Genomic DNA, 55,448 nt, shown 5'->3' with positions numbered 1-55,448 from the left:
GACCGCCTCCTCGCGCTTGTCGCGCGCATTCAGCGCCAAGGCGAGATCGAAGCGGGCCTGATGGTCCTTGGGGTTGGCCGCGACCTTGGCCTCGAGCTCGGCGGTATCGCCGAGCGAGGCGGCCTGCTCGGCGAGCTCGACCGCGGCCCGGACCGCCGCCACCGCCGGATCCTGCCCCTTCGCCTCCGGCACCATGGCGAGGAAGCCCTTGGCCCCCTCGATATCGCCGGCGTCGAGATGCAGGCGCGCCATGCCGGCGATCGCCGCGATGTTCTCCGGTTCAGCCGCCAGCACCTCGGCATAGAGCTCGCTTGCGCCCGCCGCGTCGCCCGCCTCCAAAGCCTCCGCCGCAGCCGCCAGAACCTCCTCGATCGGCCCGGGCCCCATCGGCCCCACGAGCTTCTCGATGAAGGCTTTCACCTGGCTCTCCGGCTGCGCGCCCATGAAGCCGTCGATCGGCTGGCCGCGCTGGAAGGCGATCACCGCCGGAATCGACTGGATGCCGAGCTGGCCTGCGATCGCCGGGTGCTCGTCGATGTTCATCTTGACCAGCTTGACCTTGCCGCCGGCCTCGTTGACCACCTTCTCGATCACCGGGGTCAATTGCTTGCACGGGCCGCACCAGGGCGCCCAGAAGTCGACCAGCACCGGCTGGTTCATCGATTCGGCGATGACGTCCTGGCGGAAGCCTTGCGTCGTCGTGTCCTTGATCAGCCCCTTGGCCGGGGCCGCATCGCCATTGACCAGCATGGCTTGTCCTTCACCTAGCACTCTGTCGACGTGGAAATCGAAAAACCGGATGCCCGCATGGCGGGCCACCCCATAGATGGGTGGCTTCAGCCGTTCTGTCCATCGTCCGGCGGTGTCGGAAGGTCAATGATCATCGGCTCGTGCCCGACCGCACGCAGGAAGGCGAGCATGTCGTCTCTGGAGATGCCGAGCGTCGCAGTGTTGACCAGAGGATGGAAATTCAGGCGCTCGCCATCCATCAGCGCCGCATCGAGCACCATGGTAACGTCTCCGGCGCGATCGTTGACGACGGCGAAGGCGGTGACTGATCCGGGCGTCACCCCGAGCGTCTCCATCAGCAGCTCGGCAGAGCCGAAGGACAGCCGCCCGCTGGCGCCGAGCCGCTCGTGCAGCCGCTTCAGGTCGATCCGCGTGCTCTCCAGCGCCGAGACCAGGAAGAGCCTGCCCTTCTTGTCCTTCAGGAACAGGTTCTTGGTGTGATGGCCGGGAACCTTGCCGCGCAGTTCCTTCGATTCGGCGACGGTGAAGACCGCGACATGGTCGATGCGCTCGGTCTTGATGCCGAGCTCATCGAGCTTGGCGATGAGAGCGTCGGGAGTGAGAGGCGTGGGCATGCTCGGCCGGTCAGGACAGGGAAGCTGCGCGATGCCTAAGGCCGCCAGCCGGCGCAGGCAAGCGATGCCAGGCGTGAAACAGGTCAGATGCCCCTTCGCATCGCCCCGCGCGGCATAGAGCGACGCGACATCGCTCGCGTCGAGATGGCGCCCGACTCGCCCAGGATAACAGCTGCTTTTCCATCATATCGCTAGCGGATCGACAGAGCTGAAGGCGCATCCAGCGCTTGTCCGCGTTATGGCACTGCTTCTTCGGCGGTTTTGCGGGCCTGTCACGCGACCATCAGAAAATTGCAACAAGGCGCTTGCGCTTCTCGTCCCGTTGGGCAATAAACCGGCCGCGCCGCCAACACGGCGCGACTGTCTCGGATGCGGGTGTAGCTCAGGGGTAGAGCACAACCTTGCCAAGGTTGGGGTCGAGGGTTCGAATCCCTTCGCCCGCTCCAGACAATCTCAAAGTTTGAGAGGCACGTAAGCGTCGGGTTTCCCGGCGCTTTTTGCTTTTTGAGCCTGTGGGATTTGCGACGATTTCCGAAGGGCTCAGGAAGCCCGTGGTTACCTCGCGGTTACAAGTCCGAACCGGAGCCGCGCAGAGTCTCTCACACCGCTCCCGCTAACCCTCACTGTTTGAAGCAATTTTCCCGATGCCAATGCAGGCAATGCGGATGCAGGCGGTCATGGGCTCGCAGCGGCGGTAGTGCTCGACCTGTCGCGCAATTGAAACAATGAGGTACGTCCGGCATCCGCCAGCAGCGGCAGGACTGAAGATGAAGCTCCGCGGCGTTGCTCGATGAACCAAACGAGGCACATAGACTACCCTGTGAGTGGCTTTACACTGCGTACGAGTTTCCGAGCAGCCTCCTAGGAGCGGGCCAAGAGGCCTCCGATAGCTGAACATTCGCCGTCGATACACATGGAGATCCGCACCCGTGGTCAGCCTGGGGAAAAAGGGGGCTCTGGTCGGTCTGGATGCCGGTTAACCTTGCGTGTTGTATCGGCCTGTTACAATAAATGAGCCTTCTAAGGCGAGGGGGCGAAGGTATGGCTGATTCGTTGATCGGGCTTTCATCTGGCGACAGTCTAAAATCGGTCGCCTTACTTCGTGCGAAGTCGGTCGACGAACAGACGATTAGCGGGACGTCGGCTGCGAGCCTAGCGCTGAAATTGGCTGGCGAAGAAGCTGATGGCTGGCGCATACTGAAGCGGAACAAGCGTTCTATTCGGCTGGGGCGAGACAAGCCGTTCGATCGCCAGCTTGAGGACGATGTTTGGTCTCTGCTCTACAAAATGGGATTTTCGGAACTCAACGCCGATCGCAATTTCTGCGTCCAACTCAATGATAAGGCCCCGGCACGGCAACTGGATGTTTTCGCGAAGGATGACGAGACAGTTTTCATCGTCGAATGCACGCATTCCCGAGAGACCGGCTCAAAGTCGGTGAAGGCGCTGCTCGACAAGATCGCGGCAATCCGTGAGGACGTGATCAAGGCTGTTCACAGCCACTATGGCCGGGATCCGAAGTTGAAGGTGAAGTTCGCCATTGCGACTCGCAATATCGATTGGCGTGCCGCGGACAAAGCGCGGGCTGAGGCTGCGGGCGTCCCGATCATAACGGAAGACGATCTTGCTTACTTCAACCGCCTCACCGACATTCTCAAGACGGCTGCACGCTATCAGTTCCTCGGCCGTTACTTCAAGGGCGAGAAAGTAGAGGGACTTCGCACCAAGGTGCCGGCTACACGCGGGCGGGTGGGGAAGACAACCTTCTACAACTTTCTAATCTCACCGCATGATCTCCTTCGGATCGCCTACATCAGCCACATGGCGAAGGCGTCGAATGAAGACCTGGACACCTACCAGCGCATGGTGAAGCCCACTCGCCTCAAGGCCCTAGGCAAGTATATCGACGATGGAGGGACATTTCCTACCAATATTGTTGTCAATATCAAGCTTGCAAGTTTGAATTTTGATATTACTGAGAGCTTTGGAGACACGGCAACGGGAACGTTAAGCCTGCCGGGTCAATATGGCTCTGCGTGGATCATCGATGGACAACACCGTCTATACGGCTATGCCTATGCCCGGCGGGATGCGAAGGAAGATCGCTCGGTCGTATCCGTCCTCGCTTACGAAAACATGGCGATCCGCGACGAGATCCAGATGTTCGTCGACATTAACACTCAGCAAGTGAAAGTTTCCAGAAACCTCGTGAACGAGATCGTATCCAGCCTGGATATCGACCATGAAGATCCTAGGCGTCGTCTTGAGGCGTTGTGCGCCCGCGTTTCGCTTCGGCTGGACAGCCTCGGGGTATCTCCGTTCAAAGATCGCATCCTCACCGTTGCACAGGACAAGGACCACGTCCGATGCCTGACCCTGACCTCCCTGGCTGATGGTATTGCTGAGAATAACCTTCTCGGGACCATTCACAAGGTTGGTAAGGGCGCGACCATCGCCTTACAGCCCGGACCGTTAGCCGAAGTCAGTGCAACACCCCTTCTCACCTTGGATAAGGCAAGCGAGACCCTGGCCGCCTATTTCAATCTCTTCTCCGTAGCGCTTCCGGAGCATTGGGCTCTGGGGGACGCGAAAGGCGGGTACCTCTGTACGAATCTCGGCCTTCGCGCCCTGATGCAGCTCCTCAGGAAGCTCATTCAATTTGTGGAGCGCGATGGAACACGAACCGTCAACCTGGAACCCGCCGAAATCGTTGAACGGGTTGCGCCGCTGGTCGCGCCGATCATCGAGTATTTCCGGCGGGCCGACCCAGCCGACGTTGCCCGGTTCCGGAACCGCGGCAGCTCGCTGGTCAGTGTCAGCCAAAACTGCCTGCAGTTAATGGCGATCATCTACGAAGCGATGCCCAGCTTCGATTTGAAAGAGGTTCGGGAGTACCTTGAGAGTCAAGATGCTGAAGGGACTAAGCGAGCCAAGGATATGATTGATGAGATCAACCGCATCCTTTTTGACGACGTCCTGGCGACGCTCAAAGCAAAATACGGCGAAGCGAAGGACGCATGGTGGGTGCAGGGTGTTCCAAAGACCGTGAGAAACGATTGTGATCGCAATTACAATGAAAACAACGGCGAGCACGAGCGCTGGCGCTACCTATTCTTTGTGAACTATGCTGACATCGTATTGTACGGCGACAACTGGGAAAACTTCAAGGAATACTACAATTTTTATGGAAAGGGCGCGAAAGCAACGCTGGTCCGGTGGATTGGAAAGGTCAACAAGGCCAGGACGGTAACCCACCACGCTGAGAAGGGGCCGCTGTCAAAGGACCAAGTCGCTTTTGTCGCCCGGGTCCACGAGCTTGTGAAGACCCACATCGCGGGCAAGGTACCGGTGGATCCGAAGCAGCGCTATCTCTCGGACGAATCTGCGGCAGCATTGGAAGCTGCCGCCTGATCATTTGATGGCTTGAACTTGCAGCGAAGGCCTGCCAGAAATGCAGCGAAGCGCTGCAATTTTGGTTGGGGAGTCGCTGTTATCGCACCGATTGTTGTCTCCTGTTTGAAGGGGTTCTCGGCGCATCGCCCTGTGCTGCTCGGCTTCGCCTCGGCGAACCTGCTTTACGCGCATAGCTTCGCCGACATCCTGAACGAGGACACCGGGGAAGGCTATCAGCGTCCCTTTAATGCCCGCCATAGCCAAGACTTTCGTCGCTACATCAAGCAGGACGGCAGCTCGACGATACCGCTGACGCTAAATCTGCGCCCTCCCAGTGAGGGTCGCTGGGCAGTGAGAGACGCCGGCCTTGCGGCCGAGCTTGTGATCGAGCCCGGTGCGGGAAAGGTCATGGCGCAAGTTGACTGCCAGCATCGGCTTGGCCATCTGGCTGATCTGCCGACCGTCCTGCCGTTCATGTGTTTCCTCGGTCTTTCCCGACGTGAGGAAATGGAGGTGTTCAGCATCATCAACAGCAAGGCGAAGGGCCTGAGCCGTAGCCTGCTGGACTATCATGAAGCTCAGTTCGCGGGTGACCTGGCGGCCGAGCGGCCGGAACTCTTCATCGCGCTCCACCTCAACAATTCGGAAGCCTCGCCATGGCGAAGGCGGCTCAATCTCGGCGGAAACACGACCTCGGGCCTGAAGCGAATCGCGTCGTTACGCATGATGCAGCAGGCAGCGCATGATTTCGTACGAGCGACCCGCATCCTCAAGGACATGTCCGTCGAAGCGGCAACCCTGACCGTCGAAAGATTTTGGCAGGCTGTCGCCGAGACGCTTCCCGATGCCTGGGCCGATCCTCGCCGGCATGTGCTCACCAAGGGCATCGGCGTCTACGCGCTCACACGGATCGCCTCGGACATCTACCTGGAAAGCCGGGAGGCGCGATGTGCCTGCGACAGCAGAGTCTTTGCTGCCGCGCTCTCGGAATTTGTGGACCGGATTGATTGGGCGAACGATGGCTCATTGAGGGGTTACGGCGGGCAAGGCGGCGTTAAAGCCGCAGTAGAATACATCCGGGAGGTTCGCCGCCGGGCAAAATACAAGGTGGTCAGTGGCTAACAAGAACATCCTGTTGATCGAGCCGGGCTACAAGAACAAGTACCCTCCCTTAGGCTTGATGAAAATCGCTCAGTATCATGGGCCGCGTGGCAAGCGAGATCGCGTGCGCTTCATCAAGGGTGAAGATCGCGCAGTCCTGTCTGAAGCATGGGATCGGATCTATGTTACCACCCTGTTCTCGTTCGAATATCCCAAGATTGCCCAGACGATTGACTTCGCCTTGGAAGTCGCCAACGGCCAAGCCGACAAGGTGTTCGTCGGAGGAATCGCGGCATCCCTCATGCACAGCCGGTTTCTGACCGAACGCCGCTGGCATGGTGTTCGATTCATCAAGGGCCTTCTGTCCCAACCGCCCGCTGCCGCATTGCAGCTAGACGAATTTTCCGAAGAATTGTACGCCGACGACAACTACGGTCAACCTATCGAGGATCTAGTTCCAGACTACGATATCCTTGATCAGGTACCGTATAAGTACTCTGTCCGGGACGCATATTTCGCCTACACCTCTCGAGGCTGCATCCGAAAGTGCCATTTCTGTGGAGTTCCGAAGCTCGAGGGAGCTCAACGCGATACTGAATCGCTCACCGACCTCGTCCGTTCCATCGAGGATTTGTACGGTCCCAAGAAGGATCTGATCTTGATGGATAACAATGTGGTCGCCTCGCCGCGATTCAAGGAAATCATCGCCGAGATCAGGGATCTTGGGTTCACACCGGGAGCAAAGCTGCTCCGTCCAGGATCGCGGGTACCGGTGCAGCGGCGGGTAGACTTCAATCAGGGTGTCGATGCCAGGATTCTCTGCAAGGATCCGATGTACCTGCGTGAGCTCGCCACGATATGCCTTAAGCCGCTCCGGATCGCGTTTGACCATTTGGGCGTCAAGAAGCCGTATGAACAAGCTGTGCGCTACGCGGCCGAGTACGGTCTCACCGAACTGTCGAACTATATGCTGTATAATTTCCACGATGGTCCCCAGGACTTGTTCGAGCGTATGCGTTTGAACGTGACCCTGAACGAGGAGCTTGGCGTCAGAATTTGGTCATTCCCGATGCGCTATCAGCCGACCGACCGTCCAGACCGCGGGCATGTCGGTGAAAAGTGGTCACGTTACCAGCTTCGGTCGATGCAAATCATCCTTCAAGCCACCCACGGAATCGTCAGTGGGGAGCCGACGTTCTTCAAGCGGGCATACGGCGACACGTTCGCCGACTACGAACGCATCCTCTTGTTGCCGCACGACTTCATCTTCAACCGCGATTGGTACGAACGCTTTGACCCTCAACAACGCCTCGATGCCTATCGCGCAGAGTTCGCGCGGCTAGATGCAACTGAGCGCAGCGAACTCATCGAACTCCTTTCGTCGTGTGATCCGCGAGAGTTCCCGCTTCTTGCGGAGCGGGCGACTACCGCACCCCTGAAGCGTGTCCTCGGCTTCTACGTCCCTCTACCAAAAGAGGAGTTGTTCGCTATCTGGGCGAAGCAGAAGGAGCTGACACGAGGCGAAGTGACTGCCGACATGGGCCTCGCCGAAGACGAGCGCGTCGAAGACGCCGGCCTCGATCATGATGATGAGTCTGCACTCCCGACGTCGACTCGCAGGTCCAAAGCGCGCGAGAGGGTCGCAGCATGAGCATTGTCAGCGCGGCAAAAACCCGCTCGCTCCTTTCGAGTCGGGAGCCGGACGGGGCCGAATCTCACGAGATCCACGATATCGTTGTCGGCAAAGACGTACTCGAGCTCGTGTCGAGTGCGATGTACGTAGACCCAATGACAGTTTACCGCGAGTACATTCAAAACGCAGCTGACGCGATCGACGCTGCGCGCGCCGAAGGAATTCTGAACCCGGAAGAGGCTGGACGCGTCGACATCTCAGTCACCCCTGAAACACGAACAGTTCGGATCCGGGACAACGGTGCCGGCATCGCGTTTCCGGAATTCGGACGCCGGCTAACTGCGCTAGGCGGTAGTGCAAAGCGCGGCACGACGGCACGGGGGTTCAGAGGCGTTGGCCGCTTGGCCGGCTTGGGCTACGCGCAGGAACTGATATTCCGCTCCCGCGTCGCTGGTGAGGAGAAAGTCTCTCAGCTTCGATGGGACTGCCGGCGATTGAAGGCTGCACTTCGCGAGGCGGACGCGGATGCTGGCGTCGCAGACCTTATTCGGAGCGTGATTCAGCTTGAGCGGATCGACATGCCGGATGCCCCGGCCCGCTTCTTCGAAGTGGAGTTGAAGGGCATGGTGCGGCTCCGAAACGATCGGCTCATGAGCCCGTCCGCGATTGAGGACTATCTCAGCCAAGTGGCACCCGTGCCGTTTTCACCGTCATTCCGTTTTGCGGACGAAATCACGGACGCCTTGCGAGACGTCGTCGATCTCGGCTCCTTGGAGATTTGGGTTGAGGGTTCTGATGCGCCCATCTACCGACCCTACCGCGACCGCTTCTCCTTCGACGACAAGCCGGATATCTCCTTCGACGAGTTAGACCTCATCAAAATTCCCGGGATCGACGGCGATCTGGCCGCCATCGCATGGGTTGTGCACCACGACTACGAGGGCGCGCTGCCGACCGCCACCCTCGCAAAAGGCCTGAGGCTCCGGTCTGGGAATGTGCAGGTAGGGGACCATACCCTCCTTGAGGAATTGTTCCCCGAGCCGCGCTTTAATGTGTGGTCGGTTGGCGAAGTCCACGTTATCGACAAGCGGATCGTGCCTAATGGACGTCGCGATCACTTCGAGCAGAACGCGCACTATAACAATTTGACCAATCAATTGGCTCCCACTGCGCGCGACATCGCACGCCGGTGTCGAACCAGTTCAGTTCGGCGCAAATGGCAGCGGGAATTTGAGCTTCAAGCCGAGTCTGTCGCGGGCACGATCGAGGTTATCGCCCAAGGGGGCGTCGGCAAGTCGGAGCGGGAGCGACTAGCGCTGGTGGCAGAACAAGGGCTCATGCAGCTGTCGAAAATCGACGGTATGGAGATATTGGCTGAGACATGCTCGGCAAGGAGCGGCCTAGTAGGCGAATTAAAATCGAAGTTGAGCCTGATAATGAAGGACGAAGGCACCGTCTCTTCGCCACTCATGCGCTTATCGGAGACCGAACGAAAGACATACGAAAGTTTTTTTGAGCTAATATATCAATGTTCGGTCAATCGCGTGGCCGCTAAGGCCCTGATCGACCGGATCATGATGCGGCTAGGCTGACTCTGGGGGAGTGGTACGTGACAAGTGCTAATACTCTTCACCGGGCGAAGCCGCCGTCTTGATTCAATCCGGCTCTTCATCCGGCGGCTAGCAACGGGCAAACCCTACAAATTAAGTAGCACCCGCCCTGAGGCTGCCACCTGAATGGCCTACTGCAATTCGTTCTTGATGCGGACCCACTCGGCCTTAAGCAGGCGGCGAGCGATTGCTACCATCTCCGCCTCATGAAGTTCGCGGGCGGTGGCCGTGTCACTCGATTCAACCGCATCCATGACTTTCAGCAGGGCGATGGTGTCGGACTCGTCAGGATTGAGGAGGATTTCAATCTTTGTACGCAACGCGGCAAGCTTCCTGGCATCGTCCGGCGAAAGATGGCCGTGGTCCGGCCGCGCAATAAGTATCGCGTGATGTTCGCTGAGCGCGTCGATCACTTTGTCAATCCACTTTTGACGCGAGTCGGCAATCTTATGGCGGCCAGCATTTTTGGCATTCATTAGGGCGGCATCGGCAGACAGCAAAGCTGCCTTGGATTGCCGATGGCCAACATAGAGTTGAATCCCGGCTACCGTCGCGGCGGCGATGGCCGCTCCTGTCGCAGCAAAGGCCGATATAGTCTGAGCGTCCACTGCTATCCCTTCACTTGGTCCTGTAGAGCTTTTTCTATGTTGGCAATCTTACGGTCGAGATACCACCGGGCCTTCTTCAGGTCCTCTAATGCGTTACCTTTCTTCCCCGATCGGGAAACGTATTTTACAACGTTGCCAAGATGAAAACATAAACTCCATGCCTCGACTACCTTGATGGCCTCAAAAGGATCGTCGGCCCCACCATAATGGGGAGGATGGTCGACCGATTCGCTCACCTCTTCAGCCTCCTGACTTTCGGGGTCGCCCGCCGTCTTTGCTCAGGGATCTCTGTCACTTTTATTGACCAGTCCGGAATGCCTAGCAATAGAGCGTACATAATCTCTCCGATTATGTCGCCGAGATCGAACTCGTGTTCATGCACCTCGGTAGGCCGAATTCTGGACCGGGCCCAAAAATATTCCCTCGTCGCCGTGCCTACAATTGGCCTAGTTCGCGGTCGTCTGCCGTTCGCATCAGCTCGAACGGCTCGGCCTCAATCGCCCGCGCAATCGCAATGTATTCGGCCACGTCGAGCCGCCGCTCCTCGGTTTCATATTTCGACACGAAGGTCTGTCGCCGGCCGATGCGCGCGGCCAGTTCGACCTGCGTGATACCTGCGTCCTTCCGCGCTTGGATGAGCGCCTGGAGCAGGGCTTTGTAGAGTTCGGGTTGGGTTGAAGCCAGAGCCGGCGCCTGATGCGATTGGACCGGCTGTTCAAAGAAACCCGAATTTCGAATACCCCAAAATAGGGTATTCGCGCATGCTGTGCCCCGAAGCGATGATTCGGGGGACGGGGCGTGAAGGAGCAGTACGTCGGCGACGTCAACGACTATCGAAAATATGCCTTGCTGCGGCTGCTCGGCCGTTCGGGCCTGAGGCTCGGCGTTTGCTGGATGCTAACGCCGAACGACGAGCGCAGCGACGGCAACAAACTCGGCTATCTCGACCAGTCCAGACAGGAACGCCATGACCCCGAGCTGTTCGCGCTGCTGCGGCGGGTCCGGAGCGAACCTGACGCACGCCGGCTGATCCGGATCGAAGGCAGCGAAATTCTGCCTGGTGCGGTCTTCGTCAACACGACCGTGCCCGAGCCGCTGTTCGAGCGTCAGCTCTGGTTCAAGCAGGCGAGCGCGGCGCTCGCCGATACCGACCTGATCTTCTTCGATCCCGACAACGGCATCGAGGTGTCGCTGGCCAAGGGTAGGAAGGGCTCTTCGAAGTATGTCTATCACGATGAGCTGGCAGCGACGTATCGAGCTGGCCACTCGCTGCTGGTCTATCAGCACTTCCCGCGCAAGGAGCGCGAGAGCTTCATTCGCAATGTCGCGGACGATCTCCGGCACGTCGCTCCCGATGCCGAAATCTGGGCAGTTCGGACCTCGCATGTCGTGTTCATGCTGGTGATTCAGCCACGACACCGCGCAGCCCTGTCTGCCGCCGCTCACCATATTCGCGAAACTGCCGATCCGAGTTTCCTGCACGCCCAGCTGATTGGGCCTGCAAGCCCATGATTGTGCGCGGATTTCCGGCGTGTTTCCGTGCCGGCTTTTTGCCCGGAGAAAATTATGCACACCAGAATCCTTGGCGCCGTTACCCTTTGCGCGATCGCCCTTGCCGGTTGCCAGACGCCGCAACAGGCCGCCGAAGCCCGCACTAAGCTCGTCTGCTTCCAGGCCGGTTATGGCGAACGGTCTCCGCAACATGAGGAGTGCATGCGGACCATGCTGCCGGTCGCACAGCAGATGGAGATGCAGCGCCGGATGGCCGATGTGAGCGACGGCCTATCTCTAATCGCCGAAGGAACACGGCGGCGCTAAGTCAGCGCTCCGATGATTAACGGCCAGCGCGAACTACGCGCTGGCTATTTAAAAACGATCGAGCCAATTTCTCCATACAATATAATGCTACATTGCGCTCCGAAAGTGGCTTATTACGAATATTAAATTTGGCTAAGACGAAAATTTTTTAATAAGTCCGTCAAGATTTCTACCGGGATAACAATCTACGAAGCCTTTTACGTTCTAAACCAACATGCTGGATGAGCTCCAATTCCTCGCTCGTTAGCAGTTCGTTGCCGCCCTCCTCGTAGCGCGATCTATGCGCGCAGCGTGTCAATTGGCAAAGCTTATCATCGGCATAAATTGCCTCCGCCTTTAAAAGAGCAGCTATCTCCGAAATTGGAAAATTACCACCAAAATCAACAACCCCATTGATTGAATAGCCTCGATAAAAAAGCGCACTCCATGCCATCCTTAGGCAAGTCAACCGTCTTTCATAAAAACTTAATTCGGCGTATGAATGCCTAATTCGACTCATAAGGCTTGGATAAAGAATAGAAGAACTTGTTGTAACATGACAAGTTATAAATATAGCAAAAATTGGATCGTATAGACGATTTAAGCGCTCCAAATCCTGGGCCATGCGTCTGCTATATCGCGCTCTGGTATATGAGATCCCAGTGTCGCTGAGTTTGCATACGAGGAAGATTCCCGAAGCGAGCGCCGCGACTGGAACAGCCCACTTTGCATTGTCAGGAACGCTATCGAAAATTGGTGGCAGAAACCAGATCGCGAGCGCCGATAGTGCAATCCCCAACAAGACCCAAGTCGGCGTTGACTTGAGCGCATCCAATAATTTGTCAGCTGGAACATCCATTCAAGCACCCTCAACGGCCTGCGCCCGTTTAACTCAACTGCACGTGCCGCGTGAGCATAATTTAACGTTTGCCTCACTTGTTAGCCGTAACCTCCTTTTGAAGGACGTCAAAGGCAGTTCTGTTTCGAGCTTCGTGATCTGTAACGCACCGCTTCGGGTAACCTCTAACGCCTAAATTGGCGCCGAGCATCCTGGTTTCACTTGCGAAACCAAAGAACCAAAACGGGGCGGAAGTGGACCTCGGCCGTCATGCCACAGTACTGACCGCAGACCTGCGCGGTTGTCAGATGGGTCCCTCGGCCCTGGCTTCGACAATGGAAGATGGGGGAGGTCGCGAAGGCGCCGCCCCCGGAGCGCGCCGCGCATTGTCTCTACTGCAGCGCAGGCCAGGCCCTGCCCCGCCGGCCGCACGGCCCCGCCCTGGCGCTCCTGGCCGTACCCCGCGGCCGCTGCGCCCTAGGCAGTGGTGTAGCCGCGGCTGCGCCCAGCGCCCGCCGGCTAGCCCTGCGCTTCGGCCTGCCGCAGCATCGCGTAAGGATCGACCTCAAGCGCACGGGCGATGGCGATGAACTCGGCAACGTCGAGATGGCGGGCGCCGGCCTCGACGCGGAAGACGAAGTTGGTCGAGCGGCCGAGACGCCTGGCGAGATCGGCCTGGGTCAGGCCTTGGGCGCGGCGCGCCGTGATGAGCAGCGCCACGACGCGCGCGTGTAAGCCGGGCCGCATCAGAGCGCGGCGGGCTCGTCGATCGCCGCGATGACGTGCAGATCGGTCTCGCAGATGCCCTCGGCCTCGATCGCCCAGACGATCTCGTCGGCGTCGAGTTCGGCCAGCTCGGCCGCCCGTTCCAGCGTGACGATGGTCAGCGCCTGGGTGCGCAGATCGATCAGGCGGTACTGGTCCATGGCGTCGTCTCCGTCGTGTTCCGAAGACGATCGAAACACGCCCTGAGGCCGCGCATAATTTTGCGGGAGACAGGCTGATATTGCACCGAGCGCAGGATCACCGCGGCATCAATGAGCCCGCCAAGACCGCAAATGACGACGGGGAGCAGCGGCCCGGTGGCCGCCCTCCCCGTGTGACCGACCACATGCGCGAGCGCGGTCTACCTTGCTCTCAGCGCGTTCTACCTGCCCACGGCGTAGGCCCGGTCCAGCGCCGCCACGGCCGCCTCCCCGCCGCGAACAGCCTGGGTGTAGTGGCCGAGCGTCACGGTGGCGTTGGCATGGCCGGCGAGCTTGGCGACGAGGCCGACCTCGATGCCCTCCGCCTGCAAGGTCGAAATGAAGGAGTGCCGGGCCGAGTGCGGCGTGACATAGGGCAGGCCGAGCTTCTCGAACACCGGCTCCCAATAACGCTGGCGGAAGTTCTGGTAGAGCAGTGGCCCGCCGCCGCCGATCCGGGCGACCTTCGGCCAGGGCTGGAGCCGGCCCGGGCCGGGAAAGACGCGGTGCAGCTCCTTGCCCCGCCGCGGGCAACGGACGCGCCAGTCGAGCAGCATCGCTCGCAGCACGCCGCTCATCGGGATCTCACGCGTGCCGGCCTCGGTCTTGGTCATGTTGGTCAGCGAGCCGTCGCGCTCCTGGATGCGACGAATGCGGATGAGGTTCGCGTCGAAGTCGACGTCCTCCCAGAGCAGCCCGAGCTGCTCGGACGGCCGCGTCCCGGCGAGGAATGGGAAGGCGTAGTACAGCCCATGCTCGGGATCGGATCGTGCCGCCTCGACCAACTTGCCGATCTCGGTCGGCGTCAGGATCACCTTCTTGGTCTTGACCCGATTGCGCCCGAGGCCGCGCGGCATCGACGGGGCCCGCACCCGGAAATCCTCCTCGTTCAGGGCGAGGATCGAGATCAAGTGCGACTTCGCCCGGTTGGCGGTATACTGCCCCGAGAGCGCCGTCAGCTCGCGGTGCCAGGCGCGAATGCGCGCCGTGGTCAATTCGCTCGTCTTGATCTCGCCGAGCATCGGCACCAGCCGGCAGCCCTTCGGCACCTTGCCCGACGCTTTCCAGGCCAGCTTCGCCTTGGCCGGGCCGTCGAAGTAGGGCCCGCGAATGTGCTCGACCACGACCTTATAGCCCGCGAGCGTGTTCGGCTTCACCTTGCCGTCGCGATCGGCGAGCCAATGGTCGATGGCGGAGCCGACCGTCGGCGCCTTGCGCTCGTCGGCGTAGCTGTCCGACATGACCTTGGCGGTCAGATCGGCGCGCCGCGCCTCGGCGGCTTTCAGCGTCTCGTAGAACTCCTGGCGGCGGTCGCCCGAGATCGGCTCGCGATAGTTCAGGACGTAGCGCAGATGCTTCACGACCTCGCCCGACTTGAGTTTGCGGCGGCGAACCCGCCTGGTAATGTTGGCCCGGAATGTCATCATGACCTCGAAAGATGAAAAACGCTCAGAAAATCACGGCCGAGGAACCCGCACAATTAATCACCGGGCGCCGGATAGATTCAGAGCACTCGAATTGAAACCACGAGCGTAACCACTAACTTTCGTATTACGCTCGAACGCCGTGTTGGCGAGGCTCGCGATATCTCGCATTATTGCCTCGCCGAGGTTGAAATCGCAGTGCGACGTGACCCGGTGGCGGGTGTGGCGCGTAGGGTGCTGCCCTGTAGCCAGGGCAGCCAGTAGGGGATCCCTCCCCCCGCGGCAGCGAGCGCACCGCCGCGGGGGAGCATCACGACCGCCACGCCGTCACGTCTCGCTGACTGGCATGCTCCCCTCGCGCAGGCGAGCATACTGCTCGCTCGTGCCGACCCAGATCCGTTTGCCGTAACGGGTCTTGTCGCCGAACTCGACGACAAGTCCGGCTTTTGCCATGGCCGGCGCAAGCCGGACGAGATGCCTCGAGAGCGCTGAGGGAGTCTTGGGGAGATTGCGGTCCCCGGAGGCTGTGATCCTTTCGAACAGTCCGCCCACATAGTCGTCGAGCGGCTTGAGCGAAGTGAGATTGCGCAGCTTGATGACGACGGCATCGTCGTTCACGCGCTCGATGAACACCTCATCCTGCGCTTCCTTAACCGCTGCGACGAGCGAGCCCGGCTCGAAACCAAAGGCCGGCTCTGCGGCTGCGATCCAGAGTGCCGCGTCAGCCATGCGAAGCCCCCTCGGCGCCTCAACGGTGTCGCGGTTCTTCAGCGCTGCTGCGACGCCATAGTAGAGCGCCCCGAGGATGCGGGGCTGGGCCTCCGTGAAACGCTCCATGAGGACGTCTTCTAGCTGGCGTCCACTATCTGACATCACAGGAAGCCGGAGCGGAATCGCGCGCTCGAGAAGGTCAGGCCGGCTCGCGTAGCCGGAAATGCCGTTCATGACGATCGGGCGCGAATAGCTCAGCACGTTGAGGTCGCCGTCGGTGTACAGCGCCCGAACCCCGATTCCGCCGCCGGTGGAGAGGGTGCACAAGGCGTCGGACATCTCGTTTGTGACGTGCGACGCGTTGTCGAAGTTCAGGAGGCGGAACTCCTTCGCCTGCACCATCAGATCGCGCACGCTGTCCGGCATGCGCATGCGCATGGCATTGTTCGGGTCGATCAGCATCTTGGCGATGTGAGCGACCACACTCTTGCCGGAACCCTGCTGGCCTTCGATCAGCAGGGGCTGATAAGGGCCGCCGGGCCGAAGCGCATTGATCAAGAAGGCGACAAGCAGGCGGAAGTTCTTCTCGTCGAGTGACAGCAGTTGCTGGAGTTCACGAATGTCACCGCCGCGCGCTGGTTCGGGCAGGGCAAGGAAGCCGCTGCTGCGGAGGAAGTGGAAGTTCGGGCGATCGACGATCGCCCACCCTTCCCCGACGATCCGAACGCAGCGGCCGCTAGCGGTGCCCAGATCAACCTCGACATTCCTGGCGTCTCCCGCGACGCGCAGGTTGATGGCCTGCTCCTTCCCCTCGAACACCGCGAGAGCTTCGAGCGTCGAAATTGCTTCGCTCAGCGGCCCGTGGCTTACCGGCTTGCCGAGTTCCTCATGAAGGCGATGGCGCAGATAGAGCCGAAACCCTGTCGAGTTCAGCCGGTATACCGTCCTGCCCGCCCCGGACGGCACCGAGGCATAGGCCACCTTGTGGGAGTCATGGAAGAGCACGATGCCTTCCGCCTGCCCAATGGCGACAAGCCGCGCCGTCAGGGATTTCGCCTCGTCGCCGTCGCTGTCGCCGAACCCTTTCTCGCGAGCCGAAGCAATCCATCCCGGCAATTCCTCAAGGGAGTTGCCCTGATAACCCTCCGGTAACAGAGCCTCGACGACGCCCCAAATCTGCTCATTTGTAGCCTGAGCACGCATAAGCTTCGCGACGAGGGTCAAACCGGCGTCGTGCGTTCCCGCCCCCTTTTGCAGTACGAGCACTTCCGGGCACGCGATTAGGGCCGAGATCACATCGATCTGCTGCATGTCGAACACCGGCAGCTCTTCGGGCGGCGTCTCGGCCAGATCACGGCCGACAGCTTCGTAAGGAGCATTCGTGTCCGGATGGAGCGTAGGGTTCAGCACTGTCTGACGGCCACCGGCCAGGAAGTCGATGTCACCGAGATCGGCGAGGCCCTTCAGCTTTTTCGACTTCGGCTTCTGGTCCTTGGGAATCAGCCCGAACAGCGTCACCCCCTTCTTGCCGCGTTTCCCGACGTTCGCGTTGGGCAACAACGCCCGGACCGGAGCGACGAGAAGGTCAGAGTCGACGTCGACAGCGACCGTCAGCATGCCGGGCACCAGCTCGGCGCCCTGCAGAACGCCGATGCCGTGATGACCGAATTCTTCCAGCATTTGCTTCTGGCGCGCTTCACCGGGAATGGAGGAGAGATATCCAGTCCAGGCGTCGAAGGACGGCTTCTTGGTTCCCGGACGAACCGGGACAACTGGGTAGCGCTTCGCCCACATCTTCGGGGCAATCTCTGCAAAGACGTTCATGATGAAGTTCTCTATCGACAAGCAGAACCCGTTCGCGGAGGGACTGCCTCCGCGCTGCAAGGTTCAGTGGGTTTCGGTAAGGGCGTTTGCTAGTTGTGGACGCGGATGCGCGCTTCGATGTCGCGCAGCTTCACGTACTTCCGGCCATTCAGCAGGGAATAGGTTGGAAGCTCACCGCGCGCCGCAGCGCGCTGGATCTTAAAGTAAGGCAAGCCGAGCGCATCCGCAGCTTGCTTATACGTGATGAGTCGATCAGGAGGATGGTCTTTAACATTGTCCATGGCGAGTTCTCCAGCGGGCCGGCACCAAGCCGACCGAGGAGCACAGAACCAAGAACGCTACGCCACTAATTCCCCCTCAACGGCAAAGTAGGAAAAGTTCTTCGCCAACCGGCGGCAAGCCCTCGACACCGAGCGAGCAAGCGTACTCCATCTCTTTCACGCTGAAATTTTTTTGCTGGAAGGTCGATTTAAGCGAGTTCTTATTCTGCTTGCTCAGGATTTCCCTGAACCACTGGGCAGGAAAGCCGCCAACGCCCTTCAGGCGGATAATGCGCTGGATGAGTTCCACAGCCTCAGCATCGGCCTTGTCGCGCCTATCCCAACCCTTTGCGGTCGGAAGCAGGACGTGAGCCAACCACCTCCGCTGTTGAATTAGATCGCGCGCTCGGGCGCTTGCTGCTCCCGCCCGCGCCATTTCCAAGACCGGACTATCATCCATCTGATAGTTTACAGTGTGGCCGAAGCTGAACATCAGAACACCCCAGAGTTGGACGAGCTCCGGTGTGAAATTCCGCCCCTCTATCAGCTCCCACACCCGATCAAGATGCGCTCGGCCGAGATCGTAGTAGTGCTCGCGCTGATCATTGTCGGCTGACGCCTCGCGATAGCGGATGCATGACTGAGAACTCGCTTGGTATCGGCTCTCAAAAAGTGCCTCATCGCGTGTCTGCAAACGGAGCCTCAGGGTCTGCACCGCGTGCCTCCAATTTTCCTCCATCAGGTGCCAGAAATGATCCTCGTCTCGCGGGATCATTGTAAATTCTTCCTGAAACACAGCCTACGGTCCTGTTTGCAACGTATCCCGGCTGGAGAGCCGACCACTCCCTCCCTATAGCGCATGCACTGGACCTGCCAGGCACCGTCACACCCATCACAGCGTCACGGAAAATGCGACGCCCGTGGTGGCAGTGACGCAGCCCAGTGGCTAGCCTGCCCTAGCTGTAGGGGGAGGAGCCTCCGCGCGCGCCCGCGCGTGCGCGTAGTCGACGCCGCTTCCCAGTTCACAGCATGCGCAGCATGGCATGCACGTGACCGCATGGTCGCGCCGCTGCGAAGTCGCGCGACGGAATTGCCCTTACGCTTCTTCAAAGTCCGGATCCTCTGGCAGCGGCGCGAACGGATCAACCTCGGGAAAGAGCTTCTTCTCCCGCAGCCAGTCGCCAAATCTGGCCGGGTTCACGGCGCGCTCGATTGAGGCGAGGCGCTTGCGAGCCCATTCCAACATGCGCTTCGTTTCCGAATCTTCGATCGGCGCGGCCCAATCTATCCAAGCACTAAGGTCACGTGCTTTCGCCTGAAGCAGGACAATCTCCGCAATCAGGGCGTCTCGCTCATCCTCGCGCTTACGACGCTGCTCGGCCAATCTCTGATTTTCGTCAGCGCGAAGCGAAAGCCGGCGCTCCCGCTCCCGTTCAATCTTCCGCAACCGGTCGGCTTCCAAGCGCTTCTCGAACGCGATGACGATGTCATCAACCTGATCTTCTAAGGAGAATGTCTTGCGGTCTTGCCAGTCGAGACGGCTGCCGTGGCTGCCCCACAGCGACATTGATAGCTTGAGAGTGCCAGTCAGCAGGTAATCAAACTCGGGATACGCCTTGCTCCAGTACCAACTGTAATTCTCGCCTCCCGAGCGGAGTCGGCGCGCCTCCTGCTGCAACTCGTAGTCAGTCGGAACGTGCTTCAGCTTCGCAACCTTCTCCGACAGCCTGAAATCGACCGACTCGTCGCCGCGGGTAGCAGTGAACCATTGGCGAGAGAGCTTGATGCCGATCCCGCGCGTCTCCAAGTCACGGAAAATCTTGTCGAGGACGAAGATGACACGCTCGACGGAGGGAAGGCCGATCGACGTATAGGGAATCGTTTCGCCGCCGACGATGACGACGCCATGGTCGTCAGGCTTCTTGGTACGAAGCTCTTTCGCCACGGCCAGAAGAGTGTGATGTGGCTGGGCGACCGTGACCCACGCGACATCGCTCGGCCGAGCCTTTCTGGGGAGCTCGTGCATCGGCGCAGCTGGCGGACGAATAGGTGCCGGCTTAGCGATAGGAAGGGGTGCGATCGGCTTGCTGCCGCTGAGGGTGATCACCTCGAGCGTCCCGTCCATCGTCGATGTGAAGATGGCCTGTTTGGCTTTCTTTCCTGCCGCTCTGTCACGCCAGAATGCGGCCGTTGGTAATGGCACGCGGTGATTTTCGCAGATCTGCCGAATCTGCCATTCGGAGATGCCGAGGTGTTCGGCAACTTGCGGCATCTCGTGCGACCAAATCAGCTCATAGAGTTGGCGGCGGGTCAGGTCGGAAGTCATGGCGAAACCGAAAAGCAGCAGACGAGTCGCCGTCAGGGTGTCGTCTCAATCGGATTTTCGTGAGACAGGAAAACTCCGCGGTTACCTCGCGGTTGCAGTCTCGCGCGTCAACGCTATTCCACCAGCGTCCGGCAGCTTCACGCCAGTCCATTCAATGTAATTTGGAGCGGAGCGACTCGCGTGAATTCAAATTGACAGGGATGAACGGTAGTGAAATATAAGAACAGAATAGTAATTCCCTTGCCAAGGTTGGGGTCGAGGGTTCGAATCCCTTCGCCCGCTCCAGACAATCTCAAGGCTTGAGAGGCATGTAAGCGTCGGGTTTCCCGGCGCTTTTTGCTTTTTGGGTCTGAGTGGTTCGGGGCGAATTCCGAGGGGCTCCAAAAGCCCGTGGTTACCTCGCGGTTACAAGTTGGGCTCGAAGTCGTGCCGGGCTCCTCAAATGCGCCCCGCTAATCCTCACTGTTTGAAGCAGTTTTCCCGATGCCACCACAGGAGATGTGGATGCGGGCGGTCATGGGCTCGCAGTGGCGGTAGTGCTCGACCTGTCCTGTTGATGAAGCTGCGTATCCCATCTGCATCGTTGGCCTGCCGGGAGATGAGGATGTCGAGATCGTCCGACAGGCTGATCAAGCCGCGATCGAACATCCAGTGAGCAGTGCCTAACAAGGCGAGGCCGTTGTTGACGATGTCAGGCCCCTTCGCCTCGACGGGGCGAATGTGAGCCGCGACGACCTCGGCCCGGCCGCCGCCATTGATCAGCTTAAGACCAGTGATCGAACAGCGTTCGTCCGGATCCTCTGGTAGTGGCGTGAACCAGTCGACCTCAACAAGCCGCGCCTGGCGGAGGAGAGAGACAATTTTGCGTCTGACCGGTGTCACATCGGCGCCGTCGGCCCTCCTAGCTCCGCCGAATGAGCGTGCAGGTGACGACGCTTCCGCCTTCGCCTCAGCCACAGACCGAATGCGAATGGCAGCAACGCGCTGATGGCGAGCGGCCCTGCATGTGGAAGAAGGTCGATGCTGTAGAATTTCCCGATCCCCCACACGGCCACCGCAAAAAGACAGACGCTGATCAGGCCATAAGTCAACGCCGAGCCGACGGGTTCGGGAGCATAGCCGGAGCCCGCGACTTCGGCCTCTATGCTTTGGTGATCAATGGGGTTCAATGCGATACGACGGCAAAAGCCAGCGACATGACTGCAATGAGCCCGCCATAGGCCAGCCAGACCGGATATCGGCTCAAAAGCACAACCCAGTACAAGTTCCAATGCGACACGACGTTGGTCATTGCTGGTTCCGAAATTCTGCTCTGGCGAATATGCCCGGCCCTTGCATTAGCGGCGCGATTTTGAACCGGGGTCCGAAATCGTGCCTGCCAAGCTCACACGAAGGCGCACTGCCTGGTTCCGTTCGCTAAGTGATTTCCGCAGTCCGATCGTCGGGAGAGCTGAGACACCGGCTATCGCCGAAACCTGACCTCAGACGCGTTCAATTACACGCCCTGCAAACGTCAGATGGTCCGCGCCGATCGACGTGATCCTGATATGGCACCGCCCACCGTCGTCGGTCTCGAGCATCAGGTCGCCTTGAAGGTCGGCGAGAATCAATATGCTCGGGTCGCAGATGAGCTTGCCCGATCTCTCAGTCGACATATCGCAGACCATCTCGGCGCGCTGTCCTGTCTTCGTAATCAAACGAGCCATGGGTCGGTTCCTTCTGCGCGAGGGCGGGCACACCGCACACGCTCGGGATGACAGCCTGCCAATCATGTCCCTGTCTGCAAGCGTAGCGAGCCTTCGATATGGGAAATCATCGCTTGAATCGGTAGAGGCAAAAAATAATATGCGACCAAATCCTTAGGAATGGAGATATTGTCGCACGAGATCAACGTTATAAGGAAAATGATCATTAGAAAAATATGAGAACATAACTGCATTTAAGAGAATTTTTGAGAGATAATTATTTTTTTACCTTGTAACAGATGAACTTTATCCCATATCCGAGCGTGATCGGTCGGTATTGAAATGCTGGCCGGGAGCGGTCGGGCGGTCGCCTGGCACGCCTTTCCCCGTTCGTCGGAAACCTCCGACTGGATCGTTGTTTAGGAAGGAGACCCCAGTGACCAATCGCACCACGCAGGTCTCCGTCCACTTTTCGCGCCCATTCTTGCTGCCCGACTTCGAGGCACCGCTGCCGACCGGGGAATACCGGGTCGACTATGACGAGGAATCGATCGAGAGCGCTTCAAGGCTGGCCTGGCGGCGTGTGGGCGGCTTCATCCATTTGCCGGCGATCGGAATGCCCGGGTCCTTACACCAGATGATTCCGATCGAGCCGGCTTATCTCGCTGCAGCCCTTGAAAAGGACCAGCGGCTGCCTTGATCGGCAGGAGTTGAACGGTCCGGGCCGAAGGTCGGTCGCCCATGTAAAGACAAGGCCCGCAAAGAACGGTCCCTTCGCCGAAATCCATGCCTTGCCGGCCCCGCCGCAGCCTCATTCGACAATCCCGTCGAACCGTCGAAGCCCGGCGATATTGGAGTTCGCCATGGTCCTCGAACTGGCTCGCTTGCAGGCCGTGCCGAAACCCTGGGGGTCACACGACCTCCAGCCATGGAGCGGTATCGATCATCATGACGTCGCCATCGGCGAAATCTGGTTACAGCGCGACGATTCGGCTCTTGACCCCGCTCTGCTGCTCAAGTTGCTGTTCACACGCGAGGCGCTGTCGATCCAGGTGCATCCGGATGACGAGGCAGCCCACGCGATGGGGCTTGCCCGCGGCAAGACCGAAGCCTGGTATGTGCTCGCTGCCGAGCCCGGTGCCATGGTGGCGCTCGGCTTGCAGTCATCGCTCTCGCAGGCGCAATTGCGAGACGCTATCAAGGACGGCTCGATTGCCGAGCGCATGTCGTGGCGAACCGCGGTGGCGGGAGATGTGATCTTCGTGCCGGCGGGGACGATCCACGCAATCGGTCCGGGCCTCGTGCTCGCCGAGATTCAGCAGCGCAGTGACACGACCTTCCGCCTGTTCGATCAAGGGCGCCAGCGCGAGCTCCATATCGAGCTCGGTGTTGCCGCCGCCTATGCCGGACCGGCTGCAAAACAGGTGCCGGCGCGCCGGCTGAGCGACGCCAGGACGCTGCTTCTGGCGACCTCGTTTTTCACCCTCGAGCGCTTCGAGCTCCCGCCGGAATCCCTATGGGAATTGCGCGCGCAGGCCGAGACCTGGCTGCTGGTGATCGCCGGAGAGGGCCGGATCGGGCCGTGGCGGGCGCACATGGGCGAAGGCTGCTTCGTGCAGGACGAGACAACGCATCTCGCCGCCGGGCGAACGGGCCTGACCTGCCTGATCGCCTATGACGCCGCCCTGCCCAAGCGCGACCTTTTGCGGCCGATCGCAGCTCAAAACCCCACCATCCCGGCCCACAGCACGAGTCACCGGCCCCTGCTACTCGCCGCCCTGGCGAAAGTGCAGAGTCCAACCGTAGAGGCACGATCATGACCGCACTCGACAGGATCGCCTTCATCGGCAATTCGCTGCCACGCCGCTGCGGCATCGCGACCTTCACCACGGATCTGCAGCAGGCGGTCGCCGCATCGGCCCCCGATCTGGCGACCTCGATCGTGGCGATGAACGATGGCGACGGTTACGACTATCCAGGCTCTGTCGGGTTCCAGATCCGCGACGAGCGGATAGAGGACTATGCGAGCGCTGCCGACTTCCTGAACGAGGGCCGGTTCGACATCGTCTCGCTGCAGCATGAATTCGGCATCTTCGGTGGCGAAGCGGGCGCGCATGTCGCCGGATTGCTGGCACGGCTGACGATGCCGGTTGTCACCACGCTTCATACCGTCCTGTCGAAGCCGAGCCCCGCGCAGCGCGGCGTCATGGAGCGGATCGTCGATGCCTCGTCGCGCGTCGTCGTCATGGCGGAGAAAGGCCGCGACATGCTGCGCACCATCTACCGGCTTCCCGCCGACAAGATCGAGGTGATCGCGCATGGCATCCCCGATGTCGCCTTTGTCGAGCCTGACGAGGCCAAGGCCAGGCTCGGTTTCGCCGGCCGCTCGGTGATCCTGACTTTCGGTCTGCTGTCGCCCAACAAAGGCATCGAGGTGATGATCGATGCGATGCCGTCGATCCTGAGACGCCGGCCCGATGCCGTCTATGTCGTCCTGGGAGCCACCCACCCCCATCTCGTCCGCGAGCAGGGCGAAACCTATCGCATCGGCCTGCAGAAGCGCGTCCATGAACTCGGCATCGAGGACCACGTCGTCTTCCTCGATCAATTCGTCGACCGCGAGACGCTGCTCGGCTTCATCGCAATGTGCGACGTCTACGTCACGCCCTATCTCAACGAGGCGCAGATGACCTCGGGCACGCTGGCCTACAGCTTCGGGCTCGGAAAAGCGGTCGTCTCGACGCCGTATTGGCATGCCCAGGAATTGCTCGCCGATGGCCGCGGCGTGCTGGTGCCGTTCAGCGACGTCGTCGCGACCGGCAACGAGATCGCAGGATTGCTGACCGACTCGACCAGGCGGCAGGCCATGCGCCGGCGCGCCTATGCCAGCAGCCGCTCTATGACATGGGAGCAGACCGCAAAGCGCTATCTCAGCACATTCGAGACGGCGCGGCGCAGCCGTTTGCTGAACGTGGTTGCGGGGACGGCGCAGGCAAGACCACCCCTTCTGCCTTCCGCGCCGCCGGAGTTGCGGACGGATCACCTGCACTGCATGTGCGACGACACTGGACTCTTCCAGCACGCCGTTCATTCCGTGCCGGACCGCGCACACGGCTACTGCGTCGACGACAATGCCCGGGCGCTGCTGCTGTCCTGCCTTCTCGGCAGCGCCGGCGAGCGGCACCTAGCCGAGCCTCTGACGGCGCGGTTCGCCTCCTTCGTCCAGCATGCCTGGAACCCGCAGGCGCGGCGCTTCCGCAACTTCATGGGCTTCGATCGGCGCTGGCTCGAGGAGGTCGGCTCGGAAGACAGCCATGGCCGGACGCTCTGGGCTCTCGGCGAATGCGCGCGCAGCGACACCAGCCCGTCACGGCGGCGCTGGGCCGCGGCGCTGTTCGCCGAAGCGCTGCCAGCGGCCGAGAGCTTCAGTTCGCCTCGGGCCTGGGGATTCGCCCTGCTCGGCCTCGACGCTTACTGCGCCGTGGTCGCCGCGCCATCCTCCACCATCCAGCTGCGCACCCTGCTGGCGGACCGTCTGCTCGCCCTGCTGTCGACGGTCCAGACGCCGGACTGGGTCTGGTTCGAGGAAGGTCTCTCCTATGACAATGCGCGGTTGCCACAGGCCTTGATCGCCACCGGGCTTTCGATGCAGGTTCCCGCCTATGTCGATGCCGGCTTGCGCTCGCTGCGTTGGCTGGTTGGGGTGCAGAGCACACCTGCCGGCCTGTTCCGACCGGTGGGTTCGGAGAGCTTCGGCGACAGGCTCAGCCCACCGAAGGCGTTCGACCAGCAGCCTCTGGAGGCCACGGCGACCATTTCGGCCTGCCTTGCCGCCTGGCGCGCCGATGGTGACGCGCAATGGCGGACGGAAGCATTGCGCGCCTTCGCCTGGTTCATGGGCGAGAACGACCTGTCGACACCGCTCGTCGATCTTGAAACCGGCGCCTGCCGCGATGGTCTCCACCGCGATCGGCCGAATGAGAACCGCGGCGGTGAATCCGTGGTATCCTACCTTCTCAGCCTCGCCGAGATTCGCCAGCTCTCCCGCATGAGTGGGGACCGCCCGAAACTGGCGCCGCTTCGGGTCTTGCACGCCTGAGCCTTCGGCGATCCGCACAAACCGAACTGGGGCCGCCTTGCCGCAAGCCACCTTCCTGAACCTGCAGGCTTTGCATCTGCATCCCGATCCCGCTCGGGTCGTGGTGCGTCGCTTCGGGCCCTCGCCCGATCCGCGCGACATGAACCCGACCGACAAGCTGCGCGCGAACCACATCGTCGCGCGCGTGATGGGGCTGGACCAGGAGGCGGCGGCAAGCCAGCTCGCCGAGGTGCTGGAGAACTTCAATGGCCGGCACCGGAACTTGCTGGAGCGCTTCGAGGCGCGCGCCGACGAGATGGAGGAGGTGTTCACCACGCATTGCAAGTTCAGCAGGACGCAACGCCAGCTGGTCGGATCCTATTTCCTGCACGAGTACTCGTTCGAGGCGGCAGCCCTCTTCAATCCAAGCATTGTCTCGCACCCCGACCAGTCCGGTGCTCCGCCTGGCGGGCGCCGCTTCATCCTCAGCCTGCGCGCGGTCGGCGAGGGGCATATCTCGTCCCTGACCTTCCGCTCCGGCACGATCGCGGCCGACGGCAGCCTGAGCGTCGATCCGACCTCTCGCCTCGCGACGATCGCGACCTTCCGCAATCGCATGGTGCGCCTCGACGGCGACGATGTCGAAGTGGCGTTCGCCCCGGACGGCGACATCAGCGAGCGGGTGATCTTTCCGATCACGGCCTCGCAGTCGAACGGGATCGAGGATGCGCGCTTCGTCGAGTTCGATGAGGGCGGGCGCAGCGTGTTTCGCGCGACCTACACAGCCTATAACGGCAGGGGGATACGCTCCGAGCTGATCGAGACGAACGACTTCCTGTCGTTCCGGATGTCGCCGCTGCGGGGCAGCGCCGCCGTGAACAAGGGCATGGCGCTGTTCCCGCGCAAGATCGCCGGCCGCTACGCCATGATCGCGCGGCAGGACAATGAGAATCTCTATCTCGTCTATTCGGACGACCTGATGAACTGGGACGGCGGCGTCGCGATCCTGAAGCCGCAATACCCCTGGGAGTTCATCCAGATCGGAACTTGCGGCTCCCCGATCGAGCTCGACGAAGGCTGGCTCTTGTTCACCCATGGCGTCGGGCCGGTGCGGCGCTATGCGATCGGCGCCGTCCTGCTCGACAAGCAGGATCCGTCGAAGGTGCTTGCGCGTTCGCGCGAGCCCCTGGTCCGGCCGGAGCCGTCCGAGCGCGAGGGCTATGTTCCCAATGTCGTCTACACCTGCGGTGCGATGCGCCACCGGGACCAGATCGTCCTCCCCTATGCGGTTTCCGACACCTACTGCAATTTCGCGACGATCAGGATCGAGGCGCTGCTGCAGGCCCTGAGCCCGGTCAGCGCCGACGAAACGCATGATCTGCGGCAGGGCGCCTTCCCTGAGAAAGAGCATGAACATGACCCAAGATAAGCCCACGACCCACCGCTCGATCACGCCGGGAGACATGGTCCGGCTGTCCTTCGGCTTCGCCGATCAGTCCGGTGCGGGTGACTACGAGATCGTGCGGATCATGCCGACGCGGGCGAGCGGTGAGCGCGAATACCGCGTTCGCGGCGCCGACGGCCATGAGCGGGCGATCGGCCATGACCAGATTGTTTCGGACAGCCCAGGATCGGTGCGCAGCCGCGTCGTGTGACGCTTGCTCAAGGCGCGTCTCCTACCCCACGCCGACCCACTCCGGAGAAGACACTTGGCAGAGAACTCGAAATCCCGCGTGACCGCAGATGCTGCGTTCCTGAGAACGCAAACCCAGTCGTTGTCGCGCAATCGCGTGCTGTCCGAAACGGACACCATCAATCAGGCGCGCGACGCCAACACGGCGCGCTTGAGGGCATTGCGGCTGCAGAAGGAGGCCGTCGACCGAGCCGCTGCAGCGTCGGCGCCCAAACGCAAACGGCCTGTCTGACGCGCTTGATGACGGTCTCCGGGGACCGACCACTAGACCACGCTCCGGATTGGTTAATGCCCGCCCCTTGAGCTCCTCGGATCGGGGGCCGACGAACGGAGATCGCTTGGACATCGACGTGACACGTAAGCCGGATGGAACGGCCTGGCTGCTGACCGACCTGCTGGGTCGAGCGATGGGATATGTCGAGGACAGGGCGGAGGGCGAATTCATGATCTACCCTGCCGGCCAGGCGATCGAAACGATGCAGGCCATGCGGCGAGGCCCATTCGGGTCGCTCGATGCCGCGCTGGCCGAGATCGAGCGCTTTACCCGGGGAACCTGCCGGCGCGTTGTCGACGATGAGCGGCCCGATTCCGATGACTGAGCAAGGCCGTCCAGCGGCGCGCAGACGCTGGCTAGGCCGAAACGGGCTTGGAACGCTTCGCAAGCCTTTTGATCGGGGTGTCGTCCGGCAGCTCGATCAGCTTCGCCTTGCGCGACGCCCTGGCCTGGTCGGAGATCGGCAGTTCCGACAGCGCCTCATCGATATGCCGGCCGGCCAGCGAACGCGCAGCCCGCTGCTGCCGCTTTCTGACGACATTGCGCGGAGCATCCGCCGGCAGCGACAGCTCCATGTCGTGGTCTGCGACCGGCGGCCTCCCTGTCTCGGGGGCCGGATCGGGACGGGTCGATGGAAACTTGCGGAGATTGGTCATGAAAAGCGAACTGTCGCCGCGGGGTTATTGTTCCGGTTTGCAGCGAGATTGCTGGGAAAGCTGACCGTTGTCTCCCGGCCGCGCGCGCTGAGGCGATAATGCCCACGCCATGGTGGCAGAGCGGCGTGATCTACCAGATCTATCCGCGCTCGTTCCAGGACAGCAACGGCGATGGGATCGGCGACCTCCCGGGTATCACGCGGCGGCTGAACTATATTGCCGAACTCGGCGTCGATGCGATCTGGATTTCGCCGATCTACCCCTCGCCGATGGCCGATTTCGGCTACGACGTCTCCGATTACTGCGACGTCGATCCTCGCTTCGGCACGCTCGCCGATCTCGACGACCTGCTGGCGCAGGCCCATGCGCGCGGGCTTAAGCTCCTGCTGGATTTCGTGCCAAACCATACCTCCGACCGGCATCCCTGGTTCGCCGAAAGCCGCTCCTCGCGCAGCAATCCGAAACGGGACTGGTATCTCTGGCGCGATCCTGCCCCCGGGGGCGGGCCGCCCAACAACTGGATCAGCGATTTCGGCGGCCCTGCCTGGGAATGGGACGAGGCCAGCGGCCAGTACTACTATCATGCCTTCCTGAAGCAGCAGCCGGATCTCAACTGGCGCAACCCGGCCGTACAGGCAGCGATGCACGACGTGCTGCGCTTCTGGCTCGACCGCGGCGTCGACGGCTTCCGCATCGACGTGCTTTGGCACCTGATCAAGGCGGCCGACTTCCCCGACAATCCGCCGAACCCGGCCTACGCACCAGCGCTCGGCGAGATGGATTGCCTGCTCCAGCTGCATTCGACCGACCAGCCCGAGGTCCACGACATCGCAGCCGGCATGCGTGCCCTCGCGGATGACGATCAGGCCGCGGGACAGGGCGAGCGCCTGTTGATCGGGGAGATCTATCTGCCGGTCGAGCGGCTGATGCACTATTATGGCGAGGATCGGCCTGGCGTGCATCTGCCCGGCAATTTCCAGCTGATCGAGGCGCCTTGGCAGGCGCGGGCGCTGGCGGCGCTCATCATCGCCTACGAGGCGGCGCTGCCGCCTGGCGCGTGGCCCAACTGGGTCCTTGGCAATCATGACCGACCGCGCGTCGCGACCAGATTGGGAGGAAGCCAGGCTCGGGTCGCAGCGATGCTGCTATTGACCCTGCGTGGCACGCCCACCCTCTATTATGGCGATGAGGTCGGGCTGAGAGATGTGCCGATCCCACCCGACCAGGTCCAGGATCCACGCGAGCTACGCCAGCCCGGCAAGGGCCTCGGGCGCGATCCGGTCCGCACGCCGATGCCGTGGGACGCCAGTGCGCATGCCGGCTTCAGCACCGCTGCGCCCTGGCTGCCGCTCAACGCCGACTGGCCAGCCCGGAACGTGGAGCGTCAATCGGCCGAGCCGGGCTCGATGCTGGCGCTGCATCGCCAATTGCTCGCGGTCCGACGCACCCATCCTGCTCTGGCTATCGGTGATGTCGCGCTGCTGGATGCCGAGGGTGATATACTCGCCTATGAGCGCCGGCATGGTGCGGAGCGGCTGATCGTGGCGCTCAATCTCGCGGCGAGGCCGCAACGCCTGGCCTTGCCGGACTGGGCGCATGGTTGCCGCCCCCTCCTGTCCACGCTCGCCGATGCGGCGCCGGTGCAGGACGGCGCTTTGCTGCTGCGGCCGAACGAGGGCGTGATCCTGACGCTCGCCGACTGACCAGAGGGAGGGGCGAACGGATGCGCATCGCCATGCTGGCGCCGATCTCCTGGCGCACGCCGCCGCGCCACTACGGCCCCTGGGAGCTGGTGACGAGCCTGTTGACCGAGGCTCTGTTGGCGCGCGGCGTCGACGTCACCCTGTTCGCCACAAGGGACAGTCATACGGCGGGCACCTTGGCCGGCATCTGCCCGGCGCCGTACTCCGAAGACCCGACGATCGACGCCAAGGTCTGGGAGCTGCTGCACGTCGCCCATGTCTTCGAACGCGCCGGCGAGTTCGATATCATCCACAACCAGGCCGATTTTGTGCCGCTCGCCTTCTCGCGCCTGGTCAACACGCCGGTGGTGACGACGATCCACGGCTTCTCCTCGGAGCGCATCCTGCCGGCCTTCAAGGCCTATGAGGACCGGGCCCATTATGTCGCGATCAGCGCCGCGGACCGGCACCCCGATCTGCGTTATGCCGCGACGATCCATCACGGCATCAGGATCGAGGATTTTCCGTTCGATCCGGTAGGGAGCGAGGACCTGCTCTTCTTCGGCCGCATCCACCCCGACAAGGGAGCGGCCGAGGCGATCGCCGCCGCGCGCGCAGCCGGCCGGCGGCTGGTCATGGCCGGCATCATCCAGGATCGCGGCTACCACGACGCGCAGGTCGCGCCCGCGCTCGAAAGCGAGAGCGTGGTCTATCTCGGACCAGTGGGCGGCAGCGCCCGCACGCAAACGCTCGGCTCCGCCAAGGCGTTGCTGCACCTGATCACCTTCGAGGAGCCGTTCGGATTGTCGGTCATCGAGGCGCTTGCCTGCGGCACGCCCGTCATCGCCTCCCGCCGCGGCTCGATGCCGGAATTGATCGAGCACGGCGTGACCGGGTTCCTGGTCGATAGCATTGAGGAGGCCGTGGCTGCGATCGCACGCCTATCCGAGATCGACCGCTCTGCCTGCCGGGCAGCCGTTGCGGCGCGCTTCACCGTCGAGCGAATGGCCGATCGCTATCTCAAGCTTTATCGGTCCATCCTCGGATGAACCACATGCTGCCGGCGGGGGAGTCGCGCGGCTCCCAAGGGATCCCCGCGGAGAAATAACGTGCGCTTTCCTCAGCCCTGGCCTAGGCTGCAACTCTGCTTCGACAGGACTCGCCTGGGTTCGCCCCCAGGTAGCCGCGGCAGCTGCTAGCCGGCCGCACTGCACCGAGCCCTTGCTCGCCCCTCCTGAGTGACATCCGCGCCTGCTGTTTCGCATGCGCATTTCAATGGGCGGCTGCCTGCGAGGCGCCCAGCTTCGGCCGGCACGACCCGAGAGATCGCGCCCCGCGATCTCCGAACGAGGACGAGAACGGCATGTCTAAAGGCGAACGACGCGGAAACCGAGAGGCCAAGAAGCCGAAGCAGGACAAGCCTAAACTTGCAGCTCCCGCCCCCAACAGTCTTGCCGCTGTGGTCGTGAAGGCCGCAGCGCCAAAGAGGAAGTAGCGTTCAGTGCTCTCGGCAGCGGTCTGATGGACCGAGTTCATGCTGCGAGTGTCAGCGAACCGACAGGGACAATGATGATCCGTTTCAGGACGATCGAGCCGAAGCCGGCCGCAAACACCAATAAGCCGACGAACATCCCGACAGCCGCGCCGGCCGAACCCGCGCCGGCTGCCGGCAAGGTCACGCCGCGGCAAACCGACGTCCCCGGGAAGCCGGGGGGCCAGTCGCCGGGGGAGAAACGCGAGCACAATTAAAAGTCGGCAGCAGTCAATCGATGGTAGCTCTGGCGCTTGCGGGAATAGGCTGCCCCAGCAGCCTTCTGGATGGTCGCGAGATGGCCATCATACGCCCGCAGCATCGACGCTTCGCCCGGCCCGGCTGACGAGTCGATGCTGCGCAACGCTCCGAGCTCGACCTCGAATGCAATCTCCAGGGCCGAATCGGAGCCCCAGAAGCACACACAGTTCCGTGCGGCGTCATATCGCCGGATCGGATTGGGAAAGTGGAGGCTCATCGGATCATCCTCCAGGGTTGACCAGGTTCAGGCGCGCCGCCGGTGCGCTGGGATCGTTGTCACGCGACGCCGAGAGGCTGCGTCGCGCGACAAGGTGCAGGCCGGTCGCAATCCCGCGCGACGAATGGAGCCGGCTCAGGTTTTCGGAACGCCCAGGGCTGCCGCGCAGGCCTTGGCTACGTCCGAATCTGGCGAAGGACTCCCGGGCATTGTCGCCCATCCACCTTTCGCGATGAAATCCCCCTGCTGCCAGGAACTGATCTTCTTGAGTTCTACGAGTTGCTCGGTCGCGTTGGCCTGCTGCTGGAACTTCGCCACGCAGATTGGCGAGAGCGCAGCCACAAGAGCGGTGCCCGAACGTGCCCTGGCTTCTCGCTCCGCCGTGCTGTGCGTCACCCACCCGCCCCAGGTGAAACCGATGATCGCAAGGGCAATAGCCCCGCCGACGGCGCCCCAGGCGGCCGGCTTCAGTTCTGCTGGAATTTTCATGATCTCGGACTTTCCGAACCGGAAGAAAATCTCCCGTAGAAAAGCATATCACGGTTTGAGAGTGACTGATCATCATTTGATTCGATTCAATTATTTCTTCAACGACATATTTAGATGAAGCATCGGAATATTCGACGAGCCCCATTTTCTTCGATGATCGCGACGTGTCGATCCGGCATACGGGTCTCTGCGGCGTGCATCTGGCAATGGCCCGGCGCTGATGCGGCTATAGCCATCTGCCTGGCGTGGAACAGAGCTGCCCTTCACAAGTTGGGCTGAGATCGAGCGGCCATCGGGCCATCCACAATGCGCCGCAGGCGGCGCCCTGAAAGTACTATCCACATGACAGATTATACCGCCCGTGGCGTCGCCGACGGCACTGCTGCACGCGCGTCCTCCGCTGTGTCCTGGAGCGCTGTACTGGGAGGTGCCGTCGTCAGCGCGTCGATCTCCCTTATGCTCCTCGCCGCCGGCGCCGGGCTTGGCTTCACCTCCGTTTCGCCCTGGTCGAGCGCTGGCGTCACCGCCACGACGTTCGGCATCGCTGCCCTGGCCTGGCTGGCAATTGTTCACCTTCTGGCGGCCGGTGCCGGCGGCTATCTCGCCGGCCGGCTGCGCACCAAGCGCGTCGGTCTCCACACTGATGAGGTCGCGTTCCGCGACACGGCGCACGGCTTCATGACTTGGGCCGTCAGCGCGATTGTCACCGCACTGCTGCTGGCCTCGACCGCGTCTGCGATCATTGGCGGCACAGCACGGCTTGGCGCCAGCGCAGCGTCAGGGGTCGCATCGTCCGTCTCCGGCATGGCGGGCCAGGCGGCCGGTCGCATCGATCTGACAAATCTGGACCCCTCCGCGTACTTGACGGATTCCCTGTTTCGTACCGACCGTCCGGCTCCGTCGTCGACCGACGCTGCCCCGGCCCGCGCCGAGGTCGGCCGGATCGTCGCGATGAGCATCCGCAATGGCGACATGGCGCCTGCCGACAAGACCTATGTCGCGAGCGTGATCGCGGCTCAGACCGGCATCAGCCAGCCTGATGCCGAAAGGCGCATCAACGACGCCATAGCCAAGACGAAGGAAGTCGCCGCCAAGGCCGAGCAGACGGCTCGCGAGACGGCCGACATTGCCCGAAAAGGCGCTGCTTCCTTCGCCCTGGCAACCTTCATCGCGATGCTGATCGGAGCGCTGGCTTCAAGCTATGGCGCAACTGTCGGAGGCCGTGCCCGCGACAAGGTCGAGGCCTGATCCCCAAGCCTGCACCCTTAAAACCTGGAGAGACAAACATGGCCACGACTGCACCCAAAGCCCTCGACGACATGTTCCATGACATGCTCAAGGACGTTTATTACGCCGAGAAGCAGATCCTGAAGGCGCTGCCCAAGATGGCGAAGGCAGCCAAGTCCCCGGACCTGAAAAAGGCCTTCGAGACCCATCGCACCGAGACCGAGAACCATGTCGAGCGCCTGAGCGACGTGTTCGAAGCGATCGGCAAGGCGCCCCGTGGCAAGACCTGCGACGCGATCCTCGGCATCCTCGAGGAAGGCAAGGCCGTGATGGAGGACTACGCCGACAGCCCGGCCCTGGATGCCGGTCTCGTCGCCTCCGCACAGGCGGTCGAGCACTACGAGATGACCCGCTACGGCACGCTCAAATCCTGGGCCAAGCAGCTTGGCCACAAGGAGGCGGTTGCATTGCTGGATGCGACCCTCGCCGAGGAGACCAAGACGGACAAGCTGCTGACGCAGCTCGGCGAGCCGGCCAACTCGGCGGCCGTCGCCAAAGCGGCCTGATCCGCAGAGGTATCAGGAAAGGCTCGCCGAGCAGTGTTCGGCGAGCCTTTCCTTGGCGTTGTCACATTGTCTGCAGGCGCCCTTGCTATCGACGTCGTTCCGTTATGGATTCGAGCCACATGGCGCGACTGGGAAAGGGCCTGAATTGCACCAGCCGACGCAGGGGCGCTTCCACTTCGATCGTGCCGAGCTTTGGGCCGATGGTCTGATCCATGGGCTCGGAATCGTGCTGGGGGTCGGCGCAGTCGCGTACCTGATCGTGCGCGTCGTCGCAGCAGCGCCGATCCCTGATGTGATTCCCGTTGCGATCTACAGCTGCGCGCTGATCGCCGTTCTCATCATCTCCGCCATCTACAACATGCTGCCGGTTTCGCCGGTGAAGTGGCTGATGCGGCGTTTCGACCATTCGGCCATCTACCTCCTGATCGCGGGAACCTATACGCCTTTCCTGGCGCGAATGGGCGAGAGTGCGGCGGCGCATGTCCTCCTGGCCGTCGTCTGGATCGCATCGGCTGTCGGCGTCGTGCTCAAGGTCGCCTTACCCGGCCGATATGATCGGCTGTCGATTGCGCTCTATCTCCTCATGGGCTGGAGCGGCATCTTCGCCTGGGAGAGCATCGTGCAGCTTCCGAGCCTCGCCTTGTGGCTGATCGTGACGGGCGGTCTTCTTTACACGCTGGGCGTGGTCTTTCACATCTGGCAGACGCTTCCCTTCCAGAACGCCATCTGGCACGCTTTCGTGCTCGTCGCCTCCGGCTGTTTCTACGGGGCCGTGTTTCAGGCCTATGCGATCGCTCCATCGAGCTGACGGCGCTTAGGGCCTTTCACGGAGCGGCTGGCGGGTACTCGCTCGCAGCCTCGGGAACTGGGAGTGACCCTGCCGATAAGAGCCAGCGGCTCCGGGAGAACCATATTCCTCTGCGGCATGCGTGTGTCACGATCGCCGCGACAGCTCCGATTTTTGATTTGATCTCAATGTGATGTGCTACTGTTAGTCTCAGCTCCTCAGGCTGACGCAAGCAGGAGACGGAAATGGCGCATCACTATGACGTCGGCGACCAGGTCAGCCTGGCTTTCGGCTTTCACGACCAGAATGCCATCGGGCTCTATACGGTCACGCGCCGCTTGCCCTCTCTTGTCGACGGCGAGCCTCAGTATCGCGTGAGGGGTCTCGATGATCGGGAACGCGTGATCGGTGAAGCGCAGATCAATGGTTCAGCCCGACAACGCAATGCGGATCGGCCTGCCCGGTCACGCCACCCAAACAAGCCACTAACCGAGATGTTCGGTCCTTCGGGCACCGAAAAGAAATAGACACGCAAATTTCTTGAAGGCCGTGCTCCCATTCCGGGCGATGCAGAAGCTTCTCTTTCAGCGAGCTGTTTCTGACTCCATCTGAAACCTCGGAAAATGCTGCCCATGGAAGGGCTCGCGATAATGCCGGCGCCATCTCCGCAGCGGATTGCGCTTTTCGGCGATCAGCCCATCATGCTTGCTGGCCTTAACGCACTTGTCGGAGCAGTCCCCGGTGCGACCATAATCGGCGTGCCATCGACGATGTTTGATGCGGTCGAATTCATTCGCTCGCAGAGCCCCGAAGTAGCCATCATCTCTATCGGTACGCTGAGGCCGGCCGGTCTTGCCTTCGTAAGGCGCATTCTGGGCGTGTCACCGCTCATTCTGATCTTGCTTGTCTGCGATGATCGCGATGCGAGCGCGATCAAGGCAGCATTTCAGCTCGGCATCGCAGGTTATCTGCTGAATGGCGCTTCCAACGACAGACTGCTGCAAGCCCTAAAGGCTGTTCGGGCCGGCGGGCTGTACCTCGATGGAGGCCTGGCGCTGTCGATGCGAGAATTAAGACGCCCCATAGGCAGCCTGGAAAGTCGCCTCGACAACCCGGATGACGCACTGAGCGAACGCGAAATACAGGTTCTCCGACTCGTCGTCTCAAACAATTCGAACAAGAGCATCGCCCACCAGACCGGCTTGAGCGTCAGGTCAGTCGAAACCTATCGCTTCCGCGCCTGTAGGAAACTAGGTTTGTCTTCGCGAGGAGACATCATGCGATATGGCTCGGATCGTGGATGGACGCTTTTTGATTGACGACCTGGGGCCTTGGTCGCCGCAGGCCAGATGACTGTCTTTCCGGCAGCTCCATTTTATTGAGCATTGCGACATACTCGACGCGAGGCCGTTGGGTCCTCGTCACCGCCAAAATCCGCGGTTACCTCGCGGTTGCCGTCTCGTCGGTCCACGCTATTCCACCAGCGTCCGGCGGCTTCACGCCAGTCCATCCAATGTAATCTGGAAGGGAGCGATGCGCGTAAATTCCAATTGACAGCCACAAACGCCAGTGGAACACCAGAACACTAAAGTAATTCACCTGCCGAGGTTGGGCGCGAGGGTTCGAATCCCTTCGCCCGCTCCAGACAATCTCAATAGCGCCATTTACTTGCCGGGCCGCGAAAGCGGCCCTTCGCTGTTGAGCAAACGATGCTGCCACTATGCTACCTCGATTGAGCATAGCACCGTGCCGCCGCCTTCCGGCTCCCTTGTCGATTCAGGCCTCTGCATTCATCGCGTCCCGTTTCGGCGCGACGCCGAAGGTGCGGGAATACTCCCGGCTGAACTGGGACGGGCTCTACCCGAGACGTTTCCTCGGTCAAGGAGTGCTGATCGAGCGATTCCGAAAGCCGGCCCGCAGCCGCACTTTGGACGCCCTATTCTGGTGATTTCCGACCACGACCGTCTCGATGTGGCAATTCGTCGGCCGTGGCGGCTTAATCGTTGATTTCCGGCCCGGGAAGCGGACGTCACCGGCTCGGGTTCGCTGAGCGTTTCTGACCCATGGCGATGTGGGCGGCCGAACCTAGCAAAATGAAGTCGGTTCGACGCTGCTGACTTGTCCCGTCCTGAATGAATGCCGATCTCCTGGCGATGATTCACGAACGCATCAGGGTGATCGACCTTGAGACTGCGGGAGGCGGCCCGCAAGACGTCTGCGAGATCGGATGGCAGGATGTCGCGCGTGACGCCGGTGGCCGTTGGCTCATCAACGAGGAGCGTGGTTCGCTCTTCGTCGATCCCGGGCGTGCGATCTCGGCTGACACCATGGCCGTCCATCACATCCGCGATATCGACGTGGTGGGCGCGCCATTCTGGAAGCAGATCGCGCCGTCCGTGCTGCGCCCTGAAGGCGGCGTGGTCGCGCTCGCGGCCCATCGGGCCGGCTTCGAGATGCGCTACTGCTCCGCGTCGCTGACCGGAGGCGCACGCTGGATTTGTACCTGGAAATGCGCGCTGCGGCTGTGGCCACATCTTCCGCGCTTCTCGAACCAGATGCTGCGCTATCAGCGCATGCCGGAGGGGCTGATCCACGAGCTCGGTCTTCCGGCCCATCGGGCGATGCCTGACGCCTATGTCACCGCCCATCACCTGCGCGACATGCTCAATGAGGTATCGCTCGACCAACTGCTGCTCTGGAGTAGCGAACCCGGGCTTCTGCCGCGCGTGCCTTCCGGCCCGGCCCGCGGCAAGAGCTGGGATCAGGCCCCCGAGGCGGCATTGCGCAACTTGGCGCTGGATCGCGACATTGATATCCGCTTTAGCGCCGAGACGGAGTTGAGGCGGCGAGGAGAGCTTCTGGGCCCGGAGCCGTTGACACCCGTCCAGCCGAGCCTGCTGTGATCGCACGTCCGGAGGGAATGCGTGTGAGGAGGCCAACTGGAACGTCGTTGTGCTCCGGCGGTTGACAGGCCGGCCCCGAAGGCAGACTTCGGGTACGGAATCTCGGGCATGACATCGGCTTCATCCCCATCGGTCGCGGAATGGCCGCTTCCTTCATCCACGACGCTTGGCTCCTCGGTCAGGATGAAGGGGATCGAACGCGAGCTGCGCCGTCGTCTTCCTTGGACCATGCGGAAGCACCTCACTGTCGATGCTGGGCTCGTCATCCTTTCGGTGCCTGACGCGGAGCACTTCGCTGCGCTCGCCAGCCGTATCGGCGATGCGCTCGAAAGCATCACCGAATTGCCCATGCTTCCGAGCGAGATCGAGGATGTCCTCGGGATCTCCTCGCGCGAGCGCCACAAGTGGCTGGAGGACGGTCGCCTGCGAAGTGTTGGGACGCGTACCGTGAAGCTCCGCGGACGCGCCCGCACTGTCACCTTCCACGTCTTCGACCCACGACACATCGAGACAATCCTCGACGGCGACCTGCCCACAATCTGGCGGGAGGAGGATGCGATCCGGAGCGCCGAGAATCGTCGGCGCGCTGCGGCGAAGGCAGCCCTCGCCCGGAAGCGGAAGGCCGCCTCCGGTCCTGGCGAAACCGAGCGGGAGGCCGCCGAGGAGGCGTCGCCAAGCCTCGCAGGCTGGGACGAATTCGACGCCGACGGGCTGCTTCGGTGATTTGGGGCAAGGCTGCAAGCGGTCGGTGGGACACACAGTTCGTACTGGCGCCAGTTGCGGACAGTGAGCCTTGGCCCGAAACCAGATGGTCAACTACCCGTCTGGCTGGAGCAGCGGGCTGCATCGTCGTCTCCAAAGCTGCCCGCTTGCCCCCGACTGTCAAAAGACCCGGCGTTCCTTGCGGATCGAGCCGTCGCGATGAACGTCAAGCTCGACCTTCTCGCCGCGCGAGTTGGTCGCCGAGACGACCATGTGCTTCTTCTCGGGGCGCATCTGGCCGGCATAGGCGAAGCCTGCCTTCTCGATCAGTGTCTTGATCGCGCCCTCGTCGCGCACCAACGTCGTGTCTTCCTGCTTCCTGATCCGGCCGTCGAACTCGACATGGAGCTCATAGCTGCGACCGTCCGCTGCAACAGCCGCGACCTCGGCGTGATGCTTCTTGACGTCGATCACGCGGGCATCGCGGAAGCCGGCCGTGGTCACGGCCTGTATGACGGTGTCCGCGCGATAGGCCGTGTCGGCTCCGCGGCGGCCGCCGGGGCGCTCGCCCGGTCCGGCATCGGGCCCGCGGCCGAGTTCGATGCGCGGACCGCCCGCTTTCGCGATTGCCGAGGCATGGACGAAACCGTCGCGTTGCATACCGTCGACGACGACCTTGTCGCCCGGCGCGAGCGGTGCGCGCACGCGCCCCTCGGGGCCGGTCTCGACGAGCGTTCGTCCGGCAGGCCCCTCGACGATGACCTTGTTGCCGAAGACCTCGCGAACCTCACCCTCCAGACGCACCATGCCGACACTCTGGGTCGAAGACGGCGGGGCCGGCTGGCCGACGGCGGAGACGATGCCCGACAGGCTCGCTACGACGGCGGCCGGCGCCAGGATGGCAAGAGGAAGATATGATTTCAGGGACATCAGCGAAACTCCTGTTGCGATGAAGCGTATCCTGAACCGACATCGCCATCACCAGCCTGAACCCTTCCGTTCAGTTTCGGTTCAGGCGGCTCCGATAGGCCACCACGATGAGAACGCTGATCGCCCTCGCGCTTCTAGCCTGCCTATGCGGTATCGGGGCGGCCAGTGCGGCACCGTCCGGCAAGATCGGCCAGGCGCGGATCGGTGAAGCCCGGGCGGCCGCAGTGGCGCAGGAGCGCGTCATGGGCGAGGTCATCGATGTCGAACTCGACGACGCCGAAGACGATGAACCCGGAGATGAAGTCTACGAGGTCAGGCTGCTGACTCCAGTGGGGGATGTGATCAGCGTGCGGATCGCTGCGATCGACGGTCGATATCTCAGCGCCGAAGGGCCCGATCTTGCCCGTGCGCTGCGTGGGACTGCGACAAAGCGGCCGACGCCATGAAGCTTCTGGTGATCGAGGACGATCCGGCCCTGTCGCGCTCGCTGTGCGACGCTTTGCGGGCGGAGGGCTGCGCCGTCGATCTTGCCAGGGACGGCGAAGACGGGCTGCATCTGGGCTCGACCGAAACCTATGATGCCGCGCTCGTGGATCTCGGCCTGCCCAAGGTGGATGGCCTGCGGATCATCGCCGAATGGCGCCGCAGCCAGCGGCAGCTGCCGATCCTCGTGCTGACCGCCCGCGACGACTGGACCAGCAAGGTCGAGGGTTTCAAGGCCGGCGCCGATGACTACCTCGTCAAGCCGGTGCGGGTCGAAGAGGTGATCATGCGGCTGCGTGCCCTGGTGCGGCGCGCCGCGGGGCACGCCAATCCCGAGATCGTTTGCGGGCCGCTGCGCTTCAACGCGCAGATCGCGACCTTCACCTTCGAGGGGCTGCCGCTCAAGCTGACAGCTCTGGAATGGCGCGTCCTCTCGACGTTGATCCTGCGGAAAGGCTTGACGGTGCAGCGCGGGGAGCTGTTCGAGCGGGTTTATGAGGGCGACGCCCAAACCGATTCCAACTCCCTCGAGGTCATCGTCGCGCGGCTGCGCAAGAAGATCGGCGCCGGGCGGATCGAGACGGCCCGAGGTCTCGGCTACCGGCTGGTCTGCGATGGCTGATCGGCGCCGTCCTTCGCTTGCGCGTCGGCTCTGGCTGGCTGCGGTCACCTTCGTCCTGATCGCTCTCCTGATCGCTGGCGTGGTGATCGACCGCGCGCTCGACCGGTTCACGGCCCTGCAGATCGACCAACGCCTCGATGCGCAGCTGCTGGCACTTGCCTCGGCGCTCACCGTCGGCTCGGACGGTGCGGTCCGGCTGCGGCGCGATCTCGATCTGCCGCCCTACGACCGGGCCTTGTCGGGCTGGTACTGGCAGGTGACGGGAGGCGACGCACTGCTGCGCTCGCGCTCGCTCGGTGACGCGACACTGGCTCTGACGGAGCCGGTCAAGGGGCCGCGCGAAGAGCCGCTGCATTTGCGCCACCGGACCGTTCGGCTCGCGAGCGGCTCCGAGCCCTTCGAACTCGTCGCGGCAGCGCCGCGCGAAGCGCTGAGTGCGCCGATCCGTACCGCACGGAGGACGCTGGCCATCACGCTGGGCGCCCTTGCGCTCGCGCTGATGGGCGCGGTCACGGCTCAGGTCTTCCTCGTCCTGCTGCCGCTGCGGCGCCTATCGCGGGCGCTGGCGGACGTGCGCGCCGGCCGCACGCGCAGTGTCCCGGAGAATCAGCCGGCAGAAGTGGCCGACCTGGTCGTCGAACTCAATGCGTTGCTTGCTCAAAATGCCGACCAGGCCGAGCGTGCACGAAGTCATATCGGCAATCTCGCCCATGGCCTGAAGACGCCCTTGGCGACGCTCGCGGCGGAGCTCAGGCCTGGACACGATGTCGATCGCGAAGCTTTGCGCGCGCTGGTTGAGGGTATGGACAGGCGCATCGCCCATCATCTGCGTCGTGCCCGTTCCGCTGCGCTGCTCGGCGGACGACATTTCCGGACACGGCTCGCCCCCCAGATCGACGATCTCGTTCTGGCGCTGTCCAAGATCCACGTCGATCGCAGCCTGCGCTTCAGCGTCTCGATACCGGGCGACATCGAGCTGGCCTGCGACGTCAACGACGTCAACGAGATGTGCGGAAACCTCCTCGACAACGCCTGCAAATGGGCGGCGTCGGAAGTCGCGATCAGCGCCGAGCGCCTTCAACACAGCGTCGTCATAAGTGTTCGGGACGACGGCGTAGGCATCAGCGCGAACGCGGCGGAGATTGCCCTAAGCCGCGGCGGGCGGCTCGATGAGGTCACACCAGGAACAGGATTTGGCCTCCCGATCACGCGAGAGATCGCGGCCCTTTACGGAGGTGACGTCAGCTTGAACCAGCTGCAGCCGGGTCTGCTTGTCAAACTGACCCTCCCAAGCGCCGATTAGCGAAAATTCCGCCACAACTCGGTCTCCTGGGCGCGGCCTTGCTGCCGGTGATGCGCCAATAGCTGGCTCTGCTGCGCTGCCGGAAGCCGGACGTTCGAGGAGCGAAATTGCCCTGCAGCGCCGATACATCCCAAGCTACGATTGGGCCCTCTGAGCCCTCATTTCCCGTTTCCGCCTGCAATCGAGAAACCAAGCTGCTGCATTCCGTGTTGCGGGCGTACCGGCTGGACTCCAGCTCTCGGTATACGCTGGCTGTCATGTCTTGTTCGAGGATCCCGCGCTTCACATGCACCATCGGCATCAGGGTCGGCCCCCGTCGGCCACGTTTGCGCGAGGCTCGGCTTGCTGCGCCGTGAGGAGGCCTCTCGTCGTGGCTGTCATGACTCCGGCAGCGACATCCGGGTGATCCATCGCACCGTGCACCACCACCGAGTGGGACGCGAAAGCGATGCCGCGCTCGGCGAATACTGTCATGATCCTCTTCAGTGCCTCTCGGCGGATCTCGGTTGGCTTTCCTGGCCGAACCGTGAATTTGAGACGCACGACGAGCGCCGCCTCCTGAATATCGGCGACGCCCTGCAGCTTGAGCTGCTCGAGGAATTCGGGTGCGAACTCCGGATCGGCCAGCAGCTCTTCGCCGACCTTCTTGACGGTCTTGCGCACCAACTCGAGATCGACGTCGCGCGCCAGCCGCAGGTTGAACTTGACGATCAGCCAGTCGCGACTGCTGTTTGTCACGGAGCCGAGTTGGCCGAACGGAACGGTATGCACCTGGCCATGGTGGTGGCGAAGTCGGACGGAGCGAAGCGAGATGCTCTCCACCGTCCCCTTGAGTTGCCCGGCCTGAATGTATTCGCCGATGCGAAAGGCGTCGTCCGCCATATAGAACAGGCCGGAAATGATATCGCGCACCAGTGATTGGGCGCCGAAACTGAGAGCGAGCCCAAAAATGCCGGCGCCTGCGAGCAGCGGAGCGATGTTGACCCCCAGCTCTCCGAGAGCGACCAGAATCCCCGTTCCCAGCAGGAGGAAGGTGATCCCCCACTGGAGCAGAGGAATGACGGTCAGGAGCCGCGAACCGGGCTGGAATTCGTTGTCCCCACCCGGGACATAGCGGGTGACGGTCACGAATCTGGCGCGGATCCAGGTGCTGACCAAGGCCGACAGGGCATAGGCGACGATGATGACCACAGCCGCCCGCGCGATGCTCTCATTGACCTCGATCCAGCGCGGCTCCCCGAGCCAGGCTGGAAAGTCCATCGCGAGAAACCGGGCAACGATCAGAACCACGCCCAGCGTCGCGGCAAGGCGCACGATCGTAACAAGCGCTCGCGCCAGGTGCCATGGCAGGGACGCATTCGCTCGCTCCTCCCCATGGGCGTTGCAGTAGGCCTGCAGGAGCCGATCGACGATGAACGCTCCGACGACGATCCCGCCGATCGAGATCGTTGCGACGTAGAATGGAAAGTCGAGGGACATGACGCCATAGATCCAGGCGATCCCGGCGGCAGCGATGGCGATACCGGAGCCGATTTCGCACACCGGCAGGCGCGTCGGAGCCTCGGCGTGGAAGCGGCGTGCCGCGGTCCACATCAACGCGGTGGCGATGATACCCGCCGCTACGCCCGAAGCCTGCCCGGCGGGCCAGCTCATTCCGGCTTCAAGCAGCAGCGGTATGACCGTTACGAAGGCGACGGCCAGGAACAGCGAGGCCGTCAGGAACGGCATGGCACGCCGGACTTGGGCATCGCTGGCCGAGATGAGGCGCAGCGGCGGCTCGCTCGGGCGCAGCAATATCCGGACGGCCGTCATGATGATTCTGAACCGGAGCACGGTATCGACCACGGCGATCCCCAGCCGGGCCATGAGCGTACTGTCGCCCAATGCAATCTCAACCAGGATGGCCGCTGCCAGCAACATCACGATCAGGTCGCCGACATCACACGCAAAAGCGGACATGAGCCGGGTCGTCCTCGAGGCACTCATGCGCGCCCTTGAGCGCGAGATTCCCCGGCGCATGGCATGCGGAAGCAACAACAAGAGCGCCACGATGCAGGCAGCACGCCAAAGAAGTCCGGGATGGCCGCTGGTCAGTATACGAACGGCCGCATCGCTGGTTTCGCCGGGAATTCGCGAAATCGCGGTCAGGATCGGCCAGAACAGGTCCCGGATGGCGGTGAGGCCCTGCGCCAGATAGCTGACGAGGCTTCGTTGCGTTGTGATGCCGGCGGAGGATGCCTCGGCACTCGCCCACGCCGCACTCATCCATCCGATCGCAGCGCAAGCGGCAAGGGGGAACATCGCGGAACAATGCCGTGTGAGGTTCACTGGCATGCGTTCGCGTATCTGCGGTCGCTCGGACATGGCTCCCTCCGCGCGGTCAAGACGTCTCTTGGTGCAGGCGGCTCATGTCAGCCGGCGCTTCAGAGCGAGCTGACATCGCCATCGCGGGCGAAGAAGCTCTCGGGCGCCAGCAACTGCAGGCGCGCCTCGCGGTCACGCAGCACAGCGTCGTCCGCAGTCGGCGCGTGATGGAGGCAGGCGAGCCGTCGGGCGCCCGCCGCCCGCATCAATGCGAGCCCGGCCTGCCAAGTCGAATGCCCCCACTCGCGATGCGCCGGGTAGTCGCTGTCGGCGCACCACATCGCGTCATAGGCGATCAGGTCGGCATCGCGGCAGAAGCGGACCAGATCGGGATCGGGCGCGTCGCCCATGTGCTCGTGATCTGTCAGGATCACGAAGGCACGGTCGCCATGGTCGAAACGATAGCCGCAAGTGGCGACGCCGTGGCGCAGGGTGACGGTACGGATGACGGTGTCGTCCAAGGTGATGTTCAGGCCTGCTTCGAAGCTCGCGGCGTCCAGACGCACCGGCAGCGAGGCGAATCCGATCGGGCTCAGTGGCTCTTGGAACAACAGTCTCAAGCTCTGATGAACGCTGATGTCGGTTCGTCGCGGCGCGCGAATGCCGAGGGTGAAATCCGGGCTGAAGAGCGGGGCGAATCCGGTCAGCCCGATGACATGGTCGAGATGGACATGGGTCAGGAGCAGCCAGGCCGAGCGCCGTCCCCCGGCGAGCAGGGCGCGTCCCAGCTCGACCGCGCCCGATCCGCAGTCGACGATGAAGGTTTGCTCGCCGATCGCGACCTCGATGCAGATCGTGTTGCCGCCGAAGGTGCGGAAATGCTCGCCCGACACCGGCATCGAGCCGCGTGTGCCCCAGAACCGGACGCTGAAATCGCTCATCGCAAACCTCACTTCGTCTGCAAAGCGTGAACGGGCTGCCAGTCCGGCGGCGGCGGGGCCGTGAGCAGATCTCGGCAGCGCTCCGCCAGCGCCACGGCCGGGCCGTCGCCCGGCTTCTGCGCCAGGCAGGTCTCGATGAGGTGCAGCGCATCGCGGAAGCGGCGCTGCCGATAGGCGGCGAGTGCCCGCTCGTAGCATTCGACCCAGGCCGGGCAGATCGTCGTCGCGGACAGTCCGAGGAGCTCATAGACGGTGACGCCAAGGTCGCGCCCGTAGACTGCGATGCTGTCGACCTCGCGCACGAGGATGGCTTGGCCCGCTTCGCGCCGTGTCTCCTCGCTGATCAGGATCGCGGTGCCATAGGCTTTGTTGGCACCTTCAAGCCGGCTCGCGAGGTTCACGCTGTCGCCGATCGCGGTGTAGTTCAGCCGGGTCCGCGATCCGATATTGCCGATGATGGCCTCGCCCGAATGCAGGCCGACGCGCACCTTGAGCGGCTGCCCTTCGGCATCCATCAACCCGGCCGCTGCCGTCTCCGCGACGATGGCGAGCGCGGCACGGCAGGCTTCCAGGGCCGTATGCGGCTGCGGCCGCGGGGCACCCCAGAAGGCCATGACCGCGTCGCCGATGAACTTGTCGACCGTGCCTGCACGCCGCTCCACCGCTTCCGAGGCGAGTTCTAGAAACCGGCTGGCGACCGGCAGCACGGCCGGCCCGAGGCGCTCGGCTAGACGTGTGAAGCCGGCGAGGTCGGCGAACAGGATGGTGATGCGGGCCGACGTGCCGCCCGGCTCGGCCCGGCCGCCATGCGCGACCAGTTCCCGCACCAGATCGACGGGGATGAAGCGGCCGAAATTCGCCAGCCCCGCCGCCATGCGCGCGAGGGCCGCGGAAAGTTGGTCGATCTCGATCAGGCGCGAACGACGATGGACCAATGCGTCGAGCTCGAAGCGTTCGAGATGGGCCAGATCGGCGACCACCGCACGGATCGGCTGGACCAGCAGCAGTTTCGCCAGGGCAGCGGCGACCAGTCCCGCCAAGGCGATGGCGAGGGCAAGGCCAATGCCCACGCGGCGGGTGGTCGCATCGATCTCCCCCAGGAAGTCGCTTTCCGGCACGATGACCGCGAACTGCCAGCCTTGGAAATGCAGTGGCGACAGCCCGACGGCGAAGCGCTCCCCGGCCAGCTCGACGGCGATGCGTTCGGGCACCGGCTCGCTTTGCTCCGCCCGCTGCGCCAGCGCTGCGCCGATGCGGCGGCTGACCTTGATCAGCTTCGTGCGATCCCGGTCATGGCCGGCCGGCTCGACGACAAGGCGGCCGGCGGGGTCGATGACCGCCGCGCCGCCGGTCCGGCCGACCGCGATCTGCCCGAGGAGCCTGGAGAATTGCGAGAGTGCCACGAAGGCGCCGAGGCGACTGCCATCGGACAGCCGGCCGACATAGGCAACCGCCGGCCCTGCCTCGGCTGGGTCGATGGCGGAAACCCAGCCCGGTGTGGAGCCATCGGCCGCCGGCCAGATCCCGGCCACGGTCTGCAGCCGGGGCTCGCTGCCGCGCTTGCCGGGCTCGATCGCCGCGACAGTGCCCTTCGTCCCCTCATGGGCCAGCGCGGTAACGAGCGACATGCTTCCAAGCGGCTGCGTCAGGGCCGCGTCGCGTGCGGCGAGCGAGCTGTCCCGTTCGATCAGCCTGGCGGCGGCGCCCCAGGCAGCTTCTGCGCCGGTGACCTGCGCCCACCACTCGTGGCGGACCGAGGTCGTGACCTGTCGCTCGATCTCGATGGCAAGCGCCGTGCTGTTGCGCGTCGCGGTTCGCCACCAGGCGATATGCACGCTGCCGGCCACGATCAGCACGCAACCGAGCGCGAGCGTCGTCAGGATGGTCTGCAGGCCCGTGCGCATCGTGGCCTCCCGCAACGGCCGGCCGTCAGCCGGAGGGATGGGTGGTTTCGAGGGCCTGGAACACCACCGCCAGCACATAGCCGAAGATGGCATGGCCGATCAGGCTCATCAGGGAGAGCTGCAGGTTGTCGCCGATCAGCAGGAAAGGCAGGCCGGCTAGCGGCGCCAGCAGGCCGAGCGCGATGAAGTAGGTGACCACCCCCCAGAGCCAGCCATCGGCGGGATGGCCGAGCCGCACCAGCCGTGTCGTCAGCCAGTAGCCGAGAGGGTAGAAGATGAAGCCGGTGACGTAGTGCAGCGCCTTGGCCCAGACATCCGGAACGGAAAGGCCGAACTGGCGCTGGAACAGCAGCTTGACCAGCGCCGGCGGTTCGAGTGGAAAGCCCGCGAAGAGCTGCGTCGGCCAATTGGCCCAGATCTCGTAGAAGCCGGTGGCGGCGAAGCCTCCGAGCACGAGATGCCAGCTCTGGCGGGCGGTGGGGACCAGGCGGGCGATAACCCCCGGTGTGTTGGTGGCGGTCGTCATGCTCATGAGATCCTCCTTGGAAGTCGGTTGCCGCGGAACTGGCGGTTCAGAGGTATTCCTGGTGAAGGTCGACGGTGGAGCGCTGGCCAATGTCGTCGAGATGCGCGGCGATCCACTGCGCCGCCGCGGCGCGGCCGAGATCGCGCAGGCGCGTCAGGAAAGACCAGCTCGTGTTGAACTTCGACGCGATCGAGAATTCGGCCATCGCATCGTCTGAGCGGATCGCGTGGATGAAGACGCGCCGCAGCTTGTCGCGGTGCTCGGGGCGGATCCAATCCTCATCGATCAGCTTGGTGGCGAAGGCGATCGCCCGCATCTCGCGGATCAGCGAGGAATTGAAGCTGATCTCGTTGATCCTGTTGAAGATCTCGGAGGGGTCGTTCGGCACGTCCGGCCGCACGATCGGATTGATGTGGACGACGAGAATGTCGCGCGCCTGCGCATCGTAGATCAGCGGGTAGATCGCGGGATTGCCGACATAGCCGCCATCCCAGTAGTGATGGCCGTCGACCTCCACGGCCTGGAACAGCATCGGCAGGCAAGCGGAGGCCTGGACGACCTCCGGCGACATCATCTCATTGGTGAAGATCTGCGGCTTGCCGGTCTTCACATTGGTCGCGCAGAGCCGCAGGCGGGTGCAGCGGCACGCCCGCAGGGCGTCGAAGTCGACGACGCTGGTCAGCACGTCGCGCAAGGGGTTGAAGCCGAGCGGATTGAGCTGGTGCGGCGAGAAGGTCCGGGTCAGGGCCTCGAAGAAGCGGTAGCTGACCGGCTCCTTGACGCCGAAACCCTCCAGCCAGAGATCGAAGGGGGTCTGCTGGTAGGGGCTGGCGGTCCGGCCGGCGCGACTGATCCGATGCCAGAAGAGCTCCAGCAATTCGCGGGCATGCGCCTTGCCGCCGGCCATTTTGCCATAGGCGTAGACGACGGCGTTCATCGCACCGGCGCTGGTCGCGGACAGGCCGTCGATCTCGATGCGCCCGTCCTCCAGCAGCATGTCGAGCACACCCCAGCCGAAGGCGCCATGGGCGCCGCCGCCCTGGAGGGCGAGATTGATGGTCGGCGCATTGGCGCCCGGGACATCCGCCATGCCTTCCGGCTGCGAGCGGGCTTCGTGATCGAGAACGGTCGACGGGGACATCAGGCGGCGTCCTTCTGCTGGAGGGTTTCTGTCGCGGGCCTGGCCAGCGCGATCTCGCGGCCGGTAATCAGGCGGGCGCCGCGCTCATAGGTCAGGTAGGACCAGAGCCAGCTCGTCGCGACGGAGAGCCGGCTACGGAAGCCGATCAGGAACCAGACATGTGCGGCCGACCAGAGCAGCCAGGCCGGAAAGCCCGTGAGCCGGAGCCAGCCCAAGTCGACGATCGCGAATTTTCTGCCGATGGTGGCCATCGAACCGGCATCGCGATAGCGGAACGGCATGGGCTCGGGCGCCGAGAGAACGCGCGTCGCGATCAGACTGCCCACCCAATGCCCGGCCTGCTTCGCCGCCGGGGCGACACCCGGCAGCATGGCGCCGTCCGTTCCGGCATAGGCGGCCGTGTCGCCGATGACGAAGATCGCGGGATCGTCCGGCAGCGAGAAATCCGCCTCGACCTTCACTCGGCCGGCGCGATCGACCGGAGCATCGAGCCAGCGCCCGGCAGGCGAGGCCTTGACGCCCGCGGCCCAGATCACGGTCCGGGCCGGAAGGCGCATCGCGCCCAGCATCACTCCCTCGTCCGAGACATCGATCACCATGGTCCTGATTGCGACGCTGACGCCCATGGCTTCGAGCGCATGATGAGCCGAGCTGCTCAGCTCCTCGCGGAAGCCCGGGAGGATGCGCGCCCCGGCCTCGACCAGCACGATGCTGATGTTGTCGGAACTGATGCGGCGGAAGTCGCGGCCGGCCGCATGGCGGACGAGCTCGGCGATGGCGCCCGCCATCTCGACGCCTGTCGGGCCGCCGCCGACGATGACGAAGGTCAGCAGTGCCTTGCGGATCGCCTCGTCGTCTTCGAGCTCCGCTTCCTCCAGCGCCTTGAGGATCTTGGCGCGGACGCGGGTCGCATCGTCGACCGTCTTGATCCCCGGCGCAGCCACGGCCCAGTCGTCACGGCCGAAATAGCTGTGCCGGGCGCCTGTCGCGACGACGAGATAGTCGAAGGGGATGCTGCGGCCGTTCTCGGTTACCACGCGGCGGGCGCGGCGATCGACATCGACGACCTTGTCGAGCACGACGCGGGCATTGGCCTGGCCACGCAGCACCGAGCGGATCGGCGCGGCGATGTCGGCCGGCGAGAGGCTGGCGGTCGCGACCTGATAGAGCAGCGGCTGGAACAGGTGGAAATTGCGCCGGTCGACGATCGTCAGGTCGACGGGCGCATGCTTCAGGGCGTGCGCCGCAGCGAGGCCGCCGAAGCCTGCGCCGATGATCACAACCCGCGGAACGGTAGGTGTCGTCGCTATGGCGGCCATGGCGAATTCCTCGCTTTGCTGATCAGTGAGCCGTCCAGGCACCGTCGACCGGGATCGCCGTGCCGGTCATCGAGGCGCCAGCCTCGGAGGCGAGGAAGACGGCCAGGGCGCCGATCTCCTCGACGGTCGCGAAGCGCTTGTTGGGCTGGGCCGCGAGCAGGATCTCCTTGACGACGCGGTCGCGTGCGATGCCGTGCGCCTTGGCCTGTTCCTCGATCTGCTTCTCGACGAGCGGCGTCCAGACATAGCCGGGGCAGATTGCATTGACGGTGACGCCGTATTCGGCGCCCTCCAGCGCGACTGCCTTGGTGAAACCGACGATGCCGTGCTTGGCGGCGACATAAGCCGACTTGAACGGCGAACCGACGAGGCCATGCGCAGAGGCGACGTTCACGATCCGGCCGAAGCTGCGCTCCTTCATTCCGGCGAAGACGGCCCGCGTGGCGTGGAAGGCTGCCGAGAGGTTGAGCGCGATGATCGCGTCCCAAAGCTCGACCGGAAAGGCCTCGACCGGCGCGACATGCTGGATGCCGGCATTGTTGACGAGGATGTCGACCTGGCCGAAAGCCGCCACCGCGCCCTCGATCAGCGCGGCTACGCCGGCCGGTTCGGCGAGATTGCTGCCGTCGAAGCGCACGGTGACGTCGCCGGCTGCCTCCAGGCTCAGACGCGTCTGCTCGATGCTGCGCGGATCGCCGAAGCCGTTGATGACGAGATTGGCTCCAGCGCCCGCCAACGCCTTCGCAATGCCCAGGCCGATGCCGCTGGTGGAGCCAGTGACGACGGCGGTCCGGCCTGCGAGAGGGCGTGGATGGCTGGTGGTCGCGGAAGCGGCTGTGGCGTGGACGTTCATCGCATCTCTCCTTGCTGCGGAAGAGGATGCGGATGGCGGCCGGCTCCGGGAAATGCCGATGCGCTGTCGTGACCATAGCCGCCGGCTATGGCGATTTTTGTTGCCGCGGCCGGGCGGCGCGAGCAGCCTCGCCTCATGAGCGACACGTCCCTTGCCGAACGCCTTGCCGAGCTGCGCCAGTGGCTCGCGCGCGAGCGCCCGCAGATCGCGCAGGCCTATGACCGTATGGTCGAGCATCTTGCACGAACCGGTGCTGGGGCCGGGGCCTTGCGGGCCGGCGACGCGATGCCGGCCTTCGGTCTGACCGCGGCCGATGGCCGCTTCGTCACCTCGGCCGAGCTTCTCTCGACCGGGCCGCTCGTGCTCAGTTTCTATCGCGGTGCCTGGTGTTCCTATTGCCAGACCGAGCTTACGGCGCTGCGCGATGCCCATGATGAGATCGCCGCGCTGGGTGGGCGCGTCGCCGTGGTCTCCTGCGAGATCGGCGGTCGCGGGCTGGCGGTCGCACGCCAGCACGATTTGCCGTTCGACGTACTCAGCGACGTCGATCTCGGCCTCGCCCTGGCGTTCGGGCTCGTCATCTCTGTGCCTGGCGAGGTTCGCGAGATCTATGAGCATCTCGGCTACGATCTGGCGCGCATCAACGGTAACCCGTCCTGGTTCTTGCCGATCCCGGCGACCTATGTGGTGGCGCCCGACGGTCAGATCGCCTCAGCCTTCGTCGAGCCGGATTTCCGCTATCGCATGGATCCGGCCGAGATCCTGGCGACACTGACCCGGCTCAAAGCGGCGCCAGCCTGACCGCATCGTCCCAGTCGCGGGACCGCGCGAGGCGCAGGCAGGCCTCCGTTGCGGTCTGGAAGGGGCGGCCGGCGACCACCGCAACGGCAACGCTGCGCGCCGGGATGGTCTCCTCGAAGGGGATCATCGCCAGGCCTTCGATCAGGGGAACGCTCGCCGGCAGCACGCCGAGGCCGAAGCCGGACCGGACCAGACGCTGCAATTCGTCGGTGCCCTGCACATGATGGCGGAAGCGCACCGCGACATCCTTGCAGGCGCAGACGAACTTAAAGCGCTCGTGATCGACGCAGCTGATCTGATCGATCATCTCAGCGCCGACGAGATCGTCGAGCGCGATGCTGGTCTTGCGAGTCAGAGGATGGCTCTGCGGCGCGACAAGCCGGCTGCCTTCCTGGAAAAGCGACCAGCTGCGCATGCGCTCGGGCAACTCCACCGCATCGCTCAGGAAGACCAGATCGAAATCGCCCTCCAGAGCGCGGGCGACGAGATCCCTGTGCGGCAGTCTTACGAGCGTGAGATCGAAACCGTTGAGGCAGGTGTTGAGGCTTTCGAGCAGGCCCGCCAGCACCGCCGCGGAAACCGTTTCGAGGATGCCGAGGCGCAAATGCGCCATGTCGCCCTTGCTGACGCCGCGCGCCAGTTCCTTCGCCGCCTGAGCCGCGACATAGGTGCGCTCCAGATGCGGCAGCATCAGCCGGCCGAGCTCGGTGAGATGCGTGTTCTGCCGCTCGCGATGCAGGAGCAATCCGCCGAGCTCATCCTCTAGCTTCTGGATGGCGCGCGTCAGCGACGGTTGTGCGACATGACACTGCTCCGCGGCGCGCGTGAAGTTCAGGCTGCGCGCGACCGCCAGGAAGTAGCGGATCTGATGCATTTCCATGCCAATCCCCCGGATGGCAGACTTGGCCGCGCTGCTCGATGGTGATCTGGCGCCATCGGGTGGATATTCGCGGGCGCGGGCGGTTTGGTTACAGGCAGCTGCCGGAAACGCGCCGCCTCTATCCGCGCTCCGCCGCGCCCGCATCGCGGTCGAGCGTCATGGCAAGCCCAGCGGCCGCAGACAGCGTCACGCCGATGGCGAGCACGGTCGCACTCCAGCCGAAGCGTTGGAAGACCTGGCCCAAGATGACGCTGCCTACGAGGCCGCCGAGGAAATAGCTCGCGAGATAGAGTCCACTCGCCGCGCCGCGTTCGCGTTGCGCCGTCCGGCCGACGTGGCCTGTCGCGATCGCCTGCGCGGCGAAGGTGCCGATGGCGAAGAGGACCAGCCCGCCGAGCACGGCCGCCAGGGACGGCAGCAGCAGCAGCGGCAAGCCGGCGAGCGCGACGCCCAGGCTCGCCAGGAGACTCCGCCGCGTGCCGAGGCGCAGCACCAGCCAGCCCGCAAAGAGCGTGGTCGCGACCGAGGGCGCGAAGACGAAGTAGACGAAGCCGATCTCCATCATCCCGAGCGCCAAAGGCGGCGCAGTCAGGACGAGGTTCACATAGGTGAACAGTCCGATGAAGGCGAAGAGGATCAGGAAGCCGAGCGCGAAGCTCGCGCGAAGCTGCGGATCGGCGAGATGCAGCCGCAACGCGCCGTTGACGGGGGCCGTCGCTGTCGCCATCGGAGGGGCGCGCCGCACGGTGGCATGCACCAGGACGGCGCCCGCCAGATTGAGAACGGCGAAAGCATAGAAGGTGGTGGGCAGCCCGAACCTGTCGGCGACCGAGGCCGACAGCAGCCGCCCGAAGAAGTTGCTGGCGACGTTTCCAGCGATATAGGCCGCGAAGGCCGCCGCGCCGTCACTGGCCGAATAATGCTCGCCGAGATAGGCCAGCATCAAGGTGAAGGCCGCGGCCATGAACACACCCTGCAGCACGCGCAGGCCGGTGAAGGTCGCAAGATTCGGCGCGCCGGCCAGCAGCGCGGTCGGTATCGCGAGCAGGGCGAGGCTGATCATGATGCCGCGGCGCCGGTCGATCGAGGCGCTCAGATAGGATGTGGCGAGGCTCGACAGCGCCATGCCGATGGTGCTCGCATTGACCGCAACGCCCATCACGCCGGGGCTCGTGCCATAGTGCCGGATCAGCGCCGGCAGGATTGCCTGCATGGCGAACAGATCGACCAGCGTCAGGAAGGCCGTCAGCGCGATCACGAAGGTTCGCAGCCAGGAACGCGGGTTCGTGACCGGCATCGCCATGGCGGCCGGAGCGCTCTCGCTTCGCATCATTCCCATCCTCGGGATGCAGCCGTGCCCGGGCCCGGCTCAGTTCGGGTTTTCCTCGGTGGTGTAGAGCGCGCCGACCCGCCAGCCGTCGGGCGTGCGCACGCACAGCACGTTGACGAGGAACGCGATCCGTTGCGGGTCAGCTCTGGAACCCAATGTCAGCTTCAGCGGCTGGAAGAGCACTGCGCTGACCGGGCTGACCTCGACGACCCGCGCACGCTCGCGATCCGGCTTCACCTCCCAGACATCGGAGCGTTGGAAGGCGCTCATGCGTTCGATCATCCGGTCGGCGCCCCAGAACGCCTTGCCATCGCTGATCCAGACGAAACTCGGCGAACCCACATCAACGCCCGCACCGCCTTGGTGTCGCGCGCGTTCTGGGCGGCGACGAACCGCTCGTAGAGCGATGTGACAGCACGTTCAGTCTCGGTCTCGGCCGCGGCGGGCGCGGCGAAGGACAAGGCAACCAGGGCGATGAAGACCTTCGTCAGCATGACGACCTCCGACAGGATGCGGGTTGGATCGGGGCACCGGATGGCGGGCGGCGAAGGCCGGCCCGCATCGGCATGATCGGGCGTTACATGTCGGGATCGTCGAGCATGTCCGGCGGGACGATGTCGGAGGAGAGCAGGACCACTTCCTTGCCCGACTTGTTCTCCCACCAATGGGCGTGGCCGGGCCCGAATTCGGGCGTCCACTCGCCGGTCCGGTGGGTGATTGGGACCGAGCAGAAGGCGCTGTGCTCGATGATCTCGCCGGAGGCGACGTAGACGATCGAGGGGCGGTCGTCATGGCGATGGAAGGGCACGATCCCGTTGACCGCGACGGTCAGGCGGCGCGTGCGCAGGCGCAGATCGCCGAGATTGCGCCAGCCGGTGACGTTCACGACGGACAGCGTTTCGCGCCGGATGCCGACGTCGGGCGCGTTCTCGACCGTGCGCGGCTGCTTCAATTGCTTGTCGGCCGGGCAGGTGCCGGCCTGCGCTGCACTGATGCCCTGGATGAGCGCAGCAGCGCAGGCGGCCCCCGCCAGCAGGCCGCGGATTGCAGGTGCGTATCGTCTCGACATGACCGTCTCCTTCCTGAATGTCGCGCAATGCCGCGACCGGAAGGCAGCATCCCGGAGAGATCGAGCCGGCTGAAATATCTGCTTTCTCTGGTTTCGATAGCCGAAAGCTATTTCACCTGCTCATCGATCGCGGGCCATGATCGCTGTCGCAGAGCAGGCTGGACTGCCGCGCATTCCGCCACTGCCGTCAGCATTGTTCAGAGCGCCGCATCGACACGGGTCCGTGAAGCGAGTTGAACGGCGCTTGATCGAGCCGCTGCGAACTCCCTGAAGAGCGCCCCTTTGCGGCGCGGCAATGGAGCAGCCCATGTCCTACGCCTTGCATCACGATCTCTCCGGCGACCGCGTCACCATCTCCAGCGATGCCGCGCGCCTCGCCTGGAACGATACGCTCGAAGCGCTGCTCGCCCATGCCGCCGCCACGCCCGATCATCTCG

At 63.2% G+C, this 55,448-nt stretch carries 58 protein-coding genes, 1 tRNA gene and 1 pseudogene (1 of these 60 running past the window's edge); 28 read left to right on the top strand and 32 right to left on the bottom strand.

What is annotated here, in order from left to right:
* Positions 1–750, bottom strand: the 5' portion of a protein-coding gene (trxA, locus tag V7S63_RS24620) for a thioredoxin (RefSeq protein WP_336532163.1). Its footprint begins 150 nt before the window's first position; only the first 750 of its 900 coding nucleotides appear in the window; its start codon is at positions 748–750; the stop codon falls past the left edge of the window.
* An 86-nt stretch (positions 751–836) separates the two neighbouring features.
* A complete protein-coding gene (locus V7S63_RS24615; protein WP_100962123.1) occupies positions 837–1,364 on the bottom strand; it encodes a prolyl-tRNA synthetase associated domain-containing protein in 528 nt (175 codons plus the stop codon).
* 371 nt (positions 1,365–1,735) lie between these two features.
* Here V7S63_RS24615 and V7S63_RS24610 point away from each other — a divergent pair.
* The 5 genes from V7S63_RS24610 to V7S63_RS24590 all read left to right on the top strand — a co-directional run bounded on the left by V7S63_RS24610 (position 1,736) and on the right by V7S63_RS24590 (position 9,083).
* Positions 1,736–1,810, top strand: a tRNA-Gly gene (locus V7S63_RS24610).
* Positions 1,811–2,405: 595 nt separating this feature from the next.
* Positions 2,406–4,775: a DGQHR domain-containing protein gene (locus V7S63_RS24605; RefSeq protein ID WP_336532162.1), complete on the top strand. Its 2,370-nt coding sequence runs from the start codon at positions 2,406–2,408 to the stop codon at positions 4,773–4,775.
* Between the two features lie 18 nt (positions 4,776–4,793).
* The gene (locus tag V7S63_RS24600) at positions 4,794–5,879 is read left to right on the top strand and encodes a DGQHR domain-containing protein (protein ID WP_336532268.1); all 1,086 of its coding nucleotides are present in this window, start codon (positions 4,794–4,796) and stop codon (positions 5,877–5,879) included.
* The gene (locus V7S63_RS24595) at positions 5,872–7,509 is read left to right on the top strand and encodes a radical SAM protein (protein ID WP_336532161.1); all 1,638 of its coding nucleotides are present in this window, start codon (positions 5,872–5,874) and stop codon (positions 7,507–7,509) included. The genes V7S63_RS24600 and V7S63_RS24595 overlap by 8 nt, the downstream gene beginning before the upstream one ends.
* Positions 7,506–9,083 (top strand): ATP-binding protein, encoded by a 1,578-nt coding sequence (locus V7S63_RS24590; RefSeq protein ID WP_336532160.1) that lies wholly within the window; start codon positions 7,506–7,508, stop codon positions 9,081–9,083. The genes V7S63_RS24595 and V7S63_RS24590 overlap by 4 nt, the downstream gene beginning before the upstream one ends.
* A gap of 149 nt (positions 9,084–9,232) precedes the next feature.
* Here the strand turns inward: V7S63_RS24590 and V7S63_RS24585 are convergent, their stop codons facing one another.
* The 3 genes from V7S63_RS24585 to V7S63_RS24575 form a co-directional block, all read right to left on the bottom strand.
* Positions 9,233–9,709 carry a hypothetical protein gene (locus tag V7S63_RS24585; RefSeq protein WP_336532159.1) on the bottom strand — a complete coding sequence of 159 codons (477 nt, stop codon included), beginning with the start codon at positions 9,707–9,709 and terminating at the stop codon, positions 9,233–9,235.
* Positions 9,710–9,711: 2 nt separating this feature from the next.
* Positions 9,712–9,945 (bottom strand): DUF3310 domain-containing protein, encoded by a 234-nt coding sequence (locus V7S63_RS24580; RefSeq protein WP_336532158.1) that lies wholly within the window; start codon positions 9,943–9,945, stop codon positions 9,712–9,714.
* 199 nt (positions 9,946–10,144) lie between these two features.
* Positions 10,145–10,345, bottom strand: coding sequence for a helix-turn-helix domain-containing protein (locus V7S63_RS24575; RefSeq protein WP_336532267.1), 201 nt, complete (start codon positions 10,343–10,345; stop codon positions 10,145–10,147).
* A 210-nt stretch (positions 10,346–10,555) separates the two neighbouring features.
* Between V7S63_RS24575 and V7S63_RS24570 the strand changes: the two genes are divergently transcribed.
* On the top strand, positions 10,556–11,221 hold the full coding sequence (locus tag V7S63_RS24570) for a hypothetical protein (protein ID WP_336532157.1): 666 nt from the start codon (positions 10,556–10,558) through the stop codon (positions 11,219–11,221).
* Between the two features lie 54 nt (positions 11,222–11,275).
* Positions 11,276–11,527, top strand: a complete 252-nt coding sequence (locus V7S63_RS24565) for a hypothetical protein (protein WP_336532156.1) — start codon at positions 11,276–11,278, stop codon at positions 11,525–11,527.
* A gap of 169 nt (positions 11,528–11,696) precedes the next feature.
* Here the strand turns inward: V7S63_RS24565 and V7S63_RS24560 are convergent, their stop codons facing one another.
* The 11 genes and pseudogenes from V7S63_RS24560 to V7S63_RS24510 form a co-directional block, all read right to left on the bottom strand.
* Complete coding sequence (locus V7S63_RS24560) at positions 11,697–12,365, bottom strand: hypothetical protein (protein ID WP_336532155.1); 669 nt, start codon at positions 12,363–12,365, stop codon at positions 11,697–11,699.
* 498 nt (positions 12,366–12,863) lie between these two features.
* A complete protein-coding gene (locus tag V7S63_RS24555; RefSeq protein ID WP_336532154.1) occupies positions 12,864–13,064 on the bottom strand; it encodes a helix-turn-helix domain-containing protein in 201 nt (66 codons plus the stop codon).
* A 26-nt stretch (positions 13,065–13,090) separates the two neighbouring features.
* Positions 13,091–13,270, bottom strand: a complete 180-nt coding sequence (locus V7S63_RS24550) for a hypothetical protein (RefSeq protein WP_336532153.1) — start codon at positions 13,268–13,270, stop codon at positions 13,091–13,093.
* A gap of 221 nt (positions 13,271–13,491) precedes the next feature.
* A complete protein-coding gene (locus tag V7S63_RS24545) occupies positions 13,492–14,733 on the bottom strand; it encodes a site-specific integrase (RefSeq protein WP_336532152.1) in 1,242 nt (413 codons plus the stop codon).
* A gap of 327 nt (positions 14,734–15,060) precedes the next feature.
* A complete protein-coding gene (locus V7S63_RS24540) occupies positions 15,061–17,268 on the bottom strand; it encodes a bifunctional DNA primase/polymerase (RefSeq protein ID WP_336532151.1) in 2,208 nt (735 codons plus the stop codon).
* Positions 17,269–17,357: 89 nt separating this feature from the next.
* A complete protein-coding gene (locus V7S63_RS24535; RefSeq protein ID WP_336532150.1) occupies positions 17,358–17,549 on the bottom strand; it encodes a hypothetical protein in 192 nt (63 codons plus the stop codon).
* Between the two features lie 76 nt (positions 17,550–17,625).
* Positions 17,626–18,303, bottom strand: coding sequence for a hypothetical protein (locus V7S63_RS24530; RefSeq protein ID WP_336532149.1), 678 nt, complete (start codon positions 18,301–18,303; stop codon positions 17,626–17,628).
* A 321-nt stretch (positions 18,304–18,624) separates the two neighbouring features.
* Positions 18,625–19,854 (bottom strand): hypothetical protein, encoded by a 1,230-nt coding sequence (locus V7S63_RS24525; RefSeq protein WP_336532148.1) that lies wholly within the window; start codon positions 19,852–19,854, stop codon positions 18,625–18,627.
* Positions 19,855–20,313: 459 nt separating this feature from the next.
* A pseudogene (locus tag V7S63_RS24520) lies at positions 20,314–20,646 on the bottom strand (HNH endonuclease); the annotation flags it as partial.
* A gap of 373 nt (positions 20,647–21,019) precedes the next feature.
* The gene (locus V7S63_RS24515) at positions 21,020–21,145 is read right to left on the bottom strand and encodes a hypothetical protein (RefSeq protein ID WP_336532147.1); all 126 of its coding nucleotides are present in this window, start codon (positions 21,143–21,145) and stop codon (positions 21,020–21,022) included.
* Positions 21,146–21,335: 190 nt separating this feature from the next.
* Positions 21,336–21,560 (bottom strand): hypothetical protein, encoded by a 225-nt coding sequence (locus tag V7S63_RS24510; RefSeq protein WP_091842436.1) that lies wholly within the window; start codon positions 21,558–21,560, stop codon positions 21,336–21,338.
* A gap of 415 nt (positions 21,561–21,975) precedes the next feature.
* On the opposite strand from V7S63_RS24510, the gene V7S63_RS24505 reads away from it, so the two are divergent.
* The 7 genes from V7S63_RS24505 to V7S63_RS24475 all read left to right on the top strand — a co-directional run bounded on the left by V7S63_RS24505 (position 21,976) and on the right by V7S63_RS24475 (position 27,909).
* Positions 21,976–22,239, top strand: coding sequence for a hypothetical protein (locus tag V7S63_RS24505; protein ID WP_336532146.1), 264 nt, complete (start codon positions 21,976–21,978; stop codon positions 22,237–22,239).
* A 163-nt stretch (positions 22,240–22,402) separates the two neighbouring features.
* Positions 22,403–23,359: a class I mannose-6-phosphate isomerase gene (locus V7S63_RS24500; protein ID WP_336532145.1), complete on the top strand. Its 957-nt coding sequence runs from the start codon at positions 22,403–22,405 to the stop codon at positions 23,357–23,359.
* Complete coding sequence (locus tag V7S63_RS24495) at positions 23,356–25,638, top strand: glycosyltransferase family 4 protein (RefSeq protein ID WP_336532144.1); 2,283 nt, start codon at positions 23,356–23,358, stop codon at positions 25,636–25,638. The genes V7S63_RS24500 and V7S63_RS24495 overlap by 4 nt, the downstream gene beginning before the upstream one ends.
* Positions 25,639–25,675: 37 nt before the next feature.
* Positions 25,676–27,046: a glycoside hydrolase family 130 protein gene (locus V7S63_RS24490; protein ID WP_336532143.1), complete on the top strand. Its 1,371-nt coding sequence runs from the start codon at positions 25,676–25,678 to the stop codon at positions 27,044–27,046.
* Positions 27,033–27,272 (top strand): hypothetical protein, encoded by a 240-nt coding sequence (locus V7S63_RS24485; RefSeq protein WP_158673494.1) that lies wholly within the window; start codon positions 27,033–27,035, stop codon positions 27,270–27,272. Before V7S63_RS24490 ends, V7S63_RS24485 begins: the two co-directional genes overlap by 14 nt.
* 54 nt (positions 27,273–27,326) lie before the next feature.
* Positions 27,327–27,542 carry a hypothetical protein gene (locus V7S63_RS24480; protein ID WP_091842449.1) on the top strand — a complete coding sequence of 72 codons (216 nt, stop codon included), beginning with the start codon at positions 27,327–27,329 and terminating at the stop codon, positions 27,540–27,542.
* Between the two features lie 106 nt (positions 27,543–27,648).
* Positions 27,649–27,909, top strand: a complete 261-nt coding sequence (locus V7S63_RS24475; protein ID WP_091842452.1) for a hypothetical protein — start codon at positions 27,649–27,651, stop codon at positions 27,907–27,909.
* Between the two features lie 31 nt (positions 27,910–27,940).
* Here the strand turns inward: V7S63_RS24475 and V7S63_RS24470 are convergent, their stop codons facing one another.
* On the bottom strand, positions 27,941–28,240 hold the full coding sequence (locus V7S63_RS24470; RefSeq protein WP_336532142.1) for a hypothetical protein: 300 nt from the start codon (positions 28,238–28,240) through the stop codon (positions 27,941–27,943).
* Between the two features lie 95 nt (positions 28,241–28,335).
* Between V7S63_RS24470 and V7S63_RS24465 the strand changes: the two genes are divergently transcribed.
* The 3 genes from V7S63_RS24465 to V7S63_RS24455 all read left to right on the top strand — a co-directional run bounded on the left by V7S63_RS24465 (position 28,336) and on the right by V7S63_RS24455 (position 31,671).
* Positions 28,336–29,943: an alpha-amylase family glycosyl hydrolase gene (locus V7S63_RS24465; protein WP_336532266.1), complete on the top strand. Its 1,608-nt coding sequence runs from the start codon at positions 28,336–28,338 to the stop codon at positions 29,941–29,943.
* 20 nt (positions 29,944–29,963) lie between these two features.
* Entirely contained in the window at positions 29,964–30,971 is a 1,008-nt protein-coding gene (locus V7S63_RS24460; protein ID WP_336532141.1) for a glycosyltransferase family 4 protein, read from the top strand.
* A gap of 517 nt (positions 30,972–31,488) precedes the next feature.
* Positions 31,489–31,671: a hypothetical protein gene (locus V7S63_RS24455; RefSeq protein WP_336532140.1), complete on the top strand. Its 183-nt coding sequence runs from the start codon at positions 31,489–31,491 to the stop codon at positions 31,669–31,671.
* On the opposite strand, the gene V7S63_RS24450 is transcribed toward V7S63_RS24455, so the two are convergent.
* Both V7S63_RS24450 and V7S63_RS24445 read right to left on the bottom strand, forming a co-directional pair.
* Positions 31,668–31,931: a DUF1488 family protein gene (locus tag V7S63_RS24450; protein ID WP_336532139.1), complete on the bottom strand. Its 264-nt coding sequence runs from the start codon at positions 31,929–31,931 to the stop codon at positions 31,668–31,670. The genes V7S63_RS24455 and V7S63_RS24450 overlap by 4 nt on opposite strands.
* Positions 31,932–32,066: 135 nt before the next feature.
* On the bottom strand, positions 32,067–32,420 hold the full coding sequence (locus V7S63_RS24445; RefSeq protein WP_336532138.1) for a hypothetical protein: 354 nt from the start codon (positions 32,418–32,420) through the stop codon (positions 32,067–32,069).
* A gap of 306 nt (positions 32,421–32,726) precedes the next feature.
* Here V7S63_RS24445 and V7S63_RS24440 point away from each other — a divergent pair, with 306 nt between their 5' ends.
* The 7 genes from V7S63_RS24440 to V7S63_RS24410 all read left to right on the top strand — a co-directional run bounded on the left by V7S63_RS24440 (position 32,727) and on the right by V7S63_RS24410 (position 38,626).
* Positions 32,727–33,668: a hypothetical protein gene (locus V7S63_RS24440; RefSeq protein ID WP_336532137.1), complete on the top strand. Its 942-nt coding sequence runs from the start codon at positions 32,727–32,729 to the stop codon at positions 33,666–33,668.
* Positions 33,669–33,706: 38 nt separating this feature from the next.
* On the top strand, positions 33,707–34,213 hold the full coding sequence (locus tag V7S63_RS24435) for a YciE/YciF ferroxidase family protein (protein ID WP_091842470.1): 507 nt from the start codon (positions 33,707–33,709) through the stop codon (positions 34,211–34,213).
* A 145-nt stretch (positions 34,214–34,358) separates the two neighbouring features.
* Positions 34,359–35,021 carry a PAQR family membrane homeostasis protein TrhA gene (gene trhA, locus V7S63_RS24430; protein ID WP_336532136.1) on the top strand — a complete coding sequence of 221 codons (663 nt, stop codon included), beginning with the start codon at positions 34,359–34,361 and terminating at the stop codon, positions 35,019–35,021.
* A 224-nt stretch (positions 35,022–35,245) separates the two neighbouring features.
* On the top strand, positions 35,246–35,527 hold the full coding sequence (locus V7S63_RS24425) for a hypothetical protein (RefSeq protein ID WP_100962811.1): 282 nt from the start codon (positions 35,246–35,248) through the stop codon (positions 35,525–35,527).
* A 105-nt stretch (positions 35,528–35,632) separates the two neighbouring features.
* Complete coding sequence (locus V7S63_RS24420) at positions 35,633–36,319, top strand: response regulator transcription factor (protein ID WP_336532135.1); 687 nt, start codon at positions 35,633–35,635, stop codon at positions 36,317–36,319.
* A gap of 813 nt (positions 36,320–37,132) precedes the next feature.
* Positions 37,133–37,903, top strand: coding sequence for a 3'-5' exonuclease (locus V7S63_RS24415; protein ID WP_336532134.1), 771 nt, complete (start codon positions 37,133–37,135; stop codon positions 37,901–37,903).
* 228 nt (positions 37,904–38,131) lie between these two features.
* A complete protein-coding gene (locus tag V7S63_RS24410; RefSeq protein WP_336532133.1) occupies positions 38,132–38,626 on the top strand; it encodes a hypothetical protein in 495 nt (164 codons plus the stop codon).
* Positions 38,627–38,785: 159 nt separating this feature from the next.
* On the opposite strand, the gene V7S63_RS24405 is transcribed toward V7S63_RS24410, so the two are convergent.
* Entirely contained in the window at positions 38,786–39,535 is a 750-nt protein-coding gene (locus tag V7S63_RS24405; RefSeq protein WP_336532132.1) for a hypothetical protein, read from the bottom strand.
* A gap of 107 nt (positions 39,536–39,642) precedes the next feature.
* Here V7S63_RS24405 and V7S63_RS24400 point away from each other — a divergent pair, with 107 nt between their 5' ends.
* Genes V7S63_RS24400 through V7S63_RS24390 form a run of 3 tightly spaced genes read left to right on the top strand, consistent with a single transcriptional unit; the run spans position 39,643 to position 41,943 of the window.
* Positions 39,643–39,981: a PepSY domain-containing protein gene (locus tag V7S63_RS24400; RefSeq protein WP_336532131.1), complete on the top strand. Its 339-nt coding sequence runs from the start codon at positions 39,643–39,645 to the stop codon at positions 39,979–39,981.
* The gene (locus V7S63_RS24395) at positions 39,978–40,640 is read left to right on the top strand and encodes a response regulator transcription factor (protein ID WP_091842484.1); all 663 of its coding nucleotides are present in this window, start codon (positions 39,978–39,980) and stop codon (positions 40,638–40,640) included. Before V7S63_RS24400 ends, V7S63_RS24395 begins: the two co-directional genes overlap by 4 nt.
* Entirely contained in the window at positions 40,633–41,943 is a 1,311-nt protein-coding gene (locus V7S63_RS24390) for a sensor histidine kinase (RefSeq protein ID WP_336532130.1), read from the top strand. Before V7S63_RS24395 ends, V7S63_RS24390 begins: the two co-directional genes overlap by 8 nt.
* A 300-nt stretch (positions 41,944–42,243) precedes the next feature.
* Here V7S63_RS24390 and V7S63_RS24385 read toward each other — a convergent pair whose 3' ends face one another.
* Genes V7S63_RS24385 through V7S63_RS24355 form a run of 7 tightly spaced genes read right to left on the bottom strand, consistent with a single transcriptional unit; the run spans position 42,244 to position 50,931 of the window.
* The gene (locus V7S63_RS24385; protein WP_336532129.1) at positions 42,244–44,307 is read right to left on the bottom strand and encodes a mechanosensitive ion channel family protein; all 2,064 of its coding nucleotides are present in this window, start codon (positions 44,305–44,307) and stop codon (positions 42,244–42,246) included.
* 59 nt (positions 44,308–44,366) lie between these two features.
* Positions 44,367–45,188, bottom strand: coding sequence for an MBL fold metallo-hydrolase (locus tag V7S63_RS24380; RefSeq protein ID WP_336532128.1), 822 nt, complete (start codon positions 45,186–45,188; stop codon positions 44,367–44,369).
* A gap of 8 nt (positions 45,189–45,196) precedes the next feature.
* Complete coding sequence (locus V7S63_RS24375) at positions 45,197–47,092, bottom strand: adenylate/guanylate cyclase domain-containing protein (protein WP_336532127.1); 1,896 nt, start codon at positions 47,090–47,092, stop codon at positions 45,197–45,199.
* 25 nt (positions 47,093–47,117) lie between these two features.
* Positions 47,118–47,624, bottom strand: a complete 507-nt coding sequence (locus V7S63_RS24370) for a hypothetical protein (protein ID WP_100962820.1) — start codon at positions 47,622–47,624, stop codon at positions 47,118–47,120.
* Between the two features lie 40 nt (positions 47,625–47,664).
* Positions 47,665–48,759: a patatin-like phospholipase family protein gene (locus V7S63_RS24365; RefSeq protein WP_336532126.1), complete on the bottom strand. Its 1,095-nt coding sequence runs from the start codon at positions 48,757–48,759 to the stop codon at positions 47,665–47,667.
* Positions 48,759–50,078: an NAD(P)/FAD-dependent oxidoreductase gene (locus V7S63_RS24360; protein WP_100962821.1), complete on the bottom strand. Its 1,320-nt coding sequence runs from the start codon at positions 50,076–50,078 to the stop codon at positions 48,759–48,761. The genes V7S63_RS24365 and V7S63_RS24360 overlap by 1 nt, the downstream gene beginning before the upstream one ends.
* Before the next feature lie 22 nt (positions 50,079–50,100).
* Complete coding sequence (locus V7S63_RS24355; RefSeq protein WP_100962822.1) at positions 50,101–50,931, bottom strand: 3-hydroxybutyrate dehydrogenase; 831 nt, start codon at positions 50,929–50,931, stop codon at positions 50,101–50,103.
* Positions 50,932–51,066: 135 nt separating this feature from the next.
* Between V7S63_RS24355 and V7S63_RS24350 the strand changes: the two genes are divergently transcribed.
* Positions 51,067–51,732 (top strand): peroxiredoxin-like family protein, encoded by a 666-nt coding sequence (locus tag V7S63_RS24350; protein ID WP_336532125.1) that lies wholly within the window; start codon positions 51,067–51,069, stop codon positions 51,730–51,732.
* Here the strand turns inward: V7S63_RS24350 and V7S63_RS24345 are convergent.
* From V7S63_RS24345 to V7S63_RS24325, 5 genes are all read right to left on the bottom strand, one after another.
* Positions 51,713–52,612 (bottom strand): LysR family transcriptional regulator, encoded by a 900-nt coding sequence (locus V7S63_RS24345; RefSeq protein ID WP_336532124.1) that lies wholly within the window; start codon positions 52,610–52,612, stop codon positions 51,713–51,715. The genes V7S63_RS24350 and V7S63_RS24345 overlap by 20 nt on opposite strands.
* Before the next feature lie 118 nt (positions 52,613–52,730).
* Entirely contained in the window at positions 52,731–53,951 is a 1,221-nt protein-coding gene (locus tag V7S63_RS24340; RefSeq protein ID WP_442896513.1) for an MFS transporter, read from the bottom strand.
* Between the two features lie 30 nt (positions 53,952–53,981).
* Complete coding sequence (locus V7S63_RS24335; protein ID WP_336532122.1) at positions 53,982–54,212, bottom strand: hypothetical protein; 231 nt, start codon at positions 54,210–54,212, stop codon at positions 53,982–53,984.
* Between the two features lie 8 nt (positions 54,213–54,220).
* On the bottom strand, positions 54,221–54,436 hold the full coding sequence (locus V7S63_RS24330) for a hypothetical protein (protein WP_336532121.1): 216 nt from the start codon (positions 54,434–54,436) through the stop codon (positions 54,221–54,223).
* Positions 54,437–54,519: 83 nt separating this feature from the next.
* On the bottom strand, positions 54,520–55,011 hold the full coding sequence (locus V7S63_RS24325; RefSeq protein WP_336532120.1) for a cupin: 492 nt from the start codon (positions 55,009–55,011) through the stop codon (positions 54,520–54,522).
* Between the last annotated feature and the right edge of the window lie 437 nt (positions 55,012–55,448).

It is taken from the genome of Allobosea sp. CCNWLY174, from assembly GCF_037120455.1.
Lineage (GTDB): Bacteria > Pseudomonadota > Alphaproteobacteria > Rhizobiales > Beijerinckiaceae > Allobosea > Allobosea lupini.
This window is presented reverse-complemented; position numbering and strand designations above follow the sequence as displayed.

Excerpts from the sequence above, each read along its gene's own strand:
- V7S63_RS24535 (WP_336532150.1), bottom strand. The coding sequence starts at position 17,549 with ATGGACAATGTTAAAGACCATCCTCCTGATCGACTCATCACGTATAAG.
- V7S63_RS24340 (WP_442896513.1), bottom strand. The coding sequence starts at position 53,951 with ATGGGAATGATGCGAAGCGAGAGCGCTCCGGCCGCCATGGCGATGCCG.
- V7S63_RS24510 (WP_091842436.1), bottom strand. The coding sequence starts at position 21,560 with ATGGCTCGTTTGATTACGAAGACAGGACAGCGCGCCGAGATGGTCTGC.
- V7S63_RS24370 (WP_100962820.1), bottom strand. The coding sequence starts at position 47,624 with ATGAGCATGACGACCGCCACCAACACACCGGGGGTTATCGCCCGCCTG.
- V7S63_RS24400 (WP_336532131.1), top strand. The coding sequence starts at position 39,643 with ATGAGAACGCTGATCGCCCTCGCGCTTCTAGCCTGCCTATGCGGTATC.
- V7S63_RS24360 (WP_100962821.1), bottom strand. The coding sequence starts at position 50,078 with ATGGCCGCCATAGCGACGACACCTACCGTTCCGCGGGTTGTGATCATC.
- V7S63_RS24500 (WP_336532145.1), top strand. The coding sequence starts at position 22,403 with ATGGTCCTCGAACTGGCTCGCTTGCAGGCCGTGCCGAAACCCTGGGGG.
- V7S63_RS24605 (WP_336532162.1), top strand. The coding sequence starts at position 2,406 with ATGGCTGATTCGTTGATCGGGCTTTCATCTGGCGACAGTCTAAAATCG.
- V7S63_RS24550 (WP_336532153.1), bottom strand. The coding sequence starts at position 13,270 with ATGGACCAGTACCGCCTGATCGATCTGCGCACCCAGGCGCTGACCATC.
- V7S63_RS24495 (WP_336532144.1), top strand. The coding sequence starts at position 23,356 with ATGACCGCACTCGACAGGATCGCCTTCATCGGCAATTCGCTGCCACGC.
- V7S63_RS24330 (WP_336532121.1), bottom strand. The coding sequence starts at position 54,436 with ATGCTGACGAAGGTCTTCATCGCCCTGGTTGCCTTGTCCTTCGCCGCG.
- V7S63_RS24460 (WP_336532141.1), top strand. The coding sequence starts at position 29,964 with ATGCGCATCGCCATGCTGGCGCCGATCTCCTGGCGCACGCCGCCGCGC.
- V7S63_RS24420 (WP_336532135.1), top strand. The coding sequence starts at position 35,633 with ATGGAAGGGCTCGCGATAATGCCGGCGCCATCTCCGCAGCGGATTGCG.
- V7S63_RS24390 (WP_336532130.1), top strand. The coding sequence starts at position 40,633 with ATGGCTGATCGGCGCCGTCCTTCGCTTGCGCGTCGGCTCTGGCTGGCT.
- V7S63_RS24540 (WP_336532151.1), bottom strand. The coding sequence starts at position 17,268 with ATGAACGTCTTTGCAGAGATTGCCCCGAAGATGTGGGCGAAGCGCTAC.
- V7S63_RS24335 (WP_336532122.1), bottom strand. The coding sequence starts at position 54,212 with ATGAGCGCCTTCCAACGCTCCGATGTCTGGGAGGTGAAGCCGGATCGC.
- V7S63_RS24565 (WP_336532156.1), top strand. The coding sequence starts at position 11,276 with ATGCACACCAGAATCCTTGGCGCCGTTACCCTTTGCGCGATCGCCCTT.
- V7S63_RS24425 (WP_100962811.1), top strand. The coding sequence starts at position 35,246 with ATGGCGCATCACTATGACGTCGGCGACCAGGTCAGCCTGGCTTTCGGC.
- V7S63_RS24485 (WP_158673494.1), top strand. The coding sequence starts at position 27,033 with ATGACCCAAGATAAGCCCACGACCCACCGCTCGATCACGCCGGGAGAC.
- V7S63_RS24590 (WP_336532160.1), top strand. The coding sequence starts at position 7,506 with ATGAGCATTGTCAGCGCGGCAAAAACCCGCTCGCTCCTTTCGAGTCGG.
- V7S63_RS24355 (WP_100962822.1), bottom strand. The coding sequence starts at position 50,931 with ATGAACGTCCACGCCACAGCCGCTTCCGCGACCACCAGCCATCCACGC.
- V7S63_RS24350 (WP_336532125.1), top strand. The coding sequence starts at position 51,067 with ATGAGCGACACGTCCCTTGCCGAACGCCTTGCCGAGCTGCGCCAGTGG.
- V7S63_RS24615 (WP_100962123.1), bottom strand. The coding sequence starts at position 1,364 with ATGCCCACGCCTCTCACTCCCGACGCTCTCATCGCCAAGCTCGATGAG.
- V7S63_RS24450 (WP_336532139.1), bottom strand. The coding sequence starts at position 31,931 with ATGAGCCTCCACTTTCCCAATCCGATCCGGCGATATGACGCCGCACGG.
- V7S63_RS24410 (WP_336532133.1), top strand. The coding sequence starts at position 38,132 with ATGCGGAAGCACCTCACTGTCGATGCTGGGCTCGTCATCCTTTCGGTG.
- V7S63_RS24405 (WP_336532132.1), bottom strand. The coding sequence starts at position 39,535 with ATGTCCCTGAAATCATATCTTCCTCTTGCCATCCTGGCGCCGGCCGCC.
- V7S63_RS24325 (WP_336532120.1), bottom strand. The coding sequence starts at position 55,011 with ATGTCGAGACGATACGCACCTGCAATCCGCGGCCTGCTGGCGGGGGCC.
- V7S63_RS24375 (WP_336532127.1), bottom strand. The coding sequence starts at position 47,092 with ATGCGCACGGGCCTGCAGACCATCCTGACGACGCTCGCGCTCGGTTGC.
- V7S63_RS24530 (WP_336532149.1), bottom strand. The coding sequence starts at position 18,303 with ATGATCCCGCGAGACGAGGATCATTTCTGGCACCTGATGGAGGAAAAT.
- V7S63_RS24345 (WP_336532124.1), bottom strand. The coding sequence starts at position 52,612 with ATGGAAATGCATCAGATCCGCTACTTCCTGGCGGTCGCGCGCAGCCTG.
- V7S63_RS24380 (WP_336532128.1), bottom strand. The coding sequence starts at position 45,188 with ATGAGCGATTTCAGCGTCCGGTTCTGGGGCACACGCGGCTCGATGCCG.
- V7S63_RS24525 (WP_336532148.1), bottom strand. The coding sequence starts at position 19,854 with ATGACTTCCGACCTGACCCGCCGCCAACTCTATGAGCTGATTTGGTCG.
- V7S63_RS24470 (WP_336532142.1), bottom strand. The coding sequence starts at position 28,240 with ATGACCAATCTCCGCAAGTTTCCATCGACCCGTCCCGATCCGGCCCCC.
- V7S63_RS24385 (WP_336532129.1), bottom strand. The coding sequence starts at position 44,307 with ATGTCCGAGCGACCGCAGATACGCGAACGCATGCCAGTGAACCTCACA.
- V7S63_RS24365 (WP_336532126.1), bottom strand. The coding sequence starts at position 48,759 with ATGTCCCCGTCGACCGTTCTCGATCACGAAGCCCGCTCGCAGCCGGAA.
- V7S63_RS24560 (WP_336532155.1), bottom strand. The coding sequence starts at position 12,365 with ATGGATGTTCCAGCTGACAAATTATTGGATGCGCTCAAGTCAACGCCG.
- V7S63_RS24545 (WP_336532152.1), bottom strand. The coding sequence starts at position 14,733 with ATGACATTCCGGGCCAACATTACCAGGCGGGTTCGCCGCCGCAAACTC.
- V7S63_RS24440 (WP_336532137.1), top strand. The coding sequence starts at position 32,727 with ATGCGCCGCAGGCGGCGCCCTGAAAGTACTATCCACATGACAGATTAT.
- V7S63_RS24445 (WP_336532138.1), bottom strand. The coding sequence starts at position 32,420 with ATGAAAATTCCAGCAGAACTGAAGCCGGCCGCCTGGGGCGCCGTCGGC.
- V7S63_RS24395 (WP_091842484.1), top strand. The coding sequence starts at position 39,978 with ATGAAGCTTCTGGTGATCGAGGACGATCCGGCCCTGTCGCGCTCGCTG.
- V7S63_RS24415 (WP_336532134.1), top strand. The coding sequence starts at position 37,133 with ATGAATGCCGATCTCCTGGCGATGATTCACGAACGCATCAGGGTGATC.
- V7S63_RS24435 (WP_091842470.1), top strand. The coding sequence starts at position 33,707 with ATGGCCACGACTGCACCCAAAGCCCTCGACGACATGTTCCATGACATG.
- V7S63_RS24515 (WP_336532147.1), bottom strand. The coding sequence starts at position 21,145 with ATGACCAACGTCGTGTCGCATTGGAACTTGTACTGGGTTGTGCTTTTG.
- V7S63_RS24455 (WP_336532140.1), top strand. The coding sequence starts at position 31,489 with ATGATGATCCGTTTCAGGACGATCGAGCCGAAGCCGGCCGCAAACACC.